We start from the raw sequence: 56,589 nt of genomic DNA, 5'->3' as shown, positions 1-56,589 counted from the left end.
CTTGGGGTTGAGGCCGCTGATCGTGGCGCCGCGCAGGAAGGCGCGGGCCGGACTCGCGGCCACGGCCTCGTCCGCCTCGCCCGGCGTGCCCGGGCGGCGCAGCACGCCCCACCCCAGCCACACCAGGTACGCGGCGCCTGCCGCGGTCAGCGCGGTGAGCAGACCCGGCTCGCTCGCCACCAGCACCGCGAGGCCGGCCACCGCGAGGACGGTGTGCAGCGCGTACCCGGTGACCAGTCCCGCCACCGCCGTCAGCGGTGAGCGCTCGCGCAGCCCGGCGGATATCGCGTACGCCCAGTCGGCGCCCGGCACGCAGACCAGCAGCAGGTCGATGGCGAGGAAGGAGAGGAGCAGTCCGGAGTCCATGGTGGCGACATTAGGTGGGAATGGCCCGAAAGTGTTGTCGAAGTTTGCCCATGATCCGGGCTTCTGAGGGAAGATCTGCCTCATGGACGACGTGGACAGACAGATTCTTGCCGAGCTGCAACAGGATGGGCGGCTGACCGTGACCGAGCTGGCCGCGCGGGTGCGGCTGAGCGTCTCGCCGTGTCACCGGCGGCTGCGGGAGCTGGAGCGGGCCGGCGCCATCAGCGGCTACCGGGCGGTCGTGGACCCGGCCGCCGTGGGCCTGAACTTCGAGGCGCTGGTCTTCGTCTCCATGCGGCAGGAGGACCGGGACACGGTCGCCGAGTTCGAGGGGGCGCTGGCCGACATCCCGCACGTGGTGGAGGCGCAGCGGCTGTTCGGGGAGCCGGACTACCTGCTGCGGGTGGTCGCCGCGGATCTCGCCGCCTATCAGCGGCTGTACGACGAGCGGCTGGCCACGCTGCCGGGGGTGCAGCGGCTGACCTCGACGCTGGTGATGAAGCACGTGGTGGACGACCGGCCGCTGCCGGCGTGAGCGAAGGTGCCCTGAACGGGCGGCAGGCGGTGGCCCCACGTGCGTGGACCGCCGCCTGCGAGACAGGACCCCGGCGCCGCTACTTCGTCGGCTTCTTGCCGGTCACGCCCAGGTGCACCAACAGCGCGAGATTGGGCTTCAGTTCGGCCTGCTTCACGCCCCAGGTCTGGAAACCCTTCTGGTGCGAGGCCACGGCCGCGAGCATGGCGACCAGGGAACCCGCGACTGCCGCCGGGTTCACGTCCTTGTCGACCTTGCCCTTGGACTGCAGCTGAGTGACCGCTTCCGCAAGGGAGTTGTTGACGGAGTTCAGGATCTTCATACGGATCTTGTAGAAGCGTTTGTCGCCCTCGGACGCTCCCAGGTCGACGACCCTGAGGATCGCGTCGTTCTTGCGCCAGAACTCCAGGAAGCCGTCGACGAGTTCCTGTGCCGTCTGCCAGCCGGCCTTGCCGACCCAGCTGCGGCCCTCGACGAGCTCGGTCAACCCGGCTCCCTCGGCGGCCATTTGGTCGGCGATCTCCAGGACGGCGCCCTCGACGTCCGGGAAGTACTGGTAGAAGGTGGCGGGCGAAGTGCCCGCCTTCCGGGCGACATCGATGACTTTGACGTCCCGGTACGGGGAAGAGCTGAGCATCTCGCTGAGGCAGTCGAGCAGCTTCTGCCGGGTCGCCTGCCCACGCCGGCCGGCCACGCGGCCGTCGACGGTACGCACTTGTCCTGTCATGTCGTCAGCTTACCGAGGCGTGATCGGGGCGCGATTCGGCCGACTGCAAATGGGGTGCACGAGGGGCGCGAGGCTGGTGTGCCTGGTCTGCGGGGTGAGGGGGAGGCCGCTACTTTTGCCGCATGGCCGAAAACAGGGCATCCGGGAACGGAACGGGATACACGGAGGGCGTTCCGTGCTGGGTGGACGCGCAGCTCGCGGACGTGCCGGCGGGCAAGCGCTTCTACGGCGAGCTCTTCGGGTGGGACTTCGAGGAGGCGTACGACTCCACCGTATGGGCCCTCCTGGAGGGTGATCGCGTCGCCGCGCTCTCCCGCAAGACGGACGGGCGGATGCCGACCGTGTGGACGGTGTACTTCGCCACCCCGGACGCGCGGGGGCTGACCGGGCGGATCCGGGACGCCGGCGGCCAGGTGGTCACCGCGCCGACGCCGGTCGGGCCGGACCTGGGGACGGCCGCGCTGGTCACCGACCCCGAAGGCGCGGTCTTCGGGCTGTGGCAGGCGGACGGGCACACCGGATTCGGCCGCCGGCACGAGGTCGGCACCTTCGCCTGGGCGGAGCTGTACGCGCGGGACACCGAGGTCGCCAACACCTTCTACGGCGGGCTCTTCCACGACGCCCTGTTCGGGGCGGACGCCGATCCGGACTTCGGGCGGGCGGCCGTCGGCGAGGTGTTCCCGGCCATGATGCCGCCTCATCTCGTGGTCCACTTCCGGGTGGCGGACTGTGCTGAGATCCTCGGCACGGTGAACCGGCTCGGCGGGCGGGTGCAGGTGCCGCCCTTCGAAACGTCGTACGGGACGGTGGCCGTGGTCAGCGACGACCAGGGGGCCTCGTTCGCGGTCCTGGAACGCTGACCGCACACCAGTCTCCGGCGTCCCACTATGCGAACCGGTGCTGTCCGTGGACGCCGGAGTGTGGTTTTGTCCCAAGACACCCCGTTCCGCCCGCGGGTTCGCCACCACGCCCTCGGACAGGAAGAATCGGGGTGCGTGCCGCCAAGGCGGTGCGGTGGTGAGACGCTGCACGGGGTCGCGTACATATGTGGGTGGACGGGGCCCGTACGGGGAGGTGGCAGGCAGAGTGGTGGATCAGCTGACGCAGCACGATCCGCGCAGGATCGGGCCGTTCGAGGTGCTCGGACGGCTGGGCGCCGGCGGCATGGGGCTGGTCTATCTCGCGCGCTCGGCTTCGGGCCGGCGCGTGGCGATCAAGACGGTCCGCACGGAGCTCGCCGAGGACCAGCTGTTCCGCGTCCGCTTCACGCGTGAGGTGGAGGCGGCCCGGGCGGTCTCCGGTTTCTACACGGCCGCGGTCGTCGACGCGGACCCGCGTGCCGCCGTGCCGTGGCTGGCCACCGCGTACGTCCCCGCGCCCTCCCTCGAGGAAATAGTGAACGAGTGCGGGCCGCTGCCGGCCCAGGCGGTGCGCTGGCTGGCGGCCGGGGTGGCGGAGGCCCTCCAGTCGATTCACGGCGCCGGACTCGTGCACCGCGACCTGAAGCCGTCGAACGTGCTCGTCGTCGAGGACGGTCCCCGCGTCATCGACTTCGGTATCGCGTCCGGCGTATCGAACACGCGTTTGACGATGACGAACGTCGCCGTCGGTACGCCCGCCTACATGTCGCCGGAGCAGGCGAAGGACTCCCGCAGCGTGACCGGCGCGAGCGATGTCTTCTCGCTGGGCTCGATGCTGGTGTTCGCCGCCACCGGGCACCCGCCGTTCCACGGCGCCAACCCGGTCGAGACGGTCTTCATGCTGCTGCGCGAGGGCCCGGACCTGGAAGGTCTCCCGGACGAGCTGCGCCCGCTGATCGAGTCCTGTATGCAGATGGAGGCCACGGCCCGCCCCAACCCGGCCGACCTCCAGTCCCAGCTCGCGCCGCACCTCTTCGGCTCCGGCTCCGACGACAGCGGCACGGCGTCCGCGTGGCTGCCCGAGCGCGCGGTGGGCCTGATCGAGTCGCGCAGAGGCGGCCGCCCGGCGGCCAAGCCCTCGCCCGCCTCCGGCCGCAGCGGCGGCCGTATCGCCCCCGCGCCGGTACCGCCGCCGCCCTCGCACGACCCCGTGGTCCCGGGCCCGCAGCCCGTCCCGGTCGGCGCCCCCGACACCGGCCCCGTCCGGCTGGCGGGCGCCGTGGTGCCCATCGGCCCCGGCCCGCGCGTCGCCGACGCCCGCGCCGCCGCCATGAAGGCGCCCCCTCCGGAGGCCGGCCTGGTCGCCTCCTGGTCCAAGCCCCGCCCCGGCGTCAACGGCACCGACCCCGCCGTCGGACCGGCCGTGCCGCCCGTTCCCCCGGAGAACGCGGCCGGCTGGCGGCCCTGGCGTTTTCGCATGTCGAACGACGTCTGGGGCACCCCGGCCGTCGACGGCGACCTCGTCTACGTCACCTCCTTCGAGGTCCACGCCCTGGACGTGGCCACCGGCCGGCGCCGCTTCAAGACCCGCGACGTCGCCTGGTCCATGGCGGTCGCCGACGGCCGCATCCACGCCTCCGACGGGCCGACCCTGTTCGCGCTGGAGTGCCGCGAGGGCGCGGACCTGTGGCGGCTCCAGACGGACGCCTGGGTGTACTCCCTGAAGGCCGAGCGCGGCACCGTCGTCACCGGCACCCGCGGCGGCGGCGTCCAGGCGTGGGAGGCCTCCAACGGCCAGAAGCTGTGGGAGCTGACCGGGGCGCAGACCGACTTCGAGTCCCCGGAGGCCGGGCCCGCGCTGTACGACGGCACGGTGTACGTCTGGCAGGACGCCCGGCTGCGTGCCCTGGACGCCCGTACCGGCGACGAGCGCTGGTCGTACCCGATCGGTGACGCCGCTTCCTGCGGCGGGGTGCCGGTGCGGGTGGCGCAGGCCCACGACGGCTACGTGTACGTCTCGGCCGGCACGCGGGTCCTCGCGCTCGATGTGATGAGCGGGCATGTGCGCTGGCACTTCGAGGCGCCCGCGGTCTTCCTGTGCCCGCCGGCCTTCGTGCCGGGCCCGGCGGTGACCGGCGGCGGTGTGTACCTCGCCGACTACCTCGGCACGGTCTACGCCCTGGACGCCACCGACGGCCGCGACCGCTGGCGCATCGCCACCGAGTCCCGTTCCTCGATCGAGCCGGTGCTGGTGGCCGGCGGCCATGTCCACGTCGGCAGCGGCAAGGGCCTGTACACGCTGGACGCGGTCACCGGGACGCCGAAGTGGCGCTTCCAGGCGGGCGGCGACCTCGTGGGCGCCCCGTCGGTGGCCGAGGGACGCATCCACTTCGGCTCCACCGACCACCTGCTGTACACCCTGAAGGCCGACGACGGCCGGCTGCGCTGGAAGCTCGCCACGGGCGGCGAGATCACCGGGTCGCCCGTCGTGAAGGACGGGGTGGTGTACGCGTGCAGCAAGGACCGGTGCGTGTACGCGCTGGACGCGGAGAAGGGCACGGGCACGGCCCGGACCGCCTAGCGCCGTCGCGCGGTACGCCTGAGACGTCAGGTGTGTGACAGCCGTCGTGCCGGTGCACGGAAGGGGGCCGGACGGCGGCCGTCCCGGGGGAGCGGTCATCTTCACCGCTCTTACACGGGACGCTACGCCGGGTGAGCGCTTACCGCCATGCGGCCGCTGCTAACGTGACGTGTTCACGATCGCGACAACGGGGGTTGAAACACCGTGAAGCTTCGCCATGTCCGCGCTCTGGCCGTCTTCGCCTGTGTACTGGTCGCCCTGACCGGAGCCCGGCGCTCGCACGGCGGCGGGTGCGACGACAGCTCCGACTCCAGCAGCTCGACGAGCAGTTCGGGCGGCAGCACGCATCACTACGACGACGATGACGACTACGACACCGGGTCGTCGTCGGGTGGCGGCTCCTCCGCGACCGCGAGCGCCGAGCCCACGAGTGACGTGAAGATCATCAGCTGTGTGTACGACCCGAGCAGGGGCATCGTCGCCCGCGTCGAGGCCGCCAACTCCAGCACCCTCACCACGTACACCTACGAGTTCGACGTGGTCTTCAAGGACCCCGACGGCGCCCCGGTGCGCACCAGCTCGTCCGCCATCCCGTACGTCACGGCCGACTCCACGCAGACCCTGGACGTGGCCGCCGCCTACGTCGCCGACGCGGGCGAGAACACCGGCGGTGTCACCTGCGCCCTGGACGAGGTGACGCGCGAGGCGCGGTAGTTCAGCGCAGCCGGTGATCGCGGCGCCGGGACCGGAACAGCTCCGTCTGGCGCTCGCCCGGCAGGTTCCCCAGGGCGATCAGGTGCGGTGCCTGCGCGAACGCCTGGGCGAGGGCGGCCTCTCTGGCCGCCCACAGCGCCCGCACGGTCCCCTGCACCCCCTCGGGCGGATACCCGGCGAGTACGGCCGCGCAGTCCACGGCGGCGGCGAGCGCGCCCCCGGCTTCGGTGACGTCCGAGACCAGCCCGATCTCATGGGCCCGCCGCGCCGACAGCCGTTCCGCGCTCCCCATGAGCTGCATCCGCGCGGCCTCCCCGTACGGCATGCGCAGCGCCATGAGCATCGACTCGTAGGCGCTGACCATGCCGTAGGTGGTGTGCGGGTCGAAGAAGGTGGCGGTCGGGTCGGCGATCAGGAAGTCGGCCTCGCCGAGCAGGTAGAAGGCGCCTCCGCAGGCCATGCCCCGCACCGCCGCGATCACCGGTTTCCACAGGTCGTTGGACTTCGGTCCGACGCGCAGGAGCGGATCGTCCGTCATGTAGGGCGAGCCGGGCTGCGGCACCTGGGCGTCCCGGTCCAGGCCGGTGCAGAACGCCCGCTCCCCGGCGCCGGTGAGGACGACCGCGCGTACCGTGTCGTCGAACCGCAACGCGCGCCAGACCGCGACCAGTTCGTCCCGCATCGGCAGATCGATGGCGTTGAGCCGGCCGGGCCGGTCCAGGGTGACGACGGCGACGGCGGTGTCCTTGTCGGTGGTGACGTCGAGGCTCATGGCCGCTCCAGGACCCACTGCGGCAGCCCCGCGTCCGCGAAGACGGCCTGCACCTTGGCGCCGATGCGGATCCGGTCCGGGGGCAGGGAGCCGAGGGCGGCGCCGGGGCCGGTGACGAGGTTGCCGACGAGACGGATGCGGGGGGCGTCGGCGAGTTCGACGACGATGACGTTGTACGGCGCCTGCTCCGCGTAGTCGGGCAGCAGGGGCGGGTGGGGGACGACGTACGACCAGATCCGGCCGTGTCCGCTCATCAGCCGCCACTCGGTCGCGAAGGACTGGCAGTGCGGGCAGCAGGGCCGGGGCGGGAAGCGGGGTTCGCCGCAGTCGGCGCAGGACTGGACGCGCAGCTCGCCCTGGGCGGCGTACTGCCAGAAGGGGGCGCCGTCGGGGTCGGTGACGGGGGAGAGCATCCTTCGATCAACTCCTCAGGAGCAGCGCGGAGGTGGGGACGCCTTCGCCGGCGGTGACGAGGCAGGTCGCGGCGCCGGGCACCTGGGCGGTGCTGGTGCCGCGCAGCTGCTTGACGCCCTCGTTGATGAGGTTGAACCCGTGGACGTAGGCCTCGCTGAGCCCGCCGCCCCCGGTGTTCATCGGCAGCCGCCCGCCGATCTCCAGGGCACCGCCCTCGGTGAACGCCCCGCCCTCGCCGCGCCCGCAGAAGCCGTAGCCCTCCAGGGAGAGCGGTATGAGCGCGGTGAACGCGTCGTAGATCTGGGCGACGTCCACATCCTGTGGAGTGAGGTCGGCGTGCTTCCACAGATGCCGGGCGGCGGTCCAGGCCGGGCCGGTGAGCGGGTCGTCGTTCCAGTAGTTGACCATGCCGTGGTGCTGGGCGGGCAGGCCCTGGGCGGCGGAGTGGACGTAGACCGGGGTGTGACGGCAGTCGCGCGCCCGTTCCGCGGAGACGACCACGCACGCCAGTGCCCCGTCCGTCTCCAGGCAGTTGTCGAAGAGACAGAGCGGCTCGCTGATCCAGCGCGAGGTCATGTACATCTCGCGGGTCAGGGGCCGTTCGTACATGATCGCGTCCGGGTTCTGGTTGGCCCGGTTGCGGCAGGCGAGGGCGACGTTGAACAGGTGGTCGCGGGTCGCGCCGTACTCGTGCATGTAGCGCCGGGCCAGCATCGCGATCTCGTCGACGGGCCGCAGGAGGCCGTAGGGGCGGGTCCACTGGGCCGGGGTGGGCAGCTGGACGGACATGTTGCGCCACGGCCGGGGCCCGCTGCCCCGCTTCCGGGACCGCCAGGCGACGCCGACCGACGCCTGCCCGGTGGCGATGGCGGTGGCCAGATGGGCGACGGTGGCGCACGAACCGCCGCCGCCGTAGCCGACCTTGCTGAAATAGGTGAGGTCACCGAGGCCGACCGCCTTCGCCAGCTCGACCTCGTCGGTCTCCTCCATGGTGTACGAGGCGAGGGCGTCGACCTCGCCGGGGGCGATGCCGGCGTCGTCCAGGGCGGCGAGGACGGCACGGCAGGCGAGGGTTCTCTCGTCGTCCGGAAGGTTCTTGGCGAAGGCTGTCTGTCCGATGCCGACGATCGCGGTGGCGTCCTTGAGGCCGGTGCCTGAGGTCATGCTGCGCGCACCTCCGCATGCTGAAGCGGCTGCTGACAGGGCGTCAGGCTACAGCTAATCTGACGGGTAGTCAGCTAGTGGGTCTGGAGGCCGTGGTGCGCGGTGACTTGGAGTGGGGCAGCGTTCCGGAACTTCTGCGGTCCGCCGCCGAGCGGTACGCGGACGTCGAGGCGGTGGTGGAGGGCCGCAGCCGGATCTCGTACGCCGAACTGGGCGCCCGCGTCGAGCGCTCGGCCGCGGCCTGTATGGCGAACGGCATCGAGCCGGGCGACCGGGTCGCCCTCTGGGCGCCGAACACACTGGACTGGATCACCGCCGCGCTCGGCGCGGTGTCGGCGGGTGCGGTGCTGGTGCCGCTGAACACCCGCTTCAAGGGCGGTGAGGCGGCCGATGTCCTGCGCCGCAGCGGGGCGCGGCTGCTGTTCGTGACGGGCACGTTCCTCGGCACGTCGTACGTGGCGTCGCTGCGGCGGGCGGTCGCCGAGGGGCCGGGACTGCCGGCGCTGGAACAGGTGGTGGTGCTCTCCGACGACGCCCCCGCGGACTACCGCACCTGGAAGGACTTCCTGGCCGGCGGCGACGGGGTCGGCGCGCGGGAGGTACGGGCGCGCGCGGCCGCCGTGGAGGGCTCCTGGGCCTCGGACATCGTCTTCACGTCCGGCACGACGGGCCGCCCGAAGGGCGCGGTGATCACCCACGCGCAGACGCTGCGGGCGTACGAGGTGTGGAGCGACCTCGCGGGACTGCGGCAGGGCGACCGCTATCTGATCGTGAACCCCTTCTTCCACACCTTCGGCTACAAGGCCGGGATCATCGCCTGCCTGATGCGGGGCGCGACGATGATCCCCCAGCCGGTGTTCGACGTCGGCACGGCACTGGCGAACATCGCGGCGGAACGGGTCTCGGTCCTGCCCGGCCCGCCGACCCTGCACCAGTCCCTGCTGGACCACCCGGCACGCGACGCGCACGACCTGTCCGCGCTGCGGCTCGTGGTCACCGGCGCGGCCGTGGTGCCGTTGCGGCTGGTGGAGCGGCTGCGCGGGGAACTGGGCGTGGAGACGGTCCTGACGGCGTACGGCCTGTCGGAGGCCAGCGGCATCGTGACGATGTGCCGGCGCGGCGACGACCCGACGGTCATCGCGTCGACCTCGGGCCGCGCGATACCGGGCACGGAGGTCCGCGTCGAGGCACCGCCCGGCGAACCCGGCGAGGTGCTGGTGCGCGGCTTCAACGTCATGCGGGGCTACTACGAGGACGCGGCGGCCACGGCCGAGGTGCTGACCGAGGACGGCTGGCTGCACACCGGCGACGTGGGGGTGCTGGACGCCGGCGGCAACCTGCGCATCACCGACCGCATCAAGGACATGTTCATAGTCGGCGGCTTCAACGCCTACCCGGCGGAGATCGAGCAGATGCTGGGCCTGCACCCCGATGTCGCGGACGTCGCGGTGATCGGCGTGCCCGACGCCCGGCTCGGGGAGGCCGGGAAGGCGTTCGTGGTCCGGCGGCCGGGGGCCGTGCTGACCGGGGACGACCTGATCGCCTGGGCGCGGCGGGAGATGGCGAACTACAAGGTGCCGAGAGCGATCGAGTTCGTGGGGGAGCTGCCGCGGAACGCCGGCGGGAAGGTGGTCAAGGGAGAGCTGCGGGAGAGGAGCTGAGGAGCCGGCGGTTCCCCGCGCTCACCCGGCGGCGCCGACGCGCTGCGGGCCGTGGCGGGGGCGCCTGATCCGCGCCGGGACCGTGGCCGGGACGGCGCCCGTGCGGTTGCGCCAGGTCGCCGGGGTCTCCGCCATGACCACCGCGAGGGCGCACCAGAACAGGGCGTCGATCCGGTCCAGATTGGCCGGGTGGTCCATCATGCTCATCAGGAAGAAGCCGGTCAGGGCCGCCAGGCCGACCGTGCCGATCACCGACTTGGCACGGGCGGCGCGGGCCGCGCCGGACACGGCGATCACGGCGACCGCGGTGACGGCGAGGAGCCCCAGCGGACCCGCCTCCACCAGCCAGTTGAGCCACAGGTTGTGGGCGTGCACGAAGGTCCGCCCGCCGGGGGCCTCGGCGGATATCGCGACGCCGGAGCGGCCGAGTCCCACGCCGAGGGGGTTGTCGGCGGCCAGGTGGAGCGCCGCCTCCCACGCCTGGCCCCGCACCCCCAGGGAGGTGCCGGCCCGGGACACGGCCCAGATGGCACCGGCCGCGCCGAGCAGGGCGAGGGTGCCGAGGACGGCGAACAGCCGGCGTTGCGCGCGGTCGGCGATCCGGGGGGCCAGCCAGTAGGCCCCGCCGAGGACGAGCAGGCCGGCGGCGCCGGCGACGTACCCGGCGCGCGAGAAGGTGGTCAGCAGGGCGCCGTATCCGATCACCACGAGCACGACGATCGCGGTACGGGCCGTGCGCTCGTCCACGCACACGGCGGCGAGCAGCGCGAACGGCAGCAGCAGCACGAGGAAGGCGGCCAGCAGGTTCGGGTTGGAGAAGGTCCCGGTGGCCCGGATGAGGACGCCGTCGCCGCCCGCGTCGCAGGCGATGTCGGTGAGCAGTCCGGTGCGGCAGAAGCCGGTCGGCGTCTCGTTGGTCACCTGGGAGAAGGCGCTGGTGGCGGCCGCCGCGACGCCGGTCAGCGCGAGGAGGCCGATCGCGCGCCACGACTCGGGCTGGGTGCGTCGCACCGCGACGACCAGGTAGTGGCACGCGAGGACGGTGAGCAGGCCGCGCAGAGGTGCGGTGGCGTGTCCGCCGCGGTACGTCGTCGCGGCCGACACGGCGACGAGCAGCCCGATCGGCAGATCCAGCCGGGTCCGGAAGTCCCGCAGCCGCGCCCGCGGCCGGCCCCGTACGGGGACGACCAGCGCGACGAACCCGAGCAGCAGGGCGAGCCGGGTCGGTGTCAGGATCCCGGCGAGCGGGTCGTCCGGGAAGAAGTCCGTGGCGGAGTCGAGCAGCACGACGGCCACCGCGCCCAGCGGGACGAACTGAACGAACTTCACGAGCGCCGACGGCTGTCCGGCGCCCACCGCCGCGCTCTGCTCGGATGCCATGACACCCGAGCGTGGTGGTCGGGTGCGACGGCCGGGTGTCGGGAGGGGGAACGACGCGCAGAGGCTGTGGGGACGCACCGTGGCGCGCCCGTCACCGTGGAACGGCCGCCGGCGTGAGCTCTCCGGACACTCCTCGGCCGCGGCGACTCCCCTCCGTGCCGCCGCGGCCGATCCCCGTGAGATGAGGCTTACTTGCCGTTCAGGTCCAGCTTCGCGGGCCCGGCCGGCATGGCGTTGTTCAGCGTGGTGATCTTCTCCTCGGCGCCGGCCGGCTCGCTGGGCATGGCGTTGTTGAGGGTGGTGATCTCCTCGTCCGCGCCGACCGGCTCGCTCGGCATCGCGTTGTTGTCCGGAGAGACGGTCGCGTCCTTCTTCTTGTCGCTCATGGGCTCGTTCCTCTGTTTCGGCGATGAGTGAGGAACGCCCGTCCGGGGATTCCCCCGCGGATCGCCGGACGGGCGTTCGGAGCCGCACAGTAATAGGTCGGGCTCCGGGTCGGACCGCCTGCCCCCCGACGCGACGGTCTGACAGGCAAGAGACTGCCGGGCGGAGATAAACGAACGCTTAACGCCGACAACTCCCAGGTCACAGGCCGAGGTGTCAGGCGGCTGCGGCCGAAGTGAGCAGCGCGCGCACCGCGTTGGCCTCCCCGGCGCCGTTCTGCTCGTAGAGGCTGAGCGCCTCACGCCAGCACGCCCTGGCCCGGTCCGCCTGACCGAGTGCGGAGAGCGAACGCCCCAGGAGCGTCAGGACGTTGCCCTGCATCCGGTCGCCGCCGATACAGCCCAGCGCGAGTGCCTGCTCGGCGTGCTGGGCGGCCTGCGCCGGCCGGCGGTCGGCGGCGTGCACCTCGGCGATGCGGAAGTGGGTGACGCCCTCCCACAGCCGCTGCCGGTGGTCGTTGAAGATGCCCAGGGCGTCGGAGAACTGGCTGAGCGCCTCGGTGTAGCGGGCGGCGCGGGTCAGGGCGACGCCGAGCGCGAAGTGGCCGTTGGCGAGGCGCACCGTCCGGCCGATCTCGGTGTGCACGGCGAGCCCGTGCTGCGCCATCTCGACGGCCTTGGCGATGTTGCCCATCCCCAGGTGGGCGCGGGAGAGATTGCCCAGGACGGTGGCCTCGAAGGGCCGGTTCCCCGCCGCCCGCAGGCCCTCGAGCGCCTGGTCGAAGAAGACCTTGCCCTCGGCGAACCGGCTCTCGTGCAGGCAGATGAGCCCTCGGTTGTTGGCCACCCAGCTGACGGCGGTCGCGTCCTGTGCGCTTCTCGCGAGTCCGATGGCGACGCGGGCTTCCTGCTCGGCCGGTTGGATGCGCCCGGAGACGAGCAGTACGTCGCTGAGCACGGTCCGTGCCCTGCCCTCCGCCCGCTCGTGGCCGGCGGCCCGGGTGGCCTCGCAGGTCGCCCTCGCCGTCATCTCGTACTGATGCGAGTTGGCCCCTGACTCGGTCAGGTCCTTCGCCGCCCAGAGCAGGTCGACCGCGCGCCGCAGCCGCTCCGTCCCCGCGGCCTGCCGTACGCAGGCCAGCAGTTGGCCGGCCTCCGTGTAGAGCCAGTCGAGGGCCGCGGTCCCCTCGGCGAAGTCCAGTCCCGGATACCGGGTGGGCTCCAGGTCGTCGGTCAGCCGGTCCCCGGGGTGCTCGATGGCGTACACCTGGGCAGTGGTGGCGAGGTAGAAGTCCAGCAACCGCGACAACGCCGCGTCCCGCTCGCTCGGCGGCCACTCGTCCCGTTCCGCGCACGCACGCGCGTAGAGCCGTACCAGGTCGTGGTACCGGTACCGTCCCGGCGCCGCCGACTCCAGCAGCGAGGTGTCGACGAGGGACTCCAGCAGGTCCTCCGTCGCGTCCACCGGCAGATGCAGCACCGCGGCCGCCGCGGCCAGCGAGATGTCCGGTCCGTCGGCGAGGCCCAGCAGCCGGAAGGCGCGGGCCTGCGCGGCGTCCAGGGCGCCGTACCCCAGCTCGAAGGTGGCCTTCACCGCGAGGTCGCCGGCCTGGAGTTCGTCGAGGCGGCGCCGTTCGTCCGCCAGCTTCGCCGCCAGCACCGACACCGTCCACGTGCGCCGCGCCGCGAGCCGGGACGCCGCGATGCGGATCGCCAGCGGCAGGAAACCGCACGCCGCGACCACGTCCAGCGCGGCCTTGCGTTCGGAGGCCACCCGCTCCTCGCCCACGATCTTCGTGAACAGGGACAGCGCCTCGTCGGGGGACATCACGTCCAGGTCGACGAGATGGGCGCCCGCGAGGTCGACCATGCGGACCCGGGACGTCACCAGCGCCGCGCAGCCCTCCGTGCCCGGCAGCAACGGCCGCACCTGCGCCGCGTCCTTGGCGTTGTCCAGCAGGACCAGGACCCGCCGGCCGTCCAGCACCGAGCGGTACAGCGCCGCCCGTTCCTCCAGGGAGTCCGGGATCGCCGAGTCCGCCGTGCCCAGGGCCCGCAGGAAGGAGCCCAGCACCGTCTCCGGCTCCGCGGCGCGCGGGCCGGCGCCCTGGAGGTCGACGTAGAGCTGCCCGTCGGGGAAGGCCGCGCGCGCCTGGTGCGCCACGTGCACCGCGAGGGTCGTCTTTCCCACCCCGCCGATGCCCGCCAGCGCCGACACCGCCATCACCCGGCCCTCGGCCGAGGCGAGGACGTCGCCGAGTTCCGAGACGAAGGAGGCGCGGCCGGTGAAGTCCGGAACCGTGGCCGGAAGTTGTGCCGGGCGCACCGGGACCGCAGCCGGTTCGGCCGGGGGAGCCGACGGCTCCGCGAGGGCCGGGTCCGCCTGGAGGATGCGCTGCTGGAGTTCCTTCAGGCCGGGGCGCGGGTCCACGCCCAGCTCGTCCGCCAGCAGACGCCGGGTGTCCGCGTACACGGCCAGTGCCTCCGCCTGCCGGCCGCTGCGGTACAGCGCCAGCATCAGCAGCTCCCGCAGCCGCTCGCGCAGCGGGTGCTCGGCCGTCAGCGCCGTCAGCTCCGAGACCGCCTCCGCGTGGCAGCCCTGCTCCAGGTCCATGTCGAGGCGTGATTCGAGCAGTTGGAGACGCCACTCCTCCAGACGGACCCGCTGGGCCTCGGCGTACGGCCCGGGCACCCCGGCCAGTACCTCGCCGTCCCACAGCGCCAGCGCCCGCGCGAGCATCTCCCGCGCCTGGCACAGGTCCCCGGCGCCCCGCGCCTTCTCCGCCTCCGTCGCCAGCTCCTGCGCCACCGCGAGGTCCAGCGCGCCCTCGGCCAGGCTCCGCACCGCGTAGCCGCCCGACTCGCTCACCAGGACCCCGGCGTCGAGGATCTTGCGCAGCCGTGAGGCGTACGTCCGCAGCGCCGCCAGCGCCTGCGAGGGCGGCTCCTCGCCCCACAGGGCGTCGATCAGCTCCGCCGCGGTCGCCGTCCGGCCCTCGCGCAGCAGCAGGGCGGCGAGCAGGGCGCGTTGCTGGGGTGAGCCGGTGGCCAGCTGTTCCTCGCCGCGCCACGCGCGCACCGGACCGAGCACGCAAAAGCGCAGCGCCGCCGCCGGCTCCGCCGCATCCTGCGCGGAGCCGGGACGCCGCTGCTCCGGCACTCGCGGTACCCCGTCCATCGCCGTCCCCCTAGGGCCTGTTTACATCTCCGCCAGTTTGCCTTGTTCATGGCAGATGCGTCAGCCGTGGAGGGGGTGATCACAGCCAGACGCGCGGGATATCACAAGGCCCTCACGAGCTCTTCGCACGGCAGGGTGTATCACCGCATAGCTGACGGACCGTCAGATCGGCGCTACCGTGGCGCCATGGACACCGAGACGACGTTTCCCCTGATCATCTCCGTCGACGACCACACGGTGGAGCCGCCCACGGTGTGGCAGGACCGGCTTCCGAAGAAGTACCAGGACACCGGACCGCGCATCGTCCGCGCGCCGCTGAAGGAAATGACCTTCCTCGGCGGGCGGTTCAAGCCCGTCATGGGCCGGCCGGGCGACGACGGGCCGATCGGCGACTGGTGGGTGTACGAGGACCTCCAGCGGCCCCTGACCCGCCTCGACACCGCCGTGGGCTACAGCAGGGACGAGATCAAGCTCGAGGTCATCACCTACGAGCAGATGCGCCCGGGCTCCTACGACGTGCCCGCCCGCCTCGCCGACATGGACGTCAACCATGTCCAGTCGGCGCTCTGCTTCCCGACCTTCCCGCGCTTTTGCGGTCAGACCTTCACCGAGGCGCGGGACCACGAGCTGGGCCTGCTCGGGGTGCGGGCGTACAACGACTGGATGGTGGAGGAGTGGTGCGGGCCCGACGCGCGCGGGCGGCTGATCCCGCTCACCCTCATCCCCCTGTGGGACGCCGAGCTGGCCGCCGCCGAGGTCCGCCGCAACGCCGCCCGCGGAGTGCGGGCCGTCGCCTTCTCCGAGATACCCCCGCACCTCGGGCTGCCCTCCGTGCACACCGACGACTGGGACCCCTTCCTCGCCGCCTGCGACGAGACCGGCACGGTCGTCGCCATGCACATCGGCTCGTCCAGCCGGATGCCCTCCACCTCCGCCGACGCGCCGCCCGCCGTCGGCTCGACCATCACCTTCGCCAACTGCTGCTTCTCGATGGTCGACTGGCTGATGAGCGGCAAGTTCGAGCGCTTCCCGAACCTCAGGGTCATGTACGCCGAGGGCCAGATCGGCTGGATCCCGTACATCCTGGAGCGCGCCGACGTCGTCTGGGAGGAGAACCGGGGCTGGGGCGGGGTCGCCGACAAGGTGCACCGGCCGCCGTCGGAGCTGTTCGCCGACCATGTCTACGGCTGCTTCTTCGACGACGCGTTCGGGCTGAGGAACCTCGACTCCATCGGAGTCGGCAACGTGCTCTACGAGACCGACTACCCCCACTCCGACTCCACCTGGCCGGAGTCCCGCCAGGTCGGCGAGACGCAGATGGGGCACCTGGACGCCGACGTGGTCGACCGGATCGTACGGCGCAACGCCATCGAGCTGCTGGGGCTGACGGACGACGGGCTCTGGCCGGGCGGCGCATGAGGCGGCCGCGGCCCCCGGCAGGGGACCGCGGCCCAGGAGTCGGCTGCGGGCGTCAGCCGAGGAACACCGACGAGATCGTGTCGTCGAAGCCGATCGTGCCGAGGTCGGCGATGTTGCCCTGCACCACCTCGGACGCGCCCTTGCAGTCCTTCTCGGACCAGATCTTCAGCGTGCCGGCGGCCTGGAGGGAGGAGGCGGAGTCGTCCCGGCCGACGTTCTGGCAGCCGGCGCCGGCCAGACCCTCGGACGGGTCGCCGAAGTTGATCTCGTCGGAGAGCGTGACGCTGCTCGCCGGGGCGGCGGGTCCACCGTCGCCCTGCTCCTGCTCCTCGGCGGGGGCGCCCGCCTTCTGCCCGTCCGGGGTCACACCGAACCAGGTGCCGCCCACGCCCTGGCCGTTGGTGTCGCCGGGCTTCAGGTCCTTGCTGAAGCGGTAGACCGGCCAGCCGCCGAGGGTGACCTGGAGGCTGCCGTCGTCGCGCTTGACCACGCCGACGTCGGACTTGGCCACGCCGTCCACGAAGATCTTGCCGCCCGGGGCGACCAGGACCGGCGGCCAGGTGGTGGCGCACTCGCCGGAGCAGGTCGACCTGGAGGGGTCGGCGGTGTCCTTGTCGAAGCGGTAGAGGGTGAATCCGGCACCGTTGACCACGACCGGGTTCAGGTCACCGGCCCGCGAGGCGCTCAGCTGCACCCACTTCTTGGCGGCCGGCCTGCTCGCGGGCTTGCCGGACCGGTGGCCCAGTCGCCGGTGCCGGGGGCCGCGTTGTTCTGCTTGGCCGTACCGCTGCCGAAGTTCAGGCTCTGCAGGGCGGATCCGGCGCCCTCGCGAGCCGCGGAGGCGGCGTCCTCGGTGCCGTTGCAGGCGGTCAGCAGCAGGGCCGCGGCGGCGGTGGCGGCGGCGATCGCGGCGAAGCGGTTGCGGATCATCTCGTGTCTCCCCGTGTCTCGGCGCCCGGACTTCCCGGGCCGCCGCCACCCCGTACGAGCCGTCCGCGGGCCGTCCTCACCCGGTGACGCCCCTGGGACACGAACGCGACGACCCGCGGTCAATCGCACGAAGATCGTGATATTCCGTGCGCCCCTGGACGCGACGGGCCCTCCCGGCCGGGATCCGCCCCACCCCTTGTCTGTTGCGCCGCCAGACCGGACGATGGCGCCCGAGCACTGATGTGACGGACCGTCAGATCGAGGAGGGCGTGTGGCCATCCAAGTCCCGCCGGACGGGCGGACGCTGTTCGGGATGCAGCTCCCCGTCCAGTCGCAGAGCACGATGTACGCGGAGCCGTGGGAGGCGGGCGCCGGACCCGACGACCTCGTGGCCCTGGCCCGCGCCGCCGACCGCGCCGGCTTCGACTACGTCGCCACGTGCGACCACGTCGCCATCCCGCGCCGCCTGGCCTCCGCGATGAGCACGGTCTGGTACGACCCGGTCGCCACCCTCGCCTTCCTCGCGGCGGTCACCGAGCGCGTGCGCCTGCTCAGTCATGTCGCGGTCGTCGGCCTGCGCCACCCCCTGCTCACCGCCAAGCAGTACGCCACCCTCGATCACCTCAGCGCGGGGCGGCTGATCCTCGGCGTGGGGGCCGGGCACGTGCGCGAGGAGTTCGAGGTGCTCGGCGTCGACTTCGAGCGGCGCGGGCCCGTCCTGGACGAGTCGATCGACGCCCTGCGCGCCGCCCTCGGACCGGAGGAGTTCCCCGAGCACCACGGCAAGCTCTACGACTTCGAAGGACTCGGCCAGCTGCCGCGGCCCGCCCAGGAGCGCGTTCCGGTCTGGGTCGGCGGCTCCTCGCCGGCCGCCGTGCGCCGGGCCGCGCTGAAGGGCGAAGGATGGCTGCCCCAGGGCGACCCGCGCGACCGGCTGCCCGCGCAGATCGCGCGGATCCGGCGGCTCAGGCAGGAGGCGGGCATCGAGGGGCGGTACACCGTCGGCGCCATCGTCGAGCCCCTGTACGTCGGCACGCCCGCCTGGGACGTCGGGCGGCGGACGCTGACCGGGACGCCGGACGCCCTCGCAGAGTCGCTGCGGGCGTACCGGGCGATGGGGGTGGACCAGATCCAGGTGCGGTTCCGCAGCCGCGGCCGCAGCGAGCTCGTCGACCAGATCACCGCGTTCGGGGCCGAGGTCGCGCCCCGCCTCGACTAGGGGGAGCCATGGGCAAGCTGGACGGACGGACCGTCATCGTCACGGGCGCGGCCCGCGGACAGGGCGAGTGGGAGGCGCGGCTGTTCGTGGCCGAGGGCGCGAACGTCGTCGTCGCCGACGTGCTCGACGACCAGGGAGCGGCGCTGGCCAAGGAGCTGGGGGCGTTGTACGTCCACCTCGACGTCGGTGACGAGGAGGACTGGCGTGCCGCGCTGGCGGCGGCCAAGGAGGCGTACGGCAGGGTCGACGGGCTCGTGAACAACGCCGGAATCCTGCGGTTCAACTCCCTCGTCGACACGCCGCTGGACGAGTTCATGCAGGTCGTGCGGGTCAACCAGGTCGGCTGCTTCCTCGGCATGAAGACCGTGGCCCCGGAGATGGAGGACGGCGGCACGATCGTCAACACCGCCTCCTACACGGCCGTCACGGGCATGGCGGCCGTGGGCACCTACGCCGCGACCAAGCACGCCATCCTGGGCCTCACGCGTGTCGCGGCGCTGGAGCTGGCGCCGCGCGGCATCCGGGTCAACGCCATGTGCCCCGGCGCGATCGACACCGCGATGTCCAATCCGGCTCAGCTGGACCCGGAGGCGGACGCGGAGGAGACGAGCCGGGCCCTGGACGGGCTGTACCGCAAGCTCGTGCCGCTCGGCCGGATCGGGAAGCCGGAGGAGGTGGCGCGGCTGGCGCTCTTCCTGACCTGCGACGACTCCTCCTACATCACCGGGCAGCCGTTCGTGATCGACGGAGGGTGGCTGGCGGGGGTCAGTGTCATCTGACTGCCCATCAGGTATTGACCCTCCCCGTGGGTGGTGCCACAGTCGTTCAAAACTGACGGAGCGTCAGAAAACTTCGGAACCGGGGACGGTGAACCGCCTTGGAATTCGGGCTCTTTGTACAGGGATACGTGGGCAAACGCGCCGAGACCGATCCGCTCGCGGAGCACAAGGCGCTGATGGAGGAGACCGAGTACGTCATCCAGGCGGACAAGTCAGGCTTCAAGTACGCATGGGCCTCCGAGCACCACTTCCTGGAGGAGTACTCGCATCTCTCCGCCAACGACGTGTTCCTCGGGTACCTGGCGCACGCGACGGAGCGGATCCACCTGGGGTCCGGCATCTTCAACCCGCTGGCCCAGGTGAACCACCCCGTGAAGGTCGCCGAGAAGGTCGCGATGCTCGACCACCTCAGCCGGAACCGCTTCGAGTTCGGCAGCGGCCGCGGCGCCGGCTCGCACGAGATCCTCGGGTTCATACCGGGCGTGACCGATATGAACTACACCAAGGAGATCTGGGAAGAGACGATCGCCGAGTTCCCCAAGATGTGGCTCCAGGACGAGTACGTCGGCTTCCAGGGCAAGCACTGGCAGCTGCCGCCGCGCAAGGTCCTGCCCAAGCCGTACGGGAAGTCGCACCCGGCGATGTGGTACGCCGCCGGGTCGCCGCCCTCGTACGCGATGGCCGCGCGCAAGGGGCTCGGCGTTCTCGGCTTCAGCATCCAGAAGGTCTCCGACATGGAGTGGGTGCTGGAGCAGTACAAGACGGCGGTCGTGAACGCCGAGCCGATCGGCGACTTCGTCAACGACAACGTCATGGTGACGACCACGGCCATCTGCGCCCCGACGCACGACGAGGCGATCCGCATCGCGGTGAACGGCGGGCTGCACTATCTGCCCTCGCTGGTCTTCCGCTACCACGACACCTTCCCGCGGCCCGAGGGCTTCCCGGTGTGGCCCGAGACGCTGCCCGAATACACCCCGGCGTTCGTGGAGCTGCTGATCGAGGAGGAGCTGCTGATCTGCGGTGATCCCGACGAGGTGCTCACGCAGTGCAAGCGGTGGGAGCAGGCCGGGGCGGACCAGCTGAGCTTCGGGCTGCCGGTGGGGGTGCCGAAGGAGGAGACGCTGCAGACGATCCGGCTGATCGGGGAGCACGTCATTCCGAAGATCGACACGGATCCTGTGCACCGGACTTCGCGGTTCCGGGGGGCCGTCTGAGGTCGTACGGCGGCTGCGGGTGTGTGGGGGCTGGTCGCGCAGTTCCCCGCGCCCCTAAGTAGGACACCTCCCCGGAGGGGAAAGGGAGCCCCATGCTTGATCACGTCATCAAAGGTGCGTCCGTTGTCGACGGGACCGGCGTGCCCGCTTACACCGCCGACGTCGGCATCCACGACGGTCGTATCGCCGTCGTCGGTGTCGTCGGCGAAGAGGCGCGGAGCAGTGAGGATGCCTCCGGGCTGGTCCTCGCTCCCGGGTTCGTCGATCCCCATACGCACTACGACGCCCAGCTCTTCTGGGATCCGTATGCCACCCCCTCTCTCAATCACGGGGTGACGACCGTCGCGGCCGGGAATTGCGGGTTCACGCTCGCTCCCTTGAATCCCGGCCGTCCCGGCGATGCCGACTACACCCGGCGCATGATGTCCAAGGTCGAGGGCATGTCGCTGGTCGCGCTCGAAGAAGGGGCGCCGTGGAGCTGGAACTCCTTCGGGGAGTATCTGGACGCGCTCGAAGGGCGGATCGCGGTCAACGCCGGGTTCATGGTGGGGCACTGCGCGCTGCGGCGGTATGTCATGGGAGCCGACGCGGTCGGCGGGCAGCCCAGTGAGGAGCAACTGGCGCAGATCGTGCGTCTGTTGCACGACGCCATGGACGCCGGCGCCTGGGGGTTCTCCACCACCCAGTCGTCCACCCACTCCGACGGGGACGGGAAGCCGGTCGCCTCTCGGCATGCCGGGCCCGCCGAACTGCTCGCGCTCTCCAAGGCCGTCGGGGAGCACGAGGGGACCCAGATCGAGGCGATCGTCGCGGGCTGTCTGGACCAGTTCAGCGACGCCGAGATCGACCTGTTCGCGGACATGAGCGCCGCCGCCGGACGGCCCCTGAACTGGAACGTGCTGACCATCGACTCGGCCGTGCCCGAGCGGGTGCCCCGGCAGCTGCTGGCGAGCGAGCGGGCACGCAAGGCCGGCGGCCGGGTCGTGGCGCTGACCATGCCGATCCTCACGCCGATGAACATGTCGCTGGGCACGTTCTGCGCCCTGAACCTGATCCCCGGGTGGGGCCCGGTCCTGGGGCTGCCCGTGCCCGAGCGGATCGCCCGGCTGCGCGACGCCGGGGTGCGTGCGGAACTGCTGCGGCACGCCTCGTCCAAGGAGGCCGGCGTCTTCCGGCGGCTGACCAACTTCGGGCGGTACGTCATCGGCGACACCTACAGCGACGTCAACCGCGGGCTGAGCGGCCGCGTCGTGGAGGACATCGCCCGCGAACGCGGCCAGGAAGCCTTCGAGTGCATGGTGGAGATCTGCGCCGCCGACGACATGCGCACCGTCCTGTGGCCGATGCCCACCGACAACGACCCCGCGTCGTGGGCGATGCGCGCCGAGGCCTGGCAGCACGACGACGTCCTGCTCGGCGGCTCGGACGCCGGGGCGCATCTGGACCGGATGTGCGGGGCGCCGTACACGACCCGGTTCCTCGGGGACTGTCTGCGCGGGCGCAGGCTCACGAGTCTGGAGCAGGCCGTGAAGATGCTGACCGACGACCCCGCGCAGCTCTTCGGGCTGCGCGAACGCGGGCGGATCCAGGAGGGCTTCCATGCGGACCTGGTGCTCTTCGACCCGGAGCGGATCGACGCCGGCACGGCCACCCTGGTGCACGACCTGCCGGGCGACAGTCCGCGGCTGGACTCCAGGGCGATCGGCGTGCGGGCCGTGTGGGTCAACGGCGTCGAGGCGATCCGCGACGACGTGGTGAGCGGGGCCGTACCGGGGCGGGTGCTGCGCTCGGGGCGGGACACCAGGACGGTGGCCACCCGGTGACCTTCAAAGGACCCGACCAACAGCGGCTGTTCGTCGGCGGCTCGTGGGTGGAGCCGGACGGCGGCCACTACCCCGTGATCGACCCGGCGACCGAGGAGACCGTCGGAGGGGCCCCGGAGGCTTCGCGGGACCAGGTGGACGCGGCCTGCGCCGCGGCCCGCGAGGCCTTCGGGCCGTGGTCGCGCACCGCGCCCGAGGAGCGGGCGGCGGTCCTCGCGCGAGCCGCGGACATCATCCACGGCCATCTCGGGCCGTACGCCGCACTCGCCCAGGCCGAGACCGGCGCGACCACGGGGACGGCCCGGGGCATGCAGGTCGGCGTCGGGGCGGCCCGGTTCCGGCGTTACGCGCGCGTCGAGCCCGCCGAGTGGGCGATCCCGCCGCAGATCAACGAGGCCGGTGGGGGTACCTCCCACGCCCTCAAGGCAGGGGGGGCGGGCAGGGCCGGCGTGATGGGCGCGCTGGCCGTCCGCCAGCCCGTCGGGGTCGTCACCTGCATCACCTCCTACAACAACCCGTGGGCCAACCCGGCCGGCAAGATCGCGCCCGCGCTGGCCATGGGCAACACCGTGGTCGTGAAACCGGCGCCGCAGGACCCGCTGTCCGTCTACCGGATGGCGGAGGCCCTGGAGGCGGCGGGGGCGCCGGCGGGCGTCGTGAACGTCGTCTCCGGCCGGTCCGCGGAGATCGGCGAGGCGGCCGTGTCGTCCCCGGACGTCGACATGGTGAGCTTCACCGGCTCCACCGCCGTCGGCCGGCGCATCGCCGAGGCGTGCGGGCGGGACATGAAACGCCAGCTGATGGAGCTCGGCGGGAAGGGTGCCGCCCTCGTCCTGGACGACGCGGACCTCGGCTCCGCGGTCGCCGGGATCGGGACGACGTTCTCCTTCTACAGCGGGCAGATCTGCACGGCGCCGACCCGGGTGCTGGCGCAGCGGGGCGTGTACGACCGCCTCGTCGAGCAACTCGCGGCGTACGCGGGCCGGTTGAAGGTCGGCGACCCGCGCGAGGCGGCCACGGTCGTCGGGCCGGTGATCTCGGCCGAGCACCGGGACCGGGTGGAGTCGTACGTGGAGACCGGTCGCAAGGAAGGCGCCGTGGTGGTGGCCGGAGGTGAACGGCCGCCGTACGAGCGGGGCTTCTACGTCGCGCCGACGCTCCTCGCGGACTGCACCAACGACATGCGGGTCGCCCGGGAGGAGATCTTCGGGCCGGTCGTGTGCGTGATCCCCTTCGACGACGAGGAGGAGGGCATCGCCCTCGCCAACGACACGGAGTACGGCCTGATCGACTACGTCTGGTCCGGTGACGTCGCCCGCGCCTTCCGCGTGGCACGACGGCTGCGGGCCGGGGGAGTCGGCGTCAACACCGTCGGACGCAACATGGAGGCGCCGTTCGGCGGGTTCAAGCAGAGCGGGGTGGGCCGGGACGTCGGGTCGTACGCCCTGCACGCCTACAGCGAGGTGCAGGCCCTCGTGTGGCCGGGGTGAGCGCCGGGGATTGACCGGCCGGCGGCTGTCGCCGGGGCGGCAGGGCGGGCAGAGTCTGCCGTATGGGACACATGGTGCGGGTCAAGGGCGGCGAGGTCTGGGCGGAGGACTCCGGCGCCGGCGCGTCGGGCCCCGCCGTGGTGCTGCTGCACTCGGGCGTCGGTGACTCCCGGCTGTGGGATCCGGTCCTGCCCGGCCTCGCCGCGCACCGCGTGATCCGCTACGACGCCCGGGGCTTCGGCCGTTCACCGGCGCCCACGGACTCCTACGCCCAGGCCGACGACCTCAGGAGCGTCCTGGACCACTTCGCTCTGCCCCGCGTGGTCCTGGTCGGCACCAGCATGGGCGCCAGGACGGCCGTCGATCTGACGCTGAGCGACCCGGACCGGGTCGCGGCCCTCGGCCTGCTGGTCCCCGGCGTCAACGGCTACGACGGCCTGGAGTCGCAGGAGGTGAGCGACGAGATCGCGCGGCTGGCCACGGCCCGCGACATGGACGGTCTGGTCGCGTTCGCGCTGCGGACCTGGGGCGCGGCGGGCCCCGACCCCGACACCGAGGCCGAGACCCGGCTGCGGGCGGCGATCCCGGCCTGGTTCACCACGTACGGCAAGGAGGCGGAGGGCGCTCCCGCCTTCGGCCGGCTGGGCGAACTCGCCCTCCCCTGCACGCTGCTCCTCGGTGAGAGGGACCAGCCCGAGGTGATCCGCTGCAACGAGGCGATGGCCGCCCGCATCCCGGGCTGCCGGCTGGTGCGGCACCCGGACTGCGACCACTTCCCGACGCTGCGGGCACCGCGGGACGTCGCGCGGCTGGTGCGGGACCTGTGCGAGCGGGTGCCGGCCGGCTGACCCGCGCCGGACGTGTCAGCCGCCGAGATCCACCCGGACCGTCAGCTGGTTCGTCCCCAGGGCCCGAACGGCCGTGCTGTTGAAGCGGGGCAGCCGACGCAGCCGGGCGACCGGGTCGTCGTCGGGGAGCAGATGGGCCGTGCCGGTGTGCCAGCGGCCCTTTATCCGCACCCGCACCCGCGGATCGGCCTTGATGTTGCGGATGTACTGCGACCGCTCACCGAACTCCGAGACCAGCCAGAAGGAGTCACCGACCCGGCGGCCGCCCACCGGGGTGCGCCGGGGCAGGCCGGACACCCGGCCGGTGGTCTCCAGGACCGTCTGGAGGGGAAGGCGGCGCAGCACCGGGTTGCCGACATGGCGCTGGAAGCCGGTGGCGGCGCGGAACCTGAGCTCGGTGAGGCGGGACATGCCGGTGGGTCTCCTGTCTCCTGCTGGGTATCAGGGCGCGACGGTCGAACTGTTGCTTCAATGGTCACCCACGCGGCGTGACGAGAGCGGGTGGCTGCCGATGCGGGTCGTGACCTGGAACCTGTGGTGGCGGTTCGGGCCCTGGGAGGCACGGCAGAAGGCCATCCTCGCCGAGCTGCGCGAACTGCGGCCCGACGTGGTGGGCCTTCAGGAGGTGTGGGCGGCCGACGGCGAGAACCAGGCGGAGTGGCTGGCCGGCGAGCTCGGCCTGCACTGGGCCTGGGCCCCCTCGCCCGCCCCGGAGCGCTGGCGCCGGCGCATCGGCGACCCCACGGTCGACATCGGCAACGCCGTACTGAGCCGCTGGCCGGTGACCGACCGGCGCACCCTGCGGCTGCCCGCCCCCTCCGACGTCGACGACGGCCGCCTGGCCCTCTTCACCCGCCTCGCCACCCCCGCCTACGACATCCCGTTCTTCACCACCCACCTCACGTCCGCCCTGCACGCCTCGGGCGTTCGCTGCCGCCAGGTCACCGCCCTCGCCGAGTTCATCGCCGAGAACCGGGGCGACACCCCCTTTCCGGCGATCGTCACCGGTGACTTCAACGCCTGGCCGGACTCCGACGAGATCCGCCTCTTCGGCGGCTACCGCACCGCCCCGGTCGTGCCGGGCCAGGTCTTCTTCGACGCCTGGCAGTACGCCGACCCGGCCGCCCCCGCCGACACCTGGGACCGTGCCAACCCCTACGTCGCGGCCGGCCTGGAGCCCGGCGTCCGCATCGACTACATCCACGTCGGCCCACCCGGCCCGGGCGGCCTCGGCCACGTGCGCTCCGTCCACCGCGCGGGCGACGGCGCCGTCGACGGCACCTGGCCGTCCGACCACGCGGCCGTGGTCGCGGACCTCGGGGACGCCCCGACGCACTGAGGAGCCGGATCACCGCTCGCGCGGTGAACCGGCTCCGGGTGGCTACGCGTGGCCCAGGAAGATCGGGTTCGTGAACGCCGCCAAGGCGCCCGGCAGGGGCCCTATCGCCGCCTCGTGGCGCAGTTCAGCGCGGACGTAGGCCGCGTACGAGGGGGTCGTGCGCCACTCCACGACGCCCGAGCCGGCCACCGGCAGGGGAGCGCTGGTGAACAGGACGCCCTGGTCGGTGACGAGGCGGACGGTGCAGCGGGGGGCGCCCGAGACCTCCAGGCGGACCGTGACCGGCGTGTTCCGGCCGACCTCCAGCCGCTCGCCGATCCCGGCCTGCTCGGCGCGCCCGCCCGAGGCCGTGAAGGTGAGGGAGACGTTCTTGGACTCGGCGACGTAGGAGCGGCCCGCGCGGATGCCCTCCTGGATCGCCTCGCGGGTGAGGTCGTCGGCGAGGACCACCGTCTGCGGGGAGCCGACCGGGTCCGGGCTGCGGTGGGCGTCGCTGTTGCCCATCGCCGGGATCCAGCCGCGGCCCTTGTCGCGCACGGACGCCACCAGCGTGCCGTCCCAGTCCGCCAGCGCCACCTCGTCGTCCGGCGTCCACGGGCCGTTCCAGACCTCGACCGCGTCCGCCTCCTCGAAGCCGAACTTCCAGTTGCAGCCGACACAGGTGGCGTGCGGATGGGCGGGCACGACGAGGCCGCCGGAGCGGCGGATCTGGCGGGCGAACCTGCCGAAGCGGTTGTCGCGCGCCCGGTAGCGCCAGTCGATGAACGTGCCCGGGTCGACGCCGAGGGCCAGCACATGGCCGTTGCGCGTGGTGACCTCCTCGCCCAGCATCACCAGCAGGTCGTCACCGGCCTCCTCGGCCCAGTGGGCGTGCGCCGAGTGCGTGTTGTGCTCCGAGCTGTTGATGAAGTCCAGGCCCGCCTCGCGCGCCAGCGCGGCGATCTCCGCGGGGGTGCGGCGGCCGTCCGAGTACCAGGAGTGCAGATGGCAGTCGCCCCGGTACCAGGCGCGGCCCCGGCCCTTGGCCCGCTCCGGCGGGTACACCGGCCGGACGGCCTCGTCCTGCTCGCCGTACGTCAGGGTGATCGTGACCTCGTAGTCGAGGCCCTGCGGCGCCACCGTGTACGGGCCGAGCACGATGTGCCAGGTGCCCTCGCGCACGGGCCCGGGGAGGTAGCCCGGTGTCGCGTCGTCGGCGCGGACGAAGAACTCCGTGCGCGCGCCGCCCGACCAGCCGCGGAAGCCCTTGCCGCCGAGCTCGGTGCCGCGTTCGTCGAAGATGCCGATGTCGAGGGCGTTGCCCGGGGTGCCGGCCGGCACGGACGGCTTGTCGTAGGTGTACGCGACCTTGATCTCCCGGATGCCGTCCGGGATTTCCAGGGGGAGGTACGCGAAGTCGGGGCCGCCGGTGGGCAGCGTGCCGCGTACCGTCCGGGTCTCGGTGTTGTCGGCCGCTTCGGCGGGGCCGCGAGAGAAGCTCACGCTTCCCAACGTAAGCGCGGCCGCCGCACCCGTCACGAACAATGCGCGTCTTCCCAGGCCGCCGTGGTCGTCCTCGCACATGCTGCTGCTCCCCAGGTCGTCGTGAAGGACAGGGCGTGGTGGTGCAGTGGTGGTGCGTGCAACCCTCGTATTCAGCCGTGAACTGCCGGGCAAGGGAAGGGAATCGTCAGCCGATCGGCAGCTGACGAAGCCGCGGGACGGCGATTTCAGGCCGACCAGTCGGTATGGACATGGCGACGTCCGCGCGGTACAGATGCACCCATGCGTATCTCGGCCACGATCTTCCTCACCGACGAGACCATCACCCCCACGCGGCTCGCCCGTGAGCTGGAGCAGCGGGGGTTCGCCGGGCTGTATCTGCCCGAGCACACCCACATCCCCGTCGAGCGGACCACGCCGTACCCGGCCGGCGGTGAGCTGCCGCCCGAGTACGGCCGCACCCTCGACCCCTTCGTCGCGCTCGGCCAGGCCGCCGCCGTGACCGAACGGCTCGGACTCGGTACCGGCATCACGCTGGTCGCCCAGCACGACCCGATCGACCTGGCCAAGCAGATCGCGACCCTGGACCATCTCTCGGGCGGGCGTTTCACCCTCGGCCTGGGCTTCGGCTGGAACGTGGAGGAGGCCGCCGACCACGGCGTCGAATGGGCCACGCGCCGCGATCTCGTCCGGGACCGGATGGCCCTGATGCGGGCCCTGTGGGCCGACGAACCCACCGCGTACGAGGGCGAGTTCGGTTCGGTACGGGCCAGTTCCGCCTACCCCAAACCCGTACAGAAGCAGCGCGCCCCGAAGGTCAACGGCCCGCGCACGCTCATCGGCGGCGCGGCCGGGCCGAAGCTGTTCACGCACATCAGCGAGTACGCCGACGGATGGATGCCGATCGGCGGGCGGGGGTTGTCCGAAACTCTCCCCCGGCTGCGCACCGTCTGGACCGACGCAGGCCGCGACCCGGACACGCTCCAGGTCGTCCCCTACGCCGTCTTCCCCAGCCCCGGCAAGCTCACGCACTACGCCGAGCTGGGCATCGAGGAGGTCGTGGTGCAACTGCCGCCGGCGGGGGAGGAGGAAGTGCTGCGGGTCCTGGACGAGTACGCCGGACACCTGTGAGCCGGGGGTACGGCGGCCAACCCGAAGGGGCGCGGGGAACTGCGCGACCAGCCCCGACGCACCCGCACCCGGCAACCCACCGCACCACCTCGGGCCTCGCAAATCTCGAACGTATGCTCAAAGAATGACGACTTCCGCGACCCCCGGAACCGGCCCCACCGAGAACTCCACGCGTCGCGCCCTCAAACGCGCCCGGGACGGCGTCGCGCTCGACGTCTCCGAGGCGGCCGTACTGCTCCAGGCCCGCGGCGAGGCCCTCGACGACCTCGCCGCGTCCGCCGCGCGGGTGCGTGACGCGGGCCTGGAGGCCGCCGGCCGCCCCGGTGTGATCACGTACTCGAAGAGCGTCTTCATCCCCCTCACCCGGCTGTGCCGGGACAAGTGCCACTACTGCACCTTCGTCACCGTCCCCGGCAAGCTGCGCCGGGCGGGCCACGGGATGTTCATGTCCCCCGACGAGGTCCTCGACATCGCCCGCAAGGGCGCCGCCCTCGGCTGCAAGGAAGCCCTCATCACCCTCGGCGACAAGCCCGAGGACCGCTGGCCGGAGGCCAGGGAGTGGCTCGACGCGCACGGCTACGACGACACGATCGCCTACGTCCGTGCCATCTCCATCCGCATCCTGGAGGAGACGGGCCTGCTCCCGCACCTCAACCCCGGGGTGATGTCCTGGACGGACTTCCAGCGCCTCAAGCCCGTCGCGCCCTCCATGGGCATGATGCTGGAGACCACCGCGACCCGCCTGTGGTCCGAGCCCGGCGGCCCGCACCACGGCTCCCCGGACAAGGAACCGGCCGTCCGGCTGCGGGTGCTGGAGGACGCGGGCCGTTCCTCGGTCCCCTTCACCTCCGGGATCCTCATCGGCATCGGCGAGACGTACGAGGAGCGCGCCGAGTCCCTCTTCGCGCTGCGCCGGATCTCGCGGTCGTACCACGGCGTCCAGGAACTGATCATCCAGAACTTCCGCGCCAAGCCGGACACCGCGATGCGGGGCATGCCGGACGCCGAGCTGGACGAGCTGGTCGCGGCGGTCGCGGTGGCCCGGCTCATCATGGGCCCGGCCGGCAACATCCAGGCCCCGCCCAACCTCGTCGAGGGCGAGTACGCCCGTCTGATCGCCGCCGGCATCGACGACTGGGGCGGCGTCTCCCCGCTCACCATCGACCACGTCAACCCCGAACGCCCCTGGCCGCAGATCGAGGAGCTGACGCGGCAGTCGGCGGACGCCGGCTTCGAGCTGCGCGAACGGCTCTGCGTCTACCCCGAGTTCGTCCAGCGCGGCGAGCCCTGGATGGACCCCCGGCTGCTGCCGCACGTACGGGCGCTCGCCGACCCGGAGACGGGCCTCGCGCGCCCCGACGCCGTGGTCGAGGGGCACCCGTGGCAGGAGCCCGAGGAGGCGTTCGTCTCCTCCGGCCGCACCGACCTGCACACCACCATCGACACCGAGGGCCGCACGTCCGACCGCCGCGACGACTTCGACGAGGTGTACGGCGACTGGGGCGCCCTGCGCGAGGCCGCCGCCCCCGGCATGGCGCCCGAGCGCATCGACACCGACGTCCGCCAGGCGCTCGGGGTCGCCGCCGACGACCCGACCCGGCTGACCGACGAGGAGGCGCTGGCGCTGCTGCACGCGGACGGCCCGGCGCTCGACGCGCTCACCCGGATCGCCGACGACGTCCGCAAGTCGGTGGTCGGCGACGACGTGACGTACATCGTCACGCGGAACATCAACTTCACCAACGTCTGCTACACGGGCTGCCGTTTCTGCGCCTTCGCGCAGCGCAGGACCGACGCCGACGCCTACACGCTCTCCCTGGACCAGGTCGCCGACCGCGCCCAGCAGGCGTGGGAGGTCGGCGCGGTCGAGGTCTGCATGCAGGGCGGCATCCACCCGGATCTGCCCGGCACGGCGTACTTCGACATCGCCAGGGCCGTGAAGGAGCGCGTGCCCGGCATGCACGTGCACGCCTTCTCGCCGATGGAGGTCGTCAACGGTGCCACCCGCACCGGCATGTCCGTCCGCGAGTGGCTCACCGCCGCCAAGGAGGCGGGCCTGGACTCCCTTCCCGGCACCGCCGCCGAGATCCTCGACGACGAGGTCCGCTGGGTCCTGACCAAGGGCAAACTGCCGGCCGCGACCTGGATCGAGGTGATCACGACCGCACACGAACTCGGCATCCGCTCCAGCTCGACGATGATGTACGGACACGTCGACCAGCCCCGCCACTGGCTCGGCCATCTGCGCACACTGGCCGGCATCCAGCAACGCACCGGCGGCTTCACGGAGTTCGTGACCCTGCCGTTCATCCACACCAACGCGCCCGTCTACCTCGCCGGCATCGCCCGCCCCGGGCCGACGATCCGCGACAACCGCGCGGTCACGGCCATGGCCCGGCTCCTGCTGCACCCGCACATCCCCAACATCCAGACCAGCTGGGTCAAGCTCGGCACGGAGGGCGCGGCCGAGATGCTGCGCTCCGGAGCCAACGACCTCGGTGGCACGCTGATGGAGGAGACGATCTCGCGGATGGCGGGTTCCTCGTACGGCTCCTACAAGTCGGTACGCGACCTGGTGGCCGTCGCCGAGGCGGCGGGCCGGCCGGCGAAGCCGCGCACGACCCTGTACGGCGAGGTGTCCGAGGAGCGGCAGCGGGCGGCGGCGGCCTCGGACGGGCACCTGCCCGAGCTGCTGCCGGTGCTGGACTGACGAAGAGCCCGCCGCGGGGGTCGGTACGATGATCCGACCCCCGCTGGAGGGGTGCCTTAGCTGAGGAGATGCGTGCCCGTGCCTGCTCCCAAGGTCTGGGTGACCGGTCTGACGGTGGGAGCGATAGCCGCCGTCACCGTCCTCGCCGTGCAGGCCGACAAGGGGCCGCACCCGACGGCCGCGAAGGCCCGCCCGAGCGCCTCGGCGTCGGCGGGCGCGAGCCCCGCGCCGACGAAGTCCCCGGGGCCGGTGGTCGTGCCGGACGGCTCGGGCACCGGACGCCGGGTCGTCTACTCCCTGGGCGAGAAGCGGGTCTGGCTGGTCGACGCGAGCGACGCGTCCCGCCGTACCTTCGCCGTCTGGCCGGGCACGGTGAGCCCCGACCCCGGCACCTACGCGGTGTCGTCCCGCAGCATGGCCACCACCGGCTCGGACGGCGTGCAGATCGAGAACATCATCTACTTCGCCGCGAAGTCCGGTGTCTCCATCGCCTTCTCCAACGCCGTCGACGGCTCCTCGCCCCCGCCCGCCGGGGACAAGCAGACCGGCGGCATCCGGATGCGCGCGGCCGACGGCGCGGCGCTGTGGAAGTTCGGCGAGGCGGGTACGTCGGTGGTCGTGGTCAAGTAGCCGTCCGCTGCATCCTTCGATGTACGGCAGGTTCCCCTTCGCTCATGACGATCCGCGGTGATACCGCCGAGACGATGAGTGCATGACGCACACGGACGCGCGAGTCCCGCAGAAACCGCAGGTCACGCCCACCGGAAGCCGACTGCCCCTCCTCGACGTACTGCGCGGCGCGGCCATCCTGGGCACCCTGATGACGAATGTGTGGATCTTCACCGGCCCGGGCGCGGAGTGGGGGGCCCTGCAGTCCGGGATGTCCACGGGTGCCGTCGAGGGCACGTTCGGCGTGCTGGCGAACGGCAAGTTCCTGTCACTGCTGACGATCCTGTTCGGCGTCGGCCTCGCCATCCAGTACGCCTCGGCCCAGCGGCGCGGGCAGCCGTGGCCGGGGCGCTACCGGTGGCGGGCGCTCTTCCTGTTCGCGGAGGGCACCGTGCACTTCGTGCTGGTCTTCGCCTGGGACGTCCTCATGGGGTACGCGGTCACCGCACTCCTCGTCGCCCGGCTGCTGACCCGCTCCGAGCGGGCGCAGCGGCGGGTGATGTGGTGGGCGGCGGGCATCCACCTGACGGTGATCGGCCTGCTGACGGCGGCGATGGCCCTGGCCGGCGACGGCACGGACGGCACGGTCTCCCCGGAGGTCGCCGACCTGTACGCGCACGGCGGCTACCCGGACCAGATCGCCTTCCGGCTGGAGAACGCGCTCGCGCTGCGCATGGAGCCGGTCCTGGCCTTCTTCCTCCTGCTCTTCCTGTTCCTGCTCGGCGTACGGCTGTTCCGGGCGGGGGCGTTCGGAGCGGACGGGACGGGGCGTCGGCTGCGCGGCCGCCTCCTGAAGTGGGGCATCGGCCTCGGCCTGCCTCTGAACGTGGTCGCGGCCCTGGCCGGCCCGGACTTCCTCCTCCTGGCCCGGTACGGCACCGCCCCGCTGCTGGCCCTCGGCTACCTCGGCCTGATCGGCGCGGTGGTGGACCGGGTACGGCGGCCGGGCCCGCTGATGAGGGGCCTGACCGCCGTCGGCCGGACCGCGCTGTCCGGTTACGTCCTGCAGAACGTGCTGTGCGTGCTCATCTCCTACGGCATCGGGCTGGGCCTCGCGGAGCGGTTCGCCGATGCGGGCCCCTGGTGGGTGGTGGGACTGTGGGTCGCGATCTGCGCGGTCCTGATGGCGGGCGCCACGCTGTGGCTGCGGCGGTTCTCGGCAGGACCCCTGGAATCGGTCCAGAAATGGGCCCTGCGCCCCTGAGAACGGGGACGGACTCGGGTTCCGGTTCCGGTCAGACCGACGACTGCTGCGACGCGGCGGCGTCGGTCTGCCGTGCCGCGCCGAACGGCAGGTGGTCGACGATGAGCACGACCCCGCAGAGCAGGAACACCCGCGTCGCGGCGTCCAGCCCGTTCCAGTCCCCGGACTGCCACATGGCGAACCACTCGCCGCCGATCGCGATGAACCCGGCGCCGAACAGCAGCATCAGCATCAGCAGGCCGTACGTGGAGAAGCGGCGGGCACGGTGGTCGTCGCGGCGGAACCAGAGCCAGGTGCCGTATATGAGGACCAGGGCGGAGACGGTCTCCCAGATGATGATCGCGACGTAGGCCGCGTCCTGGAGCGACTTGCTCGTGATGGCTCTCCACATCAGGTCGTCGTCCTTGAACGTCGTGTCCATCGCCAGGACATGCCGCACGAACTGCTGGTTCGTCCCGAAGTCGGTGATGTTCCCGAAGGCGACGAGAGCGATGTAGAGGGCGACCGCCGCGGTGAGCAGGGTGGCGGCGAGGTGGAGGGCGGGGCGTGGGGGTGTGGATGACATGGGTGTCATCTTCCCTGTGGCACGGCTGTGCCCCCAAGGCATTGAGCCAGAATGAGGGCCGGGGCGAAGCCGGACGAGAGGACCCAGGGTGGCGCGGGCGCGGCAGTCGGTGCAGGAGCTGATAGCGCGGCGCAGACGTGCCGGATTCGTGGGCCGCGGCGCCGAACGCGCCGCGTTCCGCGCCAACTTCGACACGCTGCCCGAGGACGAACGGCACCGGTTCCTCTTCCACGTGCACGGCAACGCGGGTGTCGGCAAGACCTTCCTGCTGCGCGAGCTGGAGCAAGTCGCCCGTGAACAAGGCGCGTTGACGGCGTACGTCGACGAAGGTGCGGGCAGCGTGCCGGACGTCATGGAGGCGATCAGCCGGCAGTTCGCCGCGCAGGGGACGCGCTGCAAGGAGCTGGACCGGCTGCTGGCCGCCCACCGCGAACGTCGCTACGAGGCGGAGCTGGCCGCCCTCGCCGCCCCGGACCCCGAACCGCGGGCGCCCTCCGCGGGCAGCATGGCGGTGGCGCGGGCCGGTCTGGTCGGTCTGGGGATGGTCCCGGCGGTCGGGGCCTTCGCGGGCGCGCTCGATCCGGCCCAACTCGCGCAGAGCGCGGACCGGTTGAGGTCCGGACTCGGCGCACGCTTCCGCAGCCACGAGGACGCCCGGCTCGTCCTCGCCCCCGAGAGCGTGCTCACCCCGGTGTTCCTGGACGAACTCGCGCAAGCCGAGTCCGCCGCGCCGTGGATCGTCCTGTTCCTCGACACGTACGAGCGCACCGGCCGTTTCCTCGACGGCTGGCTGCACCGGGTGATGACCACGGACCGGTACGGCGCACTGCCCGCCGGCGTCGTCGTGGTGACGGCCGGCCAGCTCCCCTGCGACACCGTCCGCTGGGGCGGGTTCGGCGACTTCATGACCGAGCTGCCGCTGCTTCCGTTCACCGAGCCGGAGGCGCGGGACCTCCTCGCGGGCAAGGGCGTGGTGGCCGAACCGGTCGTCTCGGAGGTGCTGCGCCTCACCGGCGGACTGCCGGTGCTCGTGTCGACGCTCGCCGAGGGCCGCCCCGCCGGACCCGCCGACGTGGGGGATCCGAGTGCCACGGCCGTGGACCGGTTCCTGAAGTGGGAGGCGGACCCGGTGCGACGGTCGGTGGCGCTGGCGTGTGCGTTTCCCCGGCGGCTGGACGCGGACGTGTTCCGGGCGGTCGTGGAGCGTCCGGACGCCGAACTGGACGAGCTGTACGGGTGGTTGCGGGGGCTGCCGTTCGTCAGCGAGCGCGGCGGCCGGGTGCGGTACCACGACGTCGTCAGGGCCCCGATGCTGCGGTTGCAGCGGTATCGGTCGCCCCGGACGTGGACGGCCCGGCACCAGGCGCACGCCGCCACGTTCCGGGAGTGGCGGACCCAGGCCGAGGCCGGCCGCGGCGCCGCGGAGCTGTGGGCGGACGAGGGGTGGCGGGAGCTTCGGCTGGCGGAGCTGTACCACCTCTTGTGCGCGGGGGAGCGGTCGGCGCCGGCCCGTGCGCTGGGGGATCTCGTCGACGCCTGTGAGCAGGGCGAGTCCGTCGCCGGGCAGTGGGCACGGCTGCTGGTGGAGGCGGGAGCGGACGCGGAGATCCGTACGGTGACGGCGTGGGGGGAGCAGCTGGCGGCGGCGCTCGGCAGCTCGGGAACGGTCGCGGCCCTGGAACTGGTGCTGCGCTGGGCGGGGTTCGAGGCGGGGCCGGTGGGCCCCGGACCGGTGGTCCCGGCGCGCACGGACCCCGCGGTCGTCCCATGGGGCGGGGCAGCCGGCGGCCAACCGCAGGGGACGCCGCAGACGTCGACGTCGCGTCCCGGCACATCGACGAGGCCCGGCCGGCCCGACGAGGCGCGGGAGGACCGGAGCGCCGAACACGGCTGGAGCGTCACACTCGACCCCGGCACGGCGGCCCGCGCCTACCGCGCCCGGGCCATGTCCCACGACCTCGCCGGCGACCTCGACGCGGCCGTGGCCGACCTGGACCGGGCCCTGCGGCTGGCCCCGGACGACCCCCGCAGCCTCGCCCTGCGCGGCGAGTACCACCGCGCGCAGGAGCGCCCCGACGAGGCGATCCGGGATCTGGACCGGGCCCTCGGCCTGCATCCCGACGACGCCTTCGCGCTGGCCTCCCGGGGAGCGGCCCGCCTCGTCCGTCAGGAGTTCGACGACGCGCTCGCGGACCTGGACCGGGCCGTGCGGCTCAAGCCGGACTACCCCTGGGCCCTGGTCCGCCGGGCCCGCGTGCACCGCTCCCGCGGCGACCGGGACCGACAGCTCGCCGACCTCGACCTGGCCGTGGCCGTGGGCCCCGACTGGGCCTGGGTGCGCTGCGAGCGCGGTGACGCCCTGCGCGGCGCCGGCCGGGACGAGGAGGCCCTCGCCGACTACGCGTACGCGCTCGCCCTGGAACCCGGCTACGAGTCGGCCCGCGCGAGCCGGGGCGCCGCACTGGCCAACCTGGGCCGGTACACGGAGGCCCTCGCCGACCTGGACCGGGTCCTGGAACGGCGGCCGGGGTACGTCTGGGCGCTGGCACGGCGGGCCGCCGTCCACCGCGGCCTGGGTGACGACAGCCGGGCCGCCGCCGACGAGGAACTCGCGGCCCGGCTGTCAGCTGCGGACTCCGCGTGAAGTCTGCCCAAAACTGACCACTTGTGCGCACCCCGCCCACTTTCCGCATACCGATCCGCCCCCTGAACCGACCGTCCCCGGTCGATTACAGTGGCGAACTGTCGTGCGGACGGACACTGTCACGGGGAGGTCTTGGTGAGTGCGACTGCCGGCGCTGTCTGGGGCCGTACCGAGCAGCAGGACTTCCGCAGCCGGGTCCGCGGCACGCTGCTGGGCGTGGCCGTCGGGGACGCCCTCGGGGCGCCCGTCGACGGGCTCGCACTGGAGGAGATCCAGGAGCAGTACGGCGCCGAGGGGCTGGCCGACCTGGGATTCGGGTACGGGCGACGCGGCGCCGTGAGCCATCTCACGCAGCTCACCCTGTTCTCGGTCGACGGGCTGATAAGAGCCCAGGTCAGACGGGACACCGGCGCCTGGCATCCGCCCACCGACGTGCACCGGGCGTATCTGCGCTGGGCCGCCACGCAGCGGGACTGGGGTCCCGACGAGCGCCGCAAGGACGACGGCTGGCTGGCGCGCGAGGAGTGGCTCTACGCCCGCCGCGACCCCACCCGTGCCCTGCTGATCGGGCTGGGCGACGAGACCATGGGCACCCTCGAAGCGCCCAAGAACCCCACCGAGCTCGGCCCGGAGGCCGTCGCCCGTTCCGCGCCCTTCGGACTGCTCGTCGGCTGGGAGCCGCAGCTCGTCGTCCAGCTCGCGGTGGAGTGCGCGACCCAGACCCACGGCCACCCGATCGCCTGTCTGTCGGCCGGCGCGTACGCCGTGATCGTGCACGGTCTGGCCTGCGGGGAGAGCCTCGACGGGGCCGTGCAGCGGGCCCTGGCGATGCTCGCCCCGCGCCCCGGGCACGAGCCCGTGTCGGACGCCTTGCAGCACGCGCTCGGCGCCGTACGGCAGGGCATGCCCACCCCCGCGCGGGTGGAGGAGCTCGCCGCCGACGGCTCGGCGGACGGGCTGCTCGCGGCGGCCGTGTACTGCGCCCTGGTCGGTGAGGACGTCCGCCACGGCCTCCGGCTCGCCGTGAACCACGACGGCCCCTCCGCCGCCGCGGCCGCCCTCACCGGCGGTCTGCTGGGCGCCCTGCACGGCGAGACCGCCCTGCCCCCGGCCTGGCTGGCCGAGCTGGAGGGCCGCCCCACGATCCTCGAGCTCGCCGACGACTTCGCCATGGAGATGACCCAGGGCCCGGCCCTGCACGGCCCGTCCGGGTCGTCACCGGGCTGGCTGGCCAGATATCCCCGAGCCTGACCGCGCCGCCGCCGGTCTCGCCGCGTCCGTCGCCGGAGCGCTGCTGCCCCCACCCGGCCCCGCCCGCACCCGCAACACCCCCGCGGCAGACGGCGAAAGGCGGCCACCCGGTGTCCGGGTGACCGCCTGTGCGCGCGTGCGCCGTTCCCTGCCCGGTGCTCAGTCCTTCGCGCGGACCGCGTCCTCCATCGGGTCCGCCGGAGCCGGCACCGCGGCCGCCGCGTCCCCGTCGTCGTCCGTGTTGATGCGCTCGACGACGGCGAGCCGCTCCGGAGTGTCCTCCGGCTTGACGAAGCCGATGAGGATGTACAGGACCAGCGAGACCGCCAGCGGGATGGAGACCTGGTACTGCAGCGGCACCCCGCCCTCGATCTGCCAGCTGATCGGGTAGTTGACCAGCCAGAAGGCGAGCAGACCCATCGACCAGCTGGTGAGCGCCGCCGTCGGGCCGGAGCGGCGGAACGGCCGCAGCAGGCCCAGCATCATCGGGATGGCGATCGGGCCCATGAGACCGGCGACCCACTTGATCACGACGGTGATGATGTCCTTGAAGGTGGGGGAGTTGACCTGCGTCGCCACCGCCATCGACAGGGCGAGGAAGACGACCGTGGTCACCCGGGCCGCGATCAGACCGGACCGCTCTCCCCAGGACCGCGCCTGCTTCGACAGCACCGGCGCCACGTCCCGGGTGAACACGGCCGCGATCGCGTTGGCGTCGGAGGAGCACATGGCCATCGTGTGCGAGAAGAAGCCGACGATGACGAGGCCCAACAGGCCGTGCGGCAGCAGTTGTTCGGTCATCAGGCCGTACGAGTCCGAGCCGTCCGGCTTCTGCGACTCGACCAGCAGCGGCGACATCCACATCGGGAAGAACAGCACCACGGGCCAGACCAGCCAGAGGATCGCCGACAGCCGCGCCGAGCGCTCGGCCTCCCGCGGGGTGGCCGTGGCCATGTACCGCTGGGCCTGGTTGAGCATGCCGCCGTTGTACTCGAAGAGCTTGATGAACAGGAACGCGAGCAGGAAGACGGTTCCGTACGGCCCCACCAGCGGCTCACCGTGGCCCTGGAGCTCCGGCCGGTCCCAGGCGTCGAGGAACCCGATGCCCTTGTCGTTCAGTTCCAGGATGACGGCCACGAACATCGCGACGCCGGCCAGCAACTGGATGACGAACTGGCCGAGTTCGGTGAGCGCGTCGGCCCACAGCCCGCCGATGGTGCAGTAGACGGCCGTGATGCAACCGGTGATGAGGATGCCCTGGTTCAGCGAGACACCCGTGAACACCGACAGCAGGGTGGCGATCGCGGCCCACTTCGCGCCCACGTCCACGATCTTCAGCAGCATGCCGGACCAGGCCAGCGCCTGCTGTGTCTTGAGGTCGTAGCGGTTCTTCAGGTACTCCAGCGGGGAGGCCACATGGAGCCGTGATCGCAGCCGGTTGATGCGCGGCGCGAACAGCTTCGAACCGATGGCGATACCGAGCGCGATGGGGAAGGACCAGGTGACGAAGGACGTGACGCCGTAGGTGTAGGCGATGCCCGCGTACCCGGTGAACATCACCGCGCTGTAGCCGGACATGTGATGCGAGATGCCCGACAGCCACCACGGCATCTTCCCGCCCGCGGTGAAGAAGTCGCTGACGTTGTCCACTCGCTTGTGCGACCAGACGCCGATCGCCACCATCACGCCGAAGTAGCCGATGAGCACGGCCCAGTCGAGACTGTTCATGTGACCCCTTCCCCGGGTTCCGTCCTGTGAACGGCTCGCCCATGGTGGGTGCGGTGGCAAGGGCACGACAAGCGCACGTAAGGTCAACAGACAGTAAAATCGTTCGCCTTGGTGACCTACGTTCACAGATCTGAACAGTCGCGAACGGTCGAAACCGTACCTCAGCGCATCAACTCCCCCGCATTCACCAGCAGCGACTGCCCGGTGATGGCCCGCGCCAGATCCGACGCCAGGAAGACCGCCGCGTTGGCGACATCGCCGTCCGTGGCCAGGTCCGGCAGCGCCATCCGCCCGGTCAGCCGCTTCAGTACGTCCTCCTCCGGCGCCTTTTCCGTCTGCGCGGTGAACCGGACGTACGCCTGCACCGGCGGCCCCCACATCCAGCCCGGCAGTACGGTGTTGACCCGGATGCGGTGCGGGCCGAGCTCCCGGGCCAGGGAGTACATGGCGCTGGTCAGCGCCCCCTTGGACGCGGCGTAGGCGGCCTGGCTCACCTGCGACGGGGCGGCCACGGCGGACTGGGTGCCGATGAACACCACCGAGCCGCCGCGCTCCTTCAACGCCGGCAGGCAGGCGCGGGTCATCCGCAGCGAGCCGAGCAGATTGACGTCGATCACCGACTGCCAGGTGGTGAAGTCGGCGTCCTGAAGGCCGCCGAAGTAGGAGTCCCAGGCGGCGACATGGACCACGCCGTCGATCCCCCCGAACCGTTCCCGGCCCAGCGCGGCCAGCGCCTCGCACTGTGCTTCGTCGGTGATGTCGGTCGCCCGGTAGGCCGTGTGCGTCCCGCCGGGGTCGATCTCGGCGGCGCTCTTGGCGAGATTCGCCTCCGTGCGCGCCCCGAGCACGGCGTTCCCGCCGTCCCGTACGACCGCCGCCGCGACCTGGTGGCCCAGTCCGGCCCCCACTCCCGAGACGACGACGGTCTTGCCGGTGAGCAGTGACATCGAGACCTCCCTGACTCTGGCGCATTATCTGACGGGGCGTCAGAGTATGGGCGTCCGAGGGAGGACGGAAGCCACCGGAAGGAAGGGAACGGCATGAGCGAGGACACCCGCAGCGAGACGTACGCCGAACTGGCCGCCGTCGGCCCGTACGGAGTGCGCCCCGGCCACGCCCTGATCACCATGGTCGAACCGCACCCGGGGCACGAGTACGCCTACAACCGCTGGTACGAGGACGACCACTACTACGCCGGCGCGATGGCGATGCCCTGGATGTTCGCGGGCCGCCGCTGGGTGGCGACCAGGGACCTGCAGCTGCTGCGCTACCCGGAGAAGTCGGCCATAGCCCAGCCGGTCACCGCCGGCTGCTACATCTCCACGTACTGGATCACCGCCGGCCGCTACGCCGACCACATGCGCTGGACCGTCGGCATCAACAAGCGCCTCAACCGCGACGCCCGCGTCTACCAGGACCGCACCCACGTCTTCACGGCGTTCCAGGACCACGAGGCGACGGTGTACCGCGACGGCGCGGCCGGCCCCCGCGACTTCCACGCCCTGGACCACCCCTACGCGGGCCTGGTCGTCCAGGTCGTCGACGCCGCCTCGCCCGAGCAGCGCGCCGAGCTGCTCCAGTGGCTGCGCGTCCGGCACCTCCCCAAGCGCCTCGCGGGCTCCCCGGCCGCGCTGGTGACGGTCTTCCGGCCCACGCCCCTGCCGCTGGACCGCATGTCGTACGTCCAGCAGGTCGAGGGCGTCGACACCCGGCTGACCCTGCTGTGGTTCCTGGAGGAGGACCCGAGGCAGTGCTGGGAGCCCACCTTCACGGGCCTGGACACGGAGGTGGAGGAGGCCGGTCTGGGGCGGGTGGAACTAGTGGCGCCGTTCATCCCCACGGTGCCCGGTACCGACCGTCACGTGGCCGACCTGCGCTGAGCGACGCGAGCGGGTCAGCGCAGCTCCTCCGGACACGTCGTCCCGCGCGAGAACGCGTACGGCGCCGCGAGCCGGTACTCGCCCGCCCGCGGAGCGAGCAGCACCGTCCACTTGTCGCCGAGCGAGTCCTCCTCCGTCTCCATCAGACAGCCGTCGACGTTGTCGTACGACTTCGGCGAGCCGTCGGGACGGTCCTTGGACGCCTCCGTCTCCTTCGGCGGGTCGAGCTTCTTGCCGTCGGCGTCGAGGAGACTCAGCCAGGGCGAGTAGGGGATACGGATCACGACACGGCCGGGCTTGCTCACCCGCATCGTCATCTCGCCCTGCTCGGCCCGCTCGACCACGGCGTTCGGCTCGGCGAGCGGCGCCGGGGCGGTCACCTTGAACAGCTGCCAGTTGGCGTCACCCCACACCTGCTTCAGATACGGCATCCCGCGCTGCACCAGCTCCCGCTCCCGCTCCGCCCCCGAGGCGTCCGGCTCGTCCTTGGGCAGCACCACGAAGTGCACCGCCCAGCGCTGGAGCCACTCGCGGTAGTTCGCGGAGTTGAGGGTGTCGTCGTAGAAGAGCGGGTTGCGCTCCATGTCGGCCTGGCGGTTCCAGCCGCGGGCCAGGTTGACGTACGGCGCGAGCGCGGAGGCCTCCCGGTGGGAGCGGGCCGGAACCACCTCGACGCGGCCCTTCTCGGCGCCGACCTCCTGGAGCTCGTTCACGAGCGGTGCCAGTTCGCGCGCCCAGGACGCGGCCGGGGCGGCGTGGATGATGTCGTCGACCGTCTTGTAGCCGATCCAGCCGACGAAGGTGAGCAGGGCCAGCACGCCCGCGTACCACTTGCGCGAGCGGGGCACCGTGTACGGCAGCGCGGCCACCAGGGCCGTCCCCGCGAACAGCATCGCCAGGCGCGTGATGTTGGAGCCGATCTGCGAGCTGACCACCCAGACCAGGACCACCGAGAGGCCGTAGACCGCGGACACCAGCCGGACCGTCTTCCAGTCCCCGGGCACGATGACGAAGGTGACCACCGCGCACAGCAGCGGCAGGAGCACCGAGCCGATCACCATCGGCTGGGTGCCGGAGAAGGGGAACAGCCAGGCCGACACCGCGACCACCGCCGTCGGCGCGATACCCAGCGCCCAGGCGCCCGGCCGGCGCTTCTGGAGGAACAGCGCCACCGCCACGAAGCCCACGAACAGCCCCGCGACCGGGGACGCCATCGTCGCGAGGGCGGCCAGCGGGGCCGCGCACAGCGCCTTCGCCCAGCGTTTGTAGCGCCAGCGGTACGGCCAGCAGAAGACGACGGCGACCGCGCCCAGCGCGAACATCGTGCCGAGGCCGAAGGTCACGCGTCCGGAGATGGCGTTGGCGATCAGCCCGAAGACCCCGGCGAAGGCGGCCCACAGCGGATTGCGCACGGAGCGGCTGCGCAGCAGGACCAGCGTCAGCAGACCCGCGGAGAGGGTCCCCGCGATCATCATCGTCGTACGGACGCCGAGGACCGACATCAGATACGGCGACACCACGCTGTAGGACACCGGGTGCATCCCGCCGTACCAGGCCAGGTTGTAGGCCGAGTCGGGGTGCCGGCCGACGAACTCGGCCCAGGCGTCCTGCGCCGCGAGATCGCCGCCACTGTTCGCGAACGTGAAGAACCAGATGACGTGGAGAAGCCCGGCGAGGGCCGTGATCGACAGCACCGGGTGACGCAGCAGACGCTCACGCAGGGCGGCGACGGCGGCGGTCAGCCGTGACGGAGGTCTCTCCTCCGTGGGGCTGCGCCTCTCTCCCGTACGGGGCGCGGGTACGCGTATTCGCGGACCGGCTCCCCGTCCCGGATCGGCGTCGTCGGCGCGTGTCGGCTCCGCAGTGGCCACGTCTGAGGCACTCCCCGTACTGTCCCGTCTTCTGTTCTGGCCGCGTCCCGTTTCCCGCGCGTTGTCGGCCCAGACCCTGAAGGTTCTCCGGTCGCGCCTTGTGAGCGTCGACCTGCCCGTTTCGTGACGCTAGCACGCAGCCCGCCGACGAGCGCCGTCGGCGGGCTGCGTGAGGCTCCGTTCAGGGGCCCCGGGTTCAGGCGATACGGGTCAGCTTGTCCGTGAAGCCCGGCTCGGCCAGATCCGTCTGGAGAGCGACCGGGATCTTGACCGCGCCGCTGCTGCCGTCACCCACGGTGAGCGTGCCCACCTGGGTGCCGGCCTTCGCGGTGTGCGGCACCTCGTCGGGGGCGAAGGTCAGCTTCACCTGCAGCCCCGACCAGCCGACGGCCTTGACGTCCTTGGTGGCCACGACCGCGGTGCGCCCGCCGAGTCCGTCGTCGACGTACCCGACGACGTCGCCCTTCTTCAGGATCGTCGCCGACTCCAGCGCGCCCTGCGCGGCCCGGATGAGCTGGTCGCCGCCGTCCAGCGCGGCGCTCAGGATGGTGTTCTCCGGACCGCCGGCCGGCTGGCGGACGACGGCGCCGACGATGGTGCGGGTCTCGCCGCCGACCTCCTTCTTCGCGGCGAACACGAGGTTGCCGAGCGCGGAGGTGGTGGTGCCGGTCTTGATGCCGACGACGTCGTTCTTGCCGACCAGCTGGTTCCAGTTGGAGTGGTTGGTGCCCTTGTAGTCGTCGTACGACATCATCGCGGCGACCTCGCGGAAGGCGGGGAACTTCATCGCCGCCTTCGCCAGCTTCACCTGGTCCACGGCCGTGCTGACGGTGGTGTCGTTCAGACCGGAGGGGTCGGTGTACGTCGTGTTCGTCATGCCGAGGTCCTCGGCGGCGGCGTTCATCTTCGCCACGAACGCCTTCTCGGACCCGGCGTCCCAACGAGCCAGCAGACGGGCCACGTTGTTCGCGGATGCGATCAGGATGCTCTCCAGTGCCTCGCGCTGCGTGATCTTGTCGCCCGCGGTGACGTCGACGGTCGACTCCTGGCCCGCGTTCGACTGGTCCTCGGCGAGCTGGTCGATCTTGATCTTCGGCCCCTCGTCGCCGCTCTCCAGGGGGCGGTCGCGCAGGACGAGGTACGCCGTCATGACCTTGGCGACACTGGCGATCGGCACGGGCTTCTGGTCGCCGGACGAGCCGAAGGTGCCGATGCCGTCGACGTCCAGCGCGGCCTGGCCGTCGGCCGGCCACGGGATGTCGATCTTGCTGCCGTCGAAGGTGAAGGAGTCCTTCGCGGTCAGCTCCAGGGTGGGGGCCGGGAGCGGGCGCACCGACTGGACGACCGCGAAGACGATCGCGAGCAGGATCACCAGCGGCGTCCAGATCTTGACCCGCCGGATGGCCGTCCGCACCGGGGTGTCCGGCGGCGGCGGGGTGTTCGTCAGCTCGGCCAGCAGATCGAGCGGCGGCTTCGGCGGCAGCGGCTGCTGGGTGGTGCGCTCGGGACCGACCTGCGGGACGGCGGTGGTGACGTCCGGGGCGGCCGGCGGCTTCGGCGCGTTCGGTGCGGCCGGCGGCTGCGGGGCCTCCGGCCGGATGTCCGGCTTGAGCGCGACGAACTTGCTGGTGCGCTCCGCGGGCGCCTCGGGTTCGGCGGCCTTCGGCTCGGGCGCCTCGGGCCTGGGCGCCTTCAGCATCGTGGTCGGCTGGTCGACGGAGGGCTTGGCGGGCCGTACGGCCTTGAAGATCGCGGTCGGCTGATCGACGGAGGGCTCGGCGGCCGCACCGCCACCACCGTCGCCGCCGTCCGCGGGGGAGCCGTCGGTGTCGTCCGCCCGGTCCGAGTCGCCGGCGGCGTCGGCCCGGGCGTCCTTGCCGGGAGCGTCGGTGCGGGGAGCGGCGTCCTCGGGGGCCGCGGCGGCGGAGCCGCGGGGATCCCGCGGGGCGGAGTCGGAAGGGGAATCCGCGGGGGAGTCCTCCGAGGCGGCCGCAGCGTCCTTCCCGGCACCTTCGGGCGCCTCGGCGGGCGCAGGAGCGTCAGCGGCTGCGGGGCCCTCGGCCGGGCCGTCCTCGGCGGTAGGGGCGTCGTCGGTGGCGTCGGTGGCGTCGGTGGCGTCGGTGGCGTCGGCGGCGGAGGCCGCGGCGGTGTCGTCCGCGTCGTCGCTGCCGGCGGTGTCGTCCGCGTCCGACGTCGTGTCCTTGGCGTCGGTGTCCGAGGTGGCCACCCAGGCCGCCACGGCGGCCTTCAGCCGGTCGTCGCTCGGCTCCGGCTCCGGCTCGGCGTCACCGTCACCGTCACCGGAGGCGCCGTCAGTCTTCGCTTCCTGCGCCGGCTTGGCGTCCTCGGGCTCGGGCGCCACGTCCTCGGCGTCCTCGGCGTCGGCCTTCGCCCGCTCGGCTTCCTCGGCGTCGGCCTTCGCCGGCTCGGCGTCCTCGGAGCTCCCGGCGTCCTGCGCGTCCGTCCTCGCGTCGTCCGCGTCCGGGACGTCCGCCTTCGTGCCCTCGGTGTCCGGGAGTTCCGTCTTCGCGTCCCCGGCGTCGCCGTCCGCGGTCGCCGCGGCCTTCGCGTCCTCGGGCTCGGCCGTCGGGCCGTCCGCGTCGTCGGCACCGGAGCCGGCGGAGTTCTCCAGCTCCTCCCGTACCGCCTCCAGCTCGCGGCGGGACAGCACGCGCGTGGCCGTGTCCACACCGCCCCGGGACGCCGCCTGCTTCTTCGGGGCCGTGGACTCCCGGGCCACCGCGAGGCGCGGGTCGCGCTTCTCGCCGCCGCCCTCCGGTTCGGGCCTGGATTCGGGAACCGGAACCGCGCTCCCCGACGTCGGTTCTGCCGACGACTCGCGCTGCTTCGACCTGTCGGGGGACTCGCCCGCCACCGATGCCTCCTCCATGTGCCGCCGCACGCCCTCCGTGCGTCTGCCGAACCGTGAGCCGTCGCCCGGACACTGTGACCGTGCGACCCCCGTGCCGCTGCCCGAACCATGTACCAGTGTCCTGTGCGCGGCCCCCCACTGACGCGGTAGACGAGAACGACATACCTACCGGTTCCCTCACAAACAGGTCACGCACCCTCGACAGACCAATGTGAGAGGGGTCACCCTGTCTGTCATCCACGCGGGGAGGCATGGATGGGCAGGAGCCGCAGAACACTTCCGGAGGAGCTTCTGCTGCTGGCGTTGGACCCGACCACGGGCACCACCGCACAGCCGCAGTCGCTCGACCTCGGTCTGGCCGGAGCGCAGCTAGTGGAGCTGGCGCTGGCCGGACGGATAGCCCCAGACGGGGATCGTATCGCCGTGGTGTCCCCACGGCCGACTGGAGATCCGACTCTGGACTGTGCATTGGAGTTGCTGCGAAGGCGTGGCGCTCCGGTGCGGGCAGTCCATTGGATTGGCGGGCCGCGCCTTGGCCTACGCCAGACCTATCTCTCGCATCTGGAGCGGTGCGGCATGGTGCATGCCGTGGCGGGCCAGATGTGCGGAGTGCTGCCGACGACTCGCTACCAGGCGACGGACACCGCCATCAGCCGGGAGATCAGGGCCCGGCTGGACTCCGCGATCCGCACCGGCGTACCGCCGGACCCGCGGACCGCGGCGCTCGCCGCACTGGCGCACGCGGTCGGCCTCGGCAAGCACCTGTACCCGGGGAACGAGGGGCGATCCTCTCGGTCCCGGCTCAGGGACCTGATCAGGCACGACCCCATGGGCGGTCTCGTCGCGCACGCGGTGATGGACGTCCAGAACGGCGCGGCGGCCCAGCCGCGTCGCAACCCGGCTGCCCCGGCCGGCCGGCAGGCCGCCCCCGGAGGCAGGGCCGCGGCGGAACCCGCTCGTGGCGTTCCGGTGCAGCCGCGCCGCGGATCCATGGCGCGTGTCGTGGCCCACTGAGCCGCAGTCCCACGACCCGCATCACGGGATCCGGCGTACGCACCGCCTGATCCAGCACGCGCACCACCCGCACCACCGGCACGACCCGCACACCACGCACGCGAAGTTCAGCGCCGCACCGCAGTCCCCAAGACCGGTACGGGAGCCGCTGGTCCGCGCGGGGCGACGGGACCGTACGTCCGCACATCCGTCCACCGGATGGCGCGGCGGTCCCGTCGCCCCGCGCGGCCGCATGTGCGGGGGTCCTGGCGAACTGGCGTGTATCCAGCGCATATCCACCGTTTCCCAGCGGTAGTAAGCACCTTGGTGGCAGTCTGCTCAACAGCAGATACGCAAAGTGGTAATTACAGGCAGGCAGCCGGAGGTGCACGTCCCGTGGCGTCCAATGTCAATCCCACCGTCAGGCGACGCCGGCTGGGCCAGGAGCTGCGCCGGCTCCGCGAGCTCAAGGGCATGACGGCCGAGGAAGTGGCCGAGCGGCTGCTCGTGTCGCAGTCGAAGATCAGCCGCCTGGAGAACGGACGGCGCAGTATCAGCCAGCGCGACGTCCGCGACCTGTGCGGGGTCTACGAGGTGGAGGACCACCGGATCGTGGACTCCCTGATGCAGATGGCCAAGGATTCGCGGCAGCAAGGATGGTGGCACTCCTTCGGCGACATCCCCTACAGCGTCTACATCGGTCTGGAGACGGACGCGGCGAGCCTGCGCGTGTACGACCCGCAGGTCGTGCCGGGGCTGCTGCAGACCAAGCAGTACGCCGAGGCCCTGATCGCGGGCGCGCTGCCGGAGACGGCGCAGACCGAGATCGAGAAACGGGTCCAGGTGCGCATGCGCCGACAGGAACGAATCTCCACCGAGGAGAACCCGCTGCGACTGTGGACCGTCCTCGACGAGGCCGCCCTGCGCCGCGTGGTCGGCAACCGCTCCCTCATGCGGGACCAGTTGGAGCAGCTCGTCGAGCAGTCCCAGCTGCCGCACGTCACCGTGCAGGTCATCCCCTTCGAGATGGGAGCGCACCCGGGCCTCAACGGGCAGTACGCGATCCTGGAGTTCCCGGACGCGGCCGACTCCAGCGTCGTCTACATCGAGGGCGTCACCAGCGACCTGTACCTGGAGAAGGCGAACGACGTCCAGAAGTACAGCGTGATGTACGAGCATCTGCGGGCGCAGGCCCTGAACGTGGACCAGTCACGGCAGTTCATCGCGGACATCGCGAAGGAGTACGCGCGCTGAAACACCCGCCCCGACCGGAGAAGAGCCGCACAGTACACCGTCTCCCGGCCGGGATGGAAGACTCCAATGGAATATGCCACCCGCCCGAGTGAATAGTCGCTTCGTCAGCCGATGTTGGCGAGTAGCGTCGATCACGCCACCGAGCAACAACGTTGGCGTGAATCGTCCTGCGGGATCCGGTCCGGACGCGCAGGACGGTGACAGCAACTCAACATCTGGTAATTCGGAGCGAACATGGCAATTCGTCAGGGTGCCACGGACACGTGGACCAAGTCCTCGTACTCGACAGGTAACGGCGCGTGCGTCGAGGTCAAGTCGCCGGTCGTAGCGGCCATGGCGGTGCGGGACTCCAAGGTGCCCGAGGGCCCCGTCCTGGCGTTCCCCGCGACCGCGTGGAACACCTTCGTGGCGTCGGTCAAGGCGTAAGGGGCGGGGCTGTCTGAACCCGCACCTTCCACCGACCGCGCGACCGACAACTGCACAAGCACCACAAGAGCCCTCTCGACCAGCTCGCCGTCCTTGCCGAGAGGGCTCGGCTGTGCCCCGGGGCCGGCCGGACCGGCCCCCGGGATCACCTCTCCTGGATCACCGTGCGGGGATCACCGGGAACGCCACATCGCACACCGGATCCTGCGCCCCCGCCGCGTCCCAGTCCGCGAAGTAGACCTCACGGCACGGGCCCGCCTGTTCCAGGCCCTCCCGGGCGATCCACTCCTCCACGGCCTCGAAGGCGGCGAGGATCTGCGGATGGGCCACCTGGGCCTTGGTGATCCGGGTGTAGGCGAGCCGCTGGGCGGGCCGCACACTCACCTTCGTCTCCCAGGTACGGCCGTTCCGCTCGGCCCACGCCCGCGCCGCCGCCTCGTCGGCGACCGGCACACAGGACTCGGCCGGACCGTCGCTCTCCATCGACACCTCGGCGTGGTAGACCACGAACGGCGGCGCGGTGACCCCGCCGCACTCGCGGGCCGCGGCCTCCAGCCGGCCCAGCGACGCCCCGATCCACGCCGGCAGCTCGCCCGCCAGCACATGCCGGGCCTCGCTGATCACCACCTGCTCGGGCACGTCCACCGTCTCGATCACGAACTTGCCGTACATCTCGGAGCTCCTCCCCGACAGCCGTCCACGGAGGTACTCGGCGAGGGTCCGCTGTCCCGCCATCCGGACCTCGACGTCCGCCCAGTACGCGGCGAGCCGGTCGGCGGCCGCCGCCCCGTCCGGGGCCTCCACGACCTCCGCGATCCGGGCCAGCGGCATGTCCAGCCGGCGCAGCAGCGCCACCAGCCGGGCCCGCTCGACCTGGTCGGCGCGGTAGTAGCGGTAGCCACTGGCCTCGTCGATCCGGGCGGGCGGCAGCAGCCCCAGGCGGTCGTAGAGCCGCAGGGCCTTGGCCGAGAGCCTGGCCCGCGCGGCGAACGCGCCGATGGTGAGCAGTTCGTCGTCCACGGCCTCATCCTCCGTCACCGGGCGGCCTGTCCCGCCCGGCGACAAGGAGACTCGGCCCTGCCCCAGGGGCAAGGTCAACGGCCGCTCAGGCGAGCTGGCCCTCGACGGCCGCGACGAGCTCGGCCGCCTCCGGCTCGGTCTGCGGGGAGAAACGGGCGACGACGGTGCCGTCCCGGCCGATCAGGAACTTCTCGAAGTTCCAGCGGATGTCGCCGCTGTGGCCCTCGGCGTCGGCGAAGCCCACCAGGCGCTCGTACAGCGCGTGCCGTCCCTCCCCGTTCACCTCCACCTTCTCGGTCATGGGGAAGGTCACGCCGTACGTCGCCGAGCAGAACTCCGCGATCTCCTCGGCCGTGCCGGGCTCCTGGCCCATGAACTGGTTGCAGGGCACCCCGAGCACGGTGAAGCCGCGCTCCGCGTAGCGCTCCTGGAGCTTCTCCAGGCCGTTGTACTGCGGGGTCAGGCCGCACTTGGACGCCACGTTCACGATGAGGACGGCCTGGCCGGCGTACTGGGCGAGGTCGGCGGTGCCACCGGTGAGGGCGTCGATGTCGACGTCGAGGGGGGAGTTTTCGTTGGTGTCTGCAGTCGTCATGAGGCGGATGCTAACTCCGGAGGGTGAGCCGGCCGGAAACCCGCGGGTGGCGGGCGGCTGGTCGCGCAGGTTCCCGCGCCCTCTTCGCGGCGCGTCCGCCGGCATCCGCGGAGGGGAGTTTTCCCCACCGCGCCGGCACCCCGGGGGCCGCGACAATGACGGCACGGGCGCTCAGGCCCGTCCACCGCACAGGCAGCAGAGGGGAGCGAGCCGTATGGACCGCACGACGCAGCTCGGGGGGAACCGCCCGCCGGACGGGACCAGGGGATTCTCGGTCGCGGACGGACTGACGGGACTGCGACGGGCGATGACCCTGTGCGGGATGTCCATATCGGCCTTCGGGCGGTCCCTGGCGGTCTCCGGCGCCATCTGGCTGGTGGGACCCGGCCTCGGCGTGGTGCCGCGCGCCATGGAGGGCGTGCGCAACCTGGCCGCCCGCCGGCGCGAGGTGGCGCTGCGCTGGTCGGGGGTGGAGATACCCGGCCCGCCCGGACCGCTGCCGGCCGTGCCCGAGGGCGCCTCCGGGGCGGCCGCCCGCTACCGGTGGATCATGAGCGATCCGCAGACCCGGCGCGAGTGGGTCTGGGTGCTCGTCGACCCGCTGGCCGGCGCGTTCCTCGCGTTCCTCCCGATCGCCCTGGTCCTCAGCGGGGTGTGGGGCATCTTCCTCGCCTTCTTCGGGGTTCCGCTGTCCGCCGAATGGGACGGCCTGTGGTACCAGTTCATCCCGGTCGAGGGCCGGGCCACCGCCGTCCTCGCCGGTGTCCTCGGCGTCCTGCAGCTGCCGCTCGCCCTGTGGGCGGCGCCGCGCGCGGTGCGCCGGCACGCCCTGTACACCCGCTCGATGCTCGCGCCGAGCGAGAGCGAGCTGATGGCCGGCCGCATCCGGCACCTGGCCACCACCCGCTCCGACGCCGTCGACACACAGATGGCGGAGATCCGCCGCATCGAGCGGGACCTGCACGACGGCGCCCAGGCCCGCCTGGTCGCGATGGGCATGACCCTGGACGCCGCCGAACACCTCCTGGAGAGCGACCCGGAGGCCGTGCGCGCCCTGCTGGCCGAGGCGCGCGAGTCCTCCTCCAAGGCGCTGGAGGAACTGCGCGACCTGGTCCGCGGCATCCACCCGCCGGTCCTCGCCGACCGCGGACTCACCGACGCGGTACGGGCGTTGGCGATGGTCTGCCCGGTGCGCACCGAGGTCCGGGTCGACCTGCCGGGCCGCCCCGAGATGCCGGTCGAGTCCGCCGCGTACTTCGCGATCTCGGAGATCCTGACCAACGTCGCCAAGCACTCCGGCGCCGACCGGGCCCGGATCGACATCCGTTACGCTCACGGAACGCTCCGCGTCACCGTCACGGACGACGGGCACGGCGGTGCCGACGCCTCGCGCGGCAGCGGCCTGCGGGGCATCGAACGCCGGCTCGCCACCTTCGACGGGGTGCTGGCCGTGCACAGTCCCGCCAACGGACCGACCACGGTGACGATGGAGCTTCCGTGCGTATTGCCCTCGCCGAAGACCACTTCCTCCTGAGGGACGGACTCATCCGCCTCCTCGGCGCCCACGGCCACGAGGTCGTCGCCGCCGTGGACAACGGTACGGATCTGCTGGACGCCCTCATCGAGGAGCGGCCGGACGTCGCGGTCGTCGACGTCCGGCTGCCGCCGACGTTCACCGACGAGGGCCTGCGCGCGGTGCTGGCGGCCCGCGAACGGATGCCGGACCTGCCGGTGCTGCTGCTCTCGCAGTACGTGGAGCCGCTGTACGCGCGTGAGTTGCTGGCCAGGGGAGGCAGGGGCGTCGGCTACCTGCTGAAGGACCGGGTCACCAACGGCGCCCAGTTCCTGGACTCCATCCGCCGGGTGGCCGAGGGCGGCACCGCGTTGGACGCCGAGGTGATTTCCAAGCTCCTGGTCCGCAAGGAGCGCGACGAAGCCGTGGGCAGCCTCTCCGCACGGGAGCGGGAGGTGCTGGAGTGGGTGGCGCAGGGGCGCTCCAACGCGGGTATCGCACAGGGCCTGTTCATCTCGGAGAAGGCCGTCGCGAAGCACATCGGCAACATCTTCACCAAGCTGGGGCTGCTGCAGGCGGACGCCGACAACCGGCGGGTGCTGGCGGTGCTCGCCTATCTGGATCAGTGACGCCCGCTCACCCGGCTTCCGGCTGTCCCCCCTTGTGACGCTGGTAGTGCCGGGCGACCCGCATCCGGTTGCCGCAGCGGGCGGCCGAGCACCAGCGGCGGCGCGGGTGGGTGGGCAGGAAGAGCATCACGCAGTCGTCGGCCTCGCACTCACGGATCCCGCCGACCGCCGGATCGGCCAGCAGCCCGACGGCTGCCTCCGCGAGCCCGGCGGCCAGCCGCACCCCGGGTGAGCCCTCGCGCCGCCGCGCGACGGCCACCGCCGACCCGTCCCACACCAGCTCACTGATCGCCGGCGCGGCCCGCTGCGCCCGGTTGAGCCCTTCGACGTCCTCGTCCGGGGGCCGCTCCCCCCTGCGCACATGATCGAGGGCCCGCGCGGTGTGCTCCCGCACGGCCAGCACGGCGGCCAGATCGGCGCCGTCGAGTTCGTCCGGCGCGTCCTCCGGGAGCCGCTCGCCCTCCAGCGCCCACCAGGCCCGCAGCCCGTCGGGCGTGGTCAGCAGGTCACCGGTGGACGGCCGGGTGTTGACCAGATCCAGCGCCAGGGGCTCTCCGGTCAGCGGTACGGAATCGCTCATGGACTAATGGTACAGGTCGGGGTTGACACGTTAGTAGTCGCGGAGCAGGCTTGCTCTAACGCATGAATCAGCAAGTCATCCATTAGGTTCCGCTCGAAGGAGACCGATCATGCTTGCCCCGACCCCCCGTACCGTCCACCGCCACCTCGACGTGGACGGCGTCCGCGTCTTCTACCGGGAGTCCGTCCCCGACCGCGCCGACGCACCCGTACTGCTGCTCCTGCACGGCTTCCCCTCCGGCTCGCACCAGTTCCGCGGCCTCATCGACGCCCTCGGCGCGCACTACCGGCTCATCGCCCCGGACCACGCCGGCTTCGGCCACACCGAGGCCCCCGACGGCTTCACGTACACCTTCGACCGGCTCGCCGACATCACCGAGGGCTTCGTCCGCGGCCTGGGCCTCGACCGGTTCGTCATGTACGTCTTCGACTTCGGCGCCCCCATCGGCCTGCGCGTCGCCGAGCGGCACCCGGAGTGGATCGCCGGGCTGGTCGTCCAGAACGGCAACGCCTACGAGGAGGGCCTGTCCGACCTGGCCCTCGGTCTGATCGGCCTCACCCCCGAGACCCCCGGCGCCGACGCCACCATCGACGGCGTGCTCACCCTCGCCGGCACCCGCAGCCAGTACGAGACCGGCGTCGCCGACCCCGAGCTGCTCTCCCCCGACGGCTGGACCCTCGACCAGCACTTCCTGGACCAGCCGGGCCGCAAGGAGGCCCAGCGCTCACTGCTCCTCGACTACCGCTCCAACTTCGCGCGCTACGGCGACTGGCAGGCCTGGCTGCGCCGCCACACCCCGCCGGCCCTCATCACCTGGGGCCGCAACGACCCCTTCTTCACCGAGCCCGGCGCCCGCGCCTACCTGCGCGACCTGCCCGACGCCGAACTCCACCTCCTCGACACCGGCCACTTCGCCCTGGAGACGCATCTGCCGGAGGTCGCCCCGCTGATCGCCGACTTCCTGGACCGCGCCTGGAAGTAGGCCCACGGGGCCCGGCCGGCGCGGGAGGCGGCCCCGCCCCGGCCGGGCCTGCGCGCGGCCGCCCCAACGGTGCGAAAATCGATACGGCCCCCTGGGGCGCGGGGAGCTCTGCGGAACCGGCGCGGAGAGGAAGCGTCGATGGACCTGGACACTGTCGCCGACGAGCTGTACCGGCTGCGGCCGGAGGAGTTCACCGCCACCCGCGCGGCCCGGATGGCCGAGGCCCGCACGGCCGGCGACCGAGCCCTCGCGGACCGCATCGGCAAGTTGCGCCGCCCGAGCCTGTCGGCCTGGGCCGGCAACCTCCTGGTCCACGAGAGCCCCGGCGAGGTCGAACCGCTGCTCCGGCTGGGCGAGGGACTGCGGCAGGCCCACCGCGACCTGGACGGCGCACAGCTGCGCGAGCTGAGCCGGCAGCAGCGGGTCCTGATCACCGCCCTGTCCCGGCAGGCCGGACAACTCGCCGCACAGGCCGGGCACCCGATCACCGAAGCCGCCCGCCACGAGGTCGAGAACACCCTGCGCGCCGTCCTCGCGGACCCCGACGCGGCGCGGGAATGGGCGAGCGGCAGGCTGGTCAGGTCCCTGTCCGCGGACACGGGATTCCCCGCCGTCGCCGCGGGCGCCGCCCCCGCGCCCGCGCGTCCCGCCGGATCCACCGCTCCCGCCCGCCCCGCCGCCAAGGCCACGAAGGCCGCGGCCGCCGAGCACCGCCGACAGCTCACCAAGGCGCGCAAGGAAGCCGACGCGGCCGCGCGGGAACTCCGTAGCCGGGAGAAGGAGGCGGCGACCGCGAGCCGTGAGGCGTTCGCGGCCAAGAAGCACTGGGACGACGCACAGCAGCGCGTCAGCGACCTGACCGCCGAACTCCAGCACGCCAGGGAGGAGCAGCAGCAGGCACGTTCCGCGGAACAGACGGCACGGGAGCGGGCCCGCACGGCCGACCGCGGGGTCAGGGAGGCCCGACGCAGGGCGGACGCGGCGGCGGAGCAGGTGGAGCGCCTGAAGACGCCGGAGCCGTGAGCCCCCGCGTGCAGGCGTCGGGACCGGGCGTGGAGGGGGTGCCCTATCGGCTCTCCAGTGCGCCGATCCGCCCGTGGGCCGCTCCGCTCCTCGGACAGGACCAGATCGCCGTGCAGCCGGTGACGGTGGCCGTGAGCGGATGGGCGTCCGGATGCTCCGGACAGTGCGGCCACACGGCCGACGCACCGGCCGACCAGAGCGCCTCCACGGCCCACTCCTGAACCTGGTCGGCGAGGCTCGCCAGACGCTCGGCCGCGGTGCTGCCCAGGGGCGGGCCGATGCCCTGCCCGCTGCCGTCGGGCGCGTACATCATCAGCCCCGACTCGGCGTCGTCCTCGAACCGCGGCCGTACGGAACACTGCGCACGCAGGTCGCGCAGCACGGCGTCCAGGGCGTGGGTGAACTCCGCGTCCGTCATCCCCGGTTCGCCTCCCGATCGCCCCTGCTGTCGTGTGCCGCCTCCGATGTTACGGAACCCGAACTCCCCGCGGATCGGGGCGGTTCCGGCATGAACGGATCCGCCGCGCGAGCCGTATCCTTACCCGATCGAGGCGCGCATTAGGGCGAATTCACCGATCTTCATGGGGTTTGTGCACACGGGTCGCGACCACCGCGGCCTCGGGGGATGAGAGGCAACCATGACGACAGCGAGCAACACGGTGCGCGGCGGCACCACCGTTCCGGTGCAGGCGGCACGCTGGGCGATGTGGACCTTCGTCCTCGTCAACGTGGTGATCGTGGAGGCGTTGTTCGCCGCCGCGGGTTCGGGCAAGAACGGCGTGCTGACGGTCGCCAAGTTCTTCGGACTGCACGCGGCCCTGCTGCTGCTGTTCCAACTGCTGCTGGTGGCCCGGCTGCCGTGGCTGGACCGCCGTATCGGCATGGACCGGCTGACGGTGTGGCACCGCTGGACCGGCTTCACGCTGCTGTGGACCGTCCTCACCCACGCCACCCTGGTCGTGCTCGGCTACGCGACGCTCGACGACACCTCCATGGGGAAGACGTTCGTCGCGCTGAGCGGGGTGCCGGCGTCTCTGCTGGGCATGCTCGCCGCGGCCCTCATCGTGGTGATCGCCACGATCTCCACCCGATCCGTGCGGCGACGGCTGCAGTACGAGGTCTGGCACGGTCTGCACCTGCTGCTGTACGTCGCCCTGGGCCTGGCGTTCGTCCACCAGTTGCAGGAGACGACGACGTTCACGTCCTCCGCGTTCGCCACGGCGTACTGGTGGATCCTGTGGCTGTTCGCCTTCGGCGCGCTGCTGACGGGCCGGGTCGTGCTGCCGCTGTGGCGCAACGCCTACCACCGGTTCACCGTCGCGGCCGTGGTGCCGGAGTCGGACAACGTGGTCTCCGTGTACGTCACCGGCCGGCACCTGGACAAACTCCCGGCCCGGGCGGGCCAGTTCTGCATCTGGCGGTTTCCCGGGCACCACCACTGGTGGCTGGCCAACCCCTTCTCCCTGTCGGCGGCGCCCGACGGACGCGGGCTGCGCCTCACGGCGAAGGCGGCCGGCACCACCAGCGCCGGACTGCGCCACGTCCCCGTCGGCAGCCGCGCCTTCGTCGAGGGACCGTACGGCGCGTTCACCTCCCTGCACCGCACCCGGCCCGGTGCCCTGCTGATCGCCGGCGGCGTCGGCATCACCCCCGTACGCGCCCTGCTGGAGGACCAGGCGACCGGCGACTTCGTCGTCCTGTACCGGGTCCGCAGCGAGGCCGAGGCCGTACTCCTTAACGAGGTGCGCCACCTGATCGCGCTCCGGGG

The 56,589-nt window shown here is 72.2% G+C and carries 49 protein-coding genes (2 of these 49 cut by a window edge); 28 read left to right on the top strand and 21 right to left on the bottom strand.

The features are described from left to right. On the bottom strand, positions 1-366 hold the 5' portion of the coding sequence (locus tag ACGFW6_RS26340; protein ID WP_393514606.1) for a LysE family translocator. Its footprint begins 258 nt before the window's first position; only the first 366 of its 624 coding nucleotides appear in the window; its start codon is at positions 364-366; its stop codon lies off the left edge, out of view. Between the two features lie 82 nt (positions 367-448). Here ACGFW6_RS26340 and ACGFW6_RS26335 point away from each other — a divergent pair, with 82 nt between their 5' ends. Beyond that, positions 449-901: an Lrp/AsnC family transcriptional regulator gene (locus tag ACGFW6_RS26335; protein WP_393514603.1), complete on the top strand. Its 453-nt coding sequence runs from the start codon at positions 449-451 to the stop codon at positions 899-901. 79 nt (positions 902-980) lie between these two features. Here the strand turns inward: ACGFW6_RS26335 and ACGFW6_RS26330 are convergent, their stop codons facing one another. Beyond that, a complete protein-coding gene (locus ACGFW6_RS26330; protein WP_393514747.1) occupies positions 981-1,616 on the bottom strand; it encodes a TetR family transcriptional regulator in 636 nt (211 codons plus the stop codon). A 134-nt stretch (positions 1,617-1,750) separates the two neighbouring features. On the opposite strand from ACGFW6_RS26330, the gene ACGFW6_RS26325 reads away from it, so the two are divergent. The 3 genes from ACGFW6_RS26325 (at position 1,751) to ACGFW6_RS26315 (ending at position 5,783) form a co-directional block, all read left to right on the top strand. Further along, positions 1,751-2,488, top strand: a complete 738-nt coding sequence (locus ACGFW6_RS26325; protein ID WP_393514600.1) for a VOC family protein — start codon at positions 1,751-1,753, stop codon at positions 2,486-2,488. A gap of 226 nt (positions 2,489-2,714) precedes the next feature. Further along, entirely contained in the window at positions 2,715-5,069 is a 2,355-nt protein-coding gene (locus tag ACGFW6_RS26320) for a PQQ-binding-like beta-propeller repeat protein (protein WP_393514597.1), read from the top strand. Between the two features lie 204 nt (positions 5,070-5,273). Further along, the gene (locus tag ACGFW6_RS26315) at positions 5,274-5,783 is read left to right on the top strand and encodes a hypothetical protein (RefSeq protein ID WP_393514594.1); all 510 of its coding nucleotides are present in this window, start codon (positions 5,274-5,276) and stop codon (positions 5,781-5,783) included. Between the two features lies 1 nt (position 5,784). Here the strand turns inward: ACGFW6_RS26315 and ACGFW6_RS26310 are convergent, their stop codons facing one another. The 3 genes from ACGFW6_RS26310 to ACGFW6_RS26300 are packed head-to-tail and all read right to left on the bottom strand — an operon-like array spanning position 5,785 to position 8,133. Then, positions 5,785-6,555, bottom strand: coding sequence for an enoyl-CoA hydratase/isomerase family protein (locus tag ACGFW6_RS26310; protein WP_393514591.1), 771 nt, complete (start codon positions 6,553-6,555; stop codon positions 5,785-5,787). Continuing rightward, positions 6,552-6,968, bottom strand: coding sequence for a Zn-ribbon domain-containing OB-fold protein (locus ACGFW6_RS26305; RefSeq protein WP_393514588.1), 417 nt, complete (start codon positions 6,966-6,968; stop codon positions 6,552-6,554). Before ACGFW6_RS26305 ends, ACGFW6_RS26310 begins: the two co-directional genes overlap by 4 nt. A gap of 7 nt (positions 6,969-6,975) precedes the next feature. Then, positions 6,976-8,133 (bottom strand): lipid-transfer protein, encoded by a 1,158-nt coding sequence (locus tag ACGFW6_RS26300; RefSeq protein WP_393514585.1) that lies wholly within the window; start codon positions 8,131-8,133, stop codon positions 6,976-6,978. A 95-nt stretch (positions 8,134-8,228) separates the two neighbouring features. Between ACGFW6_RS26300 and ACGFW6_RS26295 the strand changes: the two genes are divergently transcribed. Continuing rightward, complete coding sequence (locus tag ACGFW6_RS26295; protein WP_393514582.1) at positions 8,229-9,794, top strand: FadD3 family acyl-CoA ligase; 1,566 nt, start codon at positions 8,229-8,231, stop codon at positions 9,792-9,794. A gap of 21 nt (positions 9,795-9,815) precedes the next feature. On the opposite strand, the gene ACGFW6_RS26290 is transcribed toward ACGFW6_RS26295, so the two are convergent. The 3 genes from ACGFW6_RS26290 to ACGFW6_RS26280 all read right to left on the bottom strand — a co-directional run bounded on the left by ACGFW6_RS26290 (position 9,816) and on the right by ACGFW6_RS26280 (position 14,735). Then, on the bottom strand, positions 9,816-11,174 hold the full coding sequence (locus ACGFW6_RS26290) for an O-antigen ligase family protein (protein WP_393514579.1): 1,359 nt from the start codon (positions 11,172-11,174) through the stop codon (positions 9,816-9,818). Positions 11,175-11,362: 188 nt separating this feature from the next. Then, entirely contained in the window at positions 11,363-11,560 is a 198-nt protein-coding gene (locus ACGFW6_RS26285; RefSeq protein ID WP_393514576.1) for a hypothetical protein, read from the bottom strand. A 214-nt stretch (positions 11,561-11,774) separates the two neighbouring features. Further along, positions 11,775-14,735, bottom strand: coding sequence for a BTAD domain-containing putative transcriptional regulator (locus ACGFW6_RS26280; protein WP_393514573.1), 2,961 nt, complete (start codon positions 14,733-14,735; stop codon positions 11,775-11,777). 186 nt (positions 14,736-14,921) lie between these two features. Between ACGFW6_RS26280 and ACGFW6_RS26275 the strand changes: the two genes are divergently transcribed. Beyond that, positions 14,922-16,154 carry an amidohydrolase family protein gene (locus ACGFW6_RS26275; protein WP_393514570.1) on the top strand — a complete coding sequence of 411 codons (1,233 nt, stop codon included), beginning with the start codon at positions 14,922-14,924 and terminating at the stop codon, positions 16,152-16,154. 52 nt (positions 16,155-16,206) lie between these two features. Here the strand turns inward: ACGFW6_RS26275 and ACGFW6_RS26270 are convergent, their stop codons facing one another. Beyond that, positions 16,207-16,848, bottom strand: a complete 642-nt coding sequence (locus ACGFW6_RS26270) for a hypothetical protein (RefSeq protein ID WP_393514567.1) — start codon at positions 16,846-16,848, stop codon at positions 16,207-16,209. Then, the gene (locus ACGFW6_RS26265) at positions 16,839-17,084 is read right to left on the bottom strand and encodes a hypothetical protein (protein WP_393514564.1); all 246 of its coding nucleotides are present in this window, start codon (positions 17,082-17,084) and stop codon (positions 16,839-16,841) included. Before ACGFW6_RS26265 ends, ACGFW6_RS26270 begins: the two co-directional genes overlap by 10 nt. 313 nt (positions 17,085-17,397) lie before the next feature. Here ACGFW6_RS26265 and ACGFW6_RS26260 point away from each other — a divergent pair, with 313 nt between their 5' ends. The 6 genes from ACGFW6_RS26260 (at position 17,398) to ACGFW6_RS26235 (ending at position 24,460) form a co-directional block, all read left to right on the top strand. Further along, positions 17,398-18,303 carry an LLM class F420-dependent oxidoreductase gene (locus ACGFW6_RS26260; protein ID WP_393514744.1) on the top strand — a complete coding sequence of 302 codons (906 nt, stop codon included), beginning with the start codon at positions 17,398-17,400 and terminating at the stop codon, positions 18,301-18,303. An 8-nt stretch (positions 18,304-18,311) separates the two neighbouring features. Continuing rightward, on the top strand, positions 18,312-19,082 hold the full coding sequence (locus tag ACGFW6_RS26255) for an SDR family NAD(P)-dependent oxidoreductase (RefSeq protein WP_393514561.1): 771 nt from the start codon (positions 18,312-18,314) through the stop codon (positions 19,080-19,082). Between the two features lie 98 nt (positions 19,083-19,180). Next, positions 19,181-20,299, top strand: a complete 1,119-nt coding sequence (locus tag ACGFW6_RS26250) for an LLM class flavin-dependent oxidoreductase (protein WP_393514558.1) — start codon at positions 19,181-19,183, stop codon at positions 20,297-20,299. A gap of 92 nt (positions 20,300-20,391) precedes the next feature. Then, on the top strand, positions 20,392-22,122 hold the full coding sequence (locus tag ACGFW6_RS26245) for an amidohydrolase family protein (protein ID WP_393514555.1): 1,731 nt from the start codon (positions 20,392-20,394) through the stop codon (positions 22,120-22,122). Beyond that, positions 22,119-23,612, top strand: a complete 1,494-nt coding sequence (locus tag ACGFW6_RS26240) for an aldehyde dehydrogenase family protein (RefSeq protein WP_393514552.1) — start codon at positions 22,119-22,121, stop codon at positions 23,610-23,612. The genes ACGFW6_RS26245 and ACGFW6_RS26240 overlap by 4 nt, the downstream gene beginning before the upstream one ends. A 62-nt stretch (positions 23,613-23,674) precedes the next feature. After that, complete coding sequence (locus ACGFW6_RS26235) at positions 23,675-24,460, top strand: alpha/beta fold hydrolase (RefSeq protein WP_393514549.1); 786 nt, start codon at positions 23,675-23,677, stop codon at positions 24,458-24,460. Between the two features lie 15 nt (positions 24,461-24,475). Here ACGFW6_RS26235 and ACGFW6_RS26230 read toward each other — a convergent pair whose 3' ends face one another. Then, the gene (locus tag ACGFW6_RS26230) at positions 24,476-24,871 is read right to left on the bottom strand and encodes a nitroreductase/quinone reductase family protein (protein WP_393514546.1); all 396 of its coding nucleotides are present in this window, start codon (positions 24,869-24,871) and stop codon (positions 24,476-24,478) included. Between the two features lie 100 nt (positions 24,872-24,971). Here ACGFW6_RS26230 and ACGFW6_RS26225 point away from each other — a divergent pair, with 100 nt between their 5' ends. Next, positions 24,972-25,799: an endonuclease/exonuclease/phosphatase family protein gene (locus ACGFW6_RS26225; RefSeq protein WP_393514543.1), complete on the top strand. Its 828-nt coding sequence runs from the start codon at positions 24,972-24,974 to the stop codon at positions 25,797-25,799. A 42-nt stretch (positions 25,800-25,841) separates the two neighbouring features. On the opposite strand, the gene ACGFW6_RS26220 is transcribed toward ACGFW6_RS26225, so the two are convergent. Next, positions 25,842-27,362: a CehA/McbA family metallohydrolase gene (locus tag ACGFW6_RS26220; protein WP_393514540.1), complete on the bottom strand. Its 1,521-nt coding sequence runs from the start codon at positions 27,360-27,362 to the stop codon at positions 25,842-25,844. 201 nt (positions 27,363-27,563) lie between these two features. Here ACGFW6_RS26220 and ACGFW6_RS26215 point away from each other — a divergent pair, with 201 nt between their 5' ends. The 4 genes from ACGFW6_RS26215 to ACGFW6_RS26200 all read left to right on the top strand — a co-directional run bounded on the left by ACGFW6_RS26215 (position 27,564) and on the right by ACGFW6_RS26200 (position 32,995). Next, positions 27,564-28,412: an LLM class F420-dependent oxidoreductase gene (locus tag ACGFW6_RS26215; RefSeq protein WP_393514537.1), complete on the top strand. Its 849-nt coding sequence runs from the start codon at positions 27,564-27,566 to the stop codon at positions 28,410-28,412. A gap of 124 nt (positions 28,413-28,536) precedes the next feature. After that, positions 28,537-31,122, top strand: coding sequence for a bifunctional FO biosynthesis protein CofGH (locus tag ACGFW6_RS26210; RefSeq protein ID WP_393514534.1), 2,586 nt, complete (start codon positions 28,537-28,539; stop codon positions 31,120-31,122). A gap of 78 nt (positions 31,123-31,200) precedes the next feature. Continuing rightward, positions 31,201-31,752 (top strand): hypothetical protein, encoded by a 552-nt coding sequence (locus ACGFW6_RS26205; protein WP_393514531.1) that lies wholly within the window; start codon positions 31,201-31,203, stop codon positions 31,750-31,752. Between the two features lie 82 nt (positions 31,753-31,834). After that, positions 31,835-32,995, top strand: a complete 1,161-nt coding sequence (locus tag ACGFW6_RS26200) for a DUF418 domain-containing protein (protein ID WP_393514528.1) — start codon at positions 31,835-31,837, stop codon at positions 32,993-32,995. A 31-nt stretch (positions 32,996-33,026) separates the two neighbouring features. Here the strand turns inward: ACGFW6_RS26200 and ACGFW6_RS26195 are convergent, their stop codons facing one another. Then, a complete protein-coding gene (locus ACGFW6_RS26195) occupies positions 33,027-33,560 on the bottom strand; it encodes a DUF2165 domain-containing protein (protein ID WP_393514525.1) in 534 nt (177 codons plus the stop codon). An 88-nt stretch (positions 33,561-33,648) separates the two neighbouring features. Here ACGFW6_RS26195 and ACGFW6_RS26190 point away from each other — a divergent pair, with 88 nt between their 5' ends. Further along, a complete protein-coding gene (locus tag ACGFW6_RS26190) occupies positions 33,649-36,204 on the top strand; it encodes a tetratricopeptide repeat protein (RefSeq protein ID WP_393514522.1) in 2,556 nt (851 codons plus the stop codon). A 135-nt stretch (positions 36,205-36,339) separates the two neighbouring features. Then, complete coding sequence (locus tag ACGFW6_RS26185) at positions 36,340-37,455, top strand: ADP-ribosylglycohydrolase family protein (RefSeq protein ID WP_393514519.1); 1,116 nt, start codon at positions 36,340-36,342, stop codon at positions 37,453-37,455. A 159-nt stretch (positions 37,456-37,614) separates the two neighbouring features. Here ACGFW6_RS26185 and ACGFW6_RS26180 read toward each other — a convergent pair whose 3' ends face one another. Together ACGFW6_RS26180 and ACGFW6_RS26175 are read right to left on the bottom strand one after the other, a co-directional pair. Next, positions 37,615-39,183, bottom strand: coding sequence for a sodium:solute symporter family protein (locus tag ACGFW6_RS26180; protein WP_393514516.1), 1,569 nt, complete (start codon positions 39,181-39,183; stop codon positions 37,615-37,617). 161 nt (positions 39,184-39,344) lie between these two features. Beyond that, complete coding sequence (locus tag ACGFW6_RS26175) at positions 39,345-40,130, bottom strand: SDR family oxidoreductase (protein ID WP_393514513.1); 786 nt, start codon at positions 40,128-40,130, stop codon at positions 39,345-39,347. A 93-nt stretch (positions 40,131-40,223) separates the two neighbouring features. On the opposite strand from ACGFW6_RS26175, the gene ACGFW6_RS26170 reads away from it, so the two are divergent. Continuing rightward, positions 40,224-41,063, top strand: a complete 840-nt coding sequence (locus tag ACGFW6_RS26170) for a hypothetical protein (RefSeq protein ID WP_393514510.1) — start codon at positions 40,224-40,226, stop codon at positions 41,061-41,063. Between the two features lie 14 nt (positions 41,064-41,077). Here ACGFW6_RS26170 and ACGFW6_RS26165 read toward each other — a convergent pair whose 3' ends face one another. Both ACGFW6_RS26165 and ACGFW6_RS26160 read right to left on the bottom strand, forming a co-directional pair. Beyond that, positions 41,078-42,934: an MFS transporter gene (locus ACGFW6_RS26165; protein ID WP_393514507.1), complete on the bottom strand. Its 1,857-nt coding sequence runs from the start codon at positions 42,932-42,934 to the stop codon at positions 41,078-41,080. A gap of 196 nt (positions 42,935-43,130) precedes the next feature. Beyond that, complete coding sequence (locus ACGFW6_RS26160; protein WP_393514504.1) at positions 43,131-45,809, bottom strand: D-alanyl-D-alanine carboxypeptidase; 2,679 nt, start codon at positions 45,807-45,809, stop codon at positions 43,131-43,133. A 252-nt stretch (positions 45,810-46,061) separates the two neighbouring features. On the opposite strand from ACGFW6_RS26160, the gene ACGFW6_RS26155 reads away from it, so the two are divergent. From ACGFW6_RS26155 to ACGFW6_RS26145, 3 genes are all read left to right on the top strand, one after another. Continuing rightward, complete coding sequence (locus ACGFW6_RS26155) at positions 46,062-46,820, top strand: GPP34 family phosphoprotein (RefSeq protein ID WP_393514501.1); 759 nt, start codon at positions 46,062-46,064, stop codon at positions 46,818-46,820. A gap of 375 nt (positions 46,821-47,195) precedes the next feature. After that, on the top strand, positions 47,196-48,053 hold the full coding sequence (locus ACGFW6_RS26150; protein WP_393514498.1) for a helix-turn-helix domain-containing protein: 858 nt from the start codon (positions 47,196-47,198) through the stop codon (positions 48,051-48,053). 234 nt (positions 48,054-48,287) lie between these two features. Beyond that, positions 48,288-48,479 carry a DUF397 domain-containing protein gene (locus ACGFW6_RS26145; RefSeq protein ID WP_030967809.1) on the top strand — a complete coding sequence of 64 codons (192 nt, stop codon included), beginning with the start codon at positions 48,288-48,290 and terminating at the stop codon, positions 48,477-48,479. A gap of 159 nt (positions 48,480-48,638) precedes the next feature. On the opposite strand, the gene ACGFW6_RS26140 is transcribed toward ACGFW6_RS26145, so the two are convergent. Beyond that, a complete protein-coding gene (locus ACGFW6_RS26140; protein ID WP_393514495.1) occupies positions 48,639-49,499 on the bottom strand; it encodes a MerR family transcriptional regulator in 861 nt (286 codons plus the stop codon). An 85-nt stretch (positions 49,500-49,584) separates the two neighbouring features. Further along, positions 49,585-50,094, bottom strand: a complete 510-nt coding sequence (locus ACGFW6_RS26135) for a glutathione peroxidase (RefSeq protein WP_393514492.1) — start codon at positions 50,092-50,094, stop codon at positions 49,585-49,587. A gap of 214 nt (positions 50,095-50,308) precedes the next feature. Between ACGFW6_RS26135 and ACGFW6_RS26130 the strand changes: the two genes are divergently transcribed. Beyond that, positions 50,309-51,628, top strand: coding sequence for a sensor histidine kinase (locus ACGFW6_RS26130; protein WP_393514489.1), 1,320 nt, complete (start codon positions 50,309-50,311; stop codon positions 51,626-51,628). Then, the gene (locus ACGFW6_RS26125) at positions 51,592-52,236 is read left to right on the top strand and encodes a LuxR C-terminal-related transcriptional regulator (RefSeq protein WP_393514487.1); all 645 of its coding nucleotides are present in this window, start codon (positions 51,592-51,594) and stop codon (positions 52,234-52,236) included. The genes ACGFW6_RS26130 and ACGFW6_RS26125 overlap by 37 nt, the downstream gene beginning before the upstream one ends. 7 nt (positions 52,237-52,243) lie before the next feature. Here the strand turns inward: ACGFW6_RS26125 and ACGFW6_RS26120 are convergent, their stop codons facing one another. Further along, entirely contained in the window at positions 52,244-52,816 is a 573-nt protein-coding gene (locus ACGFW6_RS26120) for a CGNR zinc finger domain-containing protein (protein WP_393514484.1), read from the bottom strand. 109 nt (positions 52,817-52,925) lie between these two features. Here ACGFW6_RS26120 and ACGFW6_RS26115 point away from each other — a divergent pair, with 109 nt between their 5' ends. Next, positions 52,926-53,798, top strand: a complete 873-nt coding sequence (locus ACGFW6_RS26115) for an alpha/beta fold hydrolase (RefSeq protein ID WP_393514481.1) — start codon at positions 52,926-52,928, stop codon at positions 53,796-53,798. A 138-nt stretch (positions 53,799-53,936) separates the two neighbouring features. Beyond that, the gene (locus tag ACGFW6_RS26110; protein WP_393514478.1) at positions 53,937-54,821 is read left to right on the top strand and encodes a hypothetical protein; all 885 of its coding nucleotides are present in this window, start codon (positions 53,937-53,939) and stop codon (positions 54,819-54,821) included. Positions 54,822-54,864: 43 nt separating this feature from the next. Here ACGFW6_RS26110 and ACGFW6_RS26105 read toward each other — a convergent pair whose 3' ends face one another. Further along, on the bottom strand, positions 54,865-55,239 hold the full coding sequence (locus ACGFW6_RS26105) for a hypothetical protein (protein ID WP_393514475.1): 375 nt from the start codon (positions 55,237-55,239) through the stop codon (positions 54,865-54,867). 220 nt (positions 55,240-55,459) lie between these two features. On the opposite strand from ACGFW6_RS26105, the gene ACGFW6_RS26100 reads away from it, so the two are divergent. After that, positions 55,460-56,589, top strand: the 5' portion of a protein-coding gene (locus ACGFW6_RS26100; protein ID WP_393514472.1) for a ferric reductase-like transmembrane domain-containing protein. It continues 211 nt past the right edge of the window; the window shows 1,130 of its 1,341 coding nt (coding positions 1-1,130); the start codon lies at positions 55,460-55,462; the stop codon falls past the right edge of the window.

The organism is Streptomyces sp. Y7 (assembly GCF_043195415.1).
GTDB lineage: Bacteria > Actinomycetota > Actinomycetes > Streptomycetales > Streptomycetaceae > Streptomyces.
This window is presented reverse-complemented; position numbering and strand designations above follow the sequence as displayed.

What these genes read in the sequence shown, in the direction of transcription:
- ACGFW6_RS26200 (WP_393514528.1), top strand. Translation starts at nt 31,835, where the DNA reads ATGACGCACACGGACGCGCGAGTCCCGCAGAAACCGCAGGTCACGCCC.
- ACGFW6_RS26120 (WP_393514484.1), bottom strand. Translation starts at nt 52,816, where the DNA reads ATGAGCGATTCCGTACCGCTGACCGGAGAGCCCCTGGCGCTGGATCTG.
- ACGFW6_RS26215 (WP_393514537.1), top strand. Translation starts at nt 27,564, where the DNA reads ATGCGTATCTCGGCCACGATCTTCCTCACCGACGAGACCATCACCCCC.
- ACGFW6_RS26130 (WP_393514489.1), top strand. Translation starts at nt 50,309, where the DNA reads ATGGACCGCACGACGCAGCTCGGGGGGAACCGCCCGCCGGACGGGACC.
- ACGFW6_RS26105 (WP_393514475.1), bottom strand. Translation starts at nt 55,239, where the DNA reads ATGACGGACGCGGAGTTCACCCACGCCCTGGACGCCGTGCTGCGCGAC.
- ACGFW6_RS26305 (WP_393514588.1), bottom strand. Translation starts at nt 6,968, where the DNA reads ATGCTCTCCCCCGTCACCGACCCCGACGGCGCCCCCTTCTGGCAGTAC.
- ACGFW6_RS26175 (WP_393514513.1), bottom strand. Translation starts at nt 40,130, where the DNA reads ATGTCACTGCTCACCGGCAAGACCGTCGTCGTCTCGGGAGTGGGGGCC.
- ACGFW6_RS26170 (WP_393514510.1), top strand. Translation starts at nt 40,224, where the DNA reads ATGAGCGAGGACACCCGCAGCGAGACGTACGCCGAACTGGCCGCCGTC.
- ACGFW6_RS26195 (WP_393514525.1), bottom strand. Translation starts at nt 33,560, where the DNA reads ATGTCATCCACACCCCCACGCCCCGCCCTCCACCTCGCCGCCACCCTG.
- ACGFW6_RS26230 (WP_393514546.1), bottom strand. Translation starts at nt 24,871, where the DNA reads ATGTCCCGCCTCACCGAGCTCAGGTTCCGCGCCGCCACCGGCTTCCAG.
- ACGFW6_RS26220 (WP_393514540.1), bottom strand. Translation starts at nt 27,362, where the DNA reads ATGTGCGAGGACGACCACGGCGGCCTGGGAAGACGCGCATTGTTCGTG.
- ACGFW6_RS26135 (WP_393514492.1), bottom strand. Translation starts at nt 50,094, where the DNA reads ATGACGACTGCAGACACCAACGAAAACTCCCCCCTCGACGTCGACATC.
- ACGFW6_RS26145 (WP_030967809.1), top strand. Translation starts at nt 48,288, where the DNA reads ATGGCAATTCGTCAGGGTGCCACGGACACGTGGACCAAGTCCTCGTAC.
- ACGFW6_RS26210 (WP_393514534.1), top strand. Translation starts at nt 28,537, where the DNA reads ATGACGACTTCCGCGACCCCCGGAACCGGCCCCACCGAGAACTCCACG.
- ACGFW6_RS26115 (WP_393514481.1), top strand. Translation starts at nt 52,926, where the DNA reads ATGCTTGCCCCGACCCCCCGTACCGTCCACCGCCACCTCGACGTGGAC.
- ACGFW6_RS26155 (WP_393514501.1), top strand. Translation starts at nt 46,062, where the DNA reads ATGGGCAGGAGCCGCAGAACACTTCCGGAGGAGCTTCTGCTGCTGGCG.
- ACGFW6_RS26275 (WP_393514570.1), top strand. Translation starts at nt 14,922, where the DNA reads ATGGACACCGAGACGACGTTTCCCCTGATCATCTCCGTCGACGACCAC.
- ACGFW6_RS26235 (WP_393514549.1), top strand. Translation starts at nt 23,675, where the DNA reads ATGGGACACATGGTGCGGGTCAAGGGCGGCGAGGTCTGGGCGGAGGAC.
- ACGFW6_RS26260 (WP_393514744.1), top strand. Translation starts at nt 17,398, where the DNA reads ATGCAGCTCCCCGTCCAGTCGCAGAGCACGATGTACGCGGAGCCGTGG.
- ACGFW6_RS26180 (WP_393514516.1), bottom strand. Translation starts at nt 39,183, where the DNA reads ATGAACAGTCTCGACTGGGCCGTGCTCATCGGCTACTTCGGCGTGATG.
- ACGFW6_RS26110 (WP_393514478.1), top strand. Translation starts at nt 53,937, where the DNA reads ATGGACCTGGACACTGTCGCCGACGAGCTGTACCGGCTGCGGCCGGAG.
- ACGFW6_RS26245 (WP_393514555.1), top strand. Translation starts at nt 20,392, where the DNA reads ATGCTTGATCACGTCATCAAAGGTGCGTCCGTTGTCGACGGGACCGGC.
- ACGFW6_RS26310 (WP_393514591.1), bottom strand. Translation starts at nt 6,555, where the DNA reads ATGAGCCTCGACGTCACCACCGACAAGGACACCGCCGTCGCCGTCGTC.
- ACGFW6_RS26290 (WP_393514579.1), bottom strand. Translation starts at nt 11,174, where the DNA reads ATGGCATCCGAGCAGAGCGCGGCGGTGGGCGCCGGACAGCCGTCGGCG.
- ACGFW6_RS26265 (WP_393514564.1), bottom strand. Translation starts at nt 17,084, where the DNA reads ATGATCCGCAACCGCTTCGCCGCGATCGCCGCCGCCACCGCCGCCGCG.
- ACGFW6_RS26300 (WP_393514585.1), bottom strand. Translation starts at nt 8,133, where the DNA reads ATGACCTCAGGCACCGGCCTCAAGGACGCCACCGCGATCGTCGGCATC.
- ACGFW6_RS26255 (WP_393514561.1), top strand. Translation starts at nt 18,312, where the DNA reads ATGGGCAAGCTGGACGGACGGACCGTCATCGTCACGGGCGCGGCCCGC.
- ACGFW6_RS26285 (WP_393514576.1), bottom strand. Translation starts at nt 11,560, where the DNA reads ATGAGCGACAAGAAGAAGGACGCGACCGTCTCTCCGGACAACAACGCG.
- ACGFW6_RS26225 (WP_393514543.1), top strand. Translation starts at nt 24,972, where the DNA reads ATGCGGGTCGTGACCTGGAACCTGTGGTGGCGGTTCGGGCCCTGGGAG.
- ACGFW6_RS26280 (WP_393514573.1), bottom strand. Translation starts at nt 14,735, where the DNA reads ATGGACGGGGTACCGCGAGTGCCGGAGCAGCGGCGTCCCGGCTCCGCG.
- ACGFW6_RS26335 (WP_393514603.1), top strand. Translation starts at nt 449, where the DNA reads ATGGACGACGTGGACAGACAGATTCTTGCCGAGCTGCAACAGGATGGG.
- ACGFW6_RS26325 (WP_393514600.1), top strand. Translation starts at nt 1,751, where the DNA reads ATGGCCGAAAACAGGGCATCCGGGAACGGAACGGGATACACGGAGGGC.